Raw genomic sequence first — 48,227 nt, forward strand, 5'->3', positions numbered from 1 at the left:
ATCGAGCTCTTATTTAATTTATCTATTCCTGTCCGAATTCCTGTCTGTGCTCTGCCTCCTGTTGTTTTCCTCGCGGTCGTTCTGCGGAGGGCGCTGGTTTTGCGGAGGATTGTTGTTCCTAGTGTCGTTGTTTGTTTCAGGCCTGGTGTTGTTGTTTGTCGGCGGTGTGTAGTTTCTCTGATTGTCGTTGGACTCGTTTCTCTGGTTGTTGTTGGTCGGAGGATTGTTGTTCCTGGTGTCGTTGTTTGTTTCAGGCCTGGTGTTGTTGTTTGTCGGCGGTGTGTAGTTTCTCTGATCGTCGTTGGACTCGTTACTCTGGTTGTTGTTCGTCGGAGGATTGTTGTTCCTTGTGTTGTTGGTTTCAGGTCTCGTGTTATTATTTGTCGGAGGGTTGTTGTTCCTTGTGTCGCTGTTGGTTTCAGGTCTGGTGTTGCTGTTTGTCGGAGGATTTGTTCTCGTCGTCGGCTGTGTCGCAGTGACGCGCGAGTTGTTTTCCTGTGGAGGAGTTCTCGTCGTTATGTCTCCCTGTCTGGGTGGTCTCATATCGGAGTTTACCGTTGGTGTTCTTTCGTTGACGGGACGGGAAGAAGTCAGAGATCCGTTGTTTCTTGCAGTGAGATCGTTGCCTGATCTCGTATTTAGAGTCGGACTGCGGTCGTTCGGATTGGCAGGTGACCTGTTTTCTATATTCTCTCTGACCGGTTCCAACTGTCTGCTGGAAATCTCGGGAATTTCTCTGACTGGAGTATTTGGGTTTACACTCGTCAAACGATCGTCCAGGGATGGATTTCTGCTTGAAATATCGGGACCTTCAGGCGATCTGACCATGCTTCCGCTGCTTATATCGGGGAAGTCAACAGGATCGTATGTTCGCGTCGGCTTGTCGCCGACAAAACCGTACAGAGGATCGTGGTATCTGTATCTCGGCCTGTAGAATGATTCATGAGAGACGCAAATCCACCAGTGGTCGTAATACCAAGGGTACCAATAATAATAAGGATAAGGATACCATGCTATCCAGCCGGGTCCCCACCACCAGACCACTCTCGCAGGATACCATCTTGCGCCGGGAACCCAAATCCATCCCCAGCTGTTGGAATAAACCCAATAGCCGTAATGATAGGTCCACCAGCCCCAGGGTTCATAGGAAACCCAGGTCCAACCCCAGGCTGACGTCCAGACCCATTCACCGTCGTAATAAGGCTTCCAGTTCACATGAGCAGGTTTGGGTTTCCAGCAATAACCGTGAGAAGAAACGTATATCCAGGTGCCGTTTTCATCCAGTGTCTGAGAACTGTTCTCTATGTTTTTGGGGACGTAAGCCCTACTGGGAGAACTCGCTGTTTCGTAAGTAGAGGATTTGTAAGGCAGAGAAGTTATTGATGAATTCTGAGGGACCGGTTTGGTCACGATTGAACCGATTCCAGTGGAATTTATGGTGACGCAATCACCGGCTTCGAGGAGTTTTTCCTCTCTTTTCGTCTTGTAAGCGCCCGAACCTTTGATCACTTCGGCTTCAATTTCACCTGCACTGTTGACATTGGCGCGAATCACACCGGAAGGAAACGAAGTTATTATTCCAACATCGGTTTCAAGATCGAGGTAACTTTTTGAGCTTTCGTCGGATGAAGAGAACATCTCAAATTCACCGAAATTTGCGTAAACTCTCGTCGAAAGAGAATTGTCGTCTTCGCTTTGACCTGTGTGAATTATCAAACAGGAAGAATTTTCACCAATTCGTATAGTCGAACCGTCTTCGATGTCTATTTCGAGGTATCCGCTTTTCACATAAATTGAATCGCCGGATTCGACCGGAAGATTGACTATGCCGTATTCGGGATTGTCCGAATACGACTTCAATATTATCACTTCACCTGAAACCACGCTCATTCTCGCCGGTAATTGTCCGGAAATAAGTAAGGTTGGTAACAGGCATAAAATAATCGCAGAGAATATCTTCATTTGTCCTCCTTTTATCATCTGTCAAAATTATATGCAATAAATATGCCTTAATGAAATAAATGATATAAGCCACGATATAAAGAATGAAATATATGTAATTCCATTTTTTGTTGAATTTTGAGTAATGATAGAAGCACAAAATATGTGCGACACCTTGACAATGGACATCATATCTTGAGAAGATAAAGCATGGATGAAAAATTCAAAAGCGGATACGTGGGTATTTTCGGTCTTCCAAACGCGGGTAAATCAACTCTGCTCAATAATCTTATAGATTTTGAGCTTTCTCCTGTGTCGAAAAAACCTCAGATGACCAGAAACCGGATACTCGGTATTTTAAACGGAAATTCCTATCAGATCATTTTTGTTGATACACCGGGTTTTCTGGAGCCCAGATATAAACTGCAAGAACGCATGTCTGAAGAGATAAACAAAACGGTAAAAGATTGCGATGCGGCTCTTTATATCACGGATCCCGTAATGCCTGCCGAAAAAGATGTTGACCTGGCATTGTCCCTCAAAGTTCCAGTGATTTTGTGCGTCAATAAAACTGACAAAGTGAAAGACAAAAGAGAGCTTCTCCCTGTCATTGACGAGTGGAGGAAAAAAAGAGATTTCAGCGACATAATTCTAATATCGGCTTTGAAGGGTGAAAATACAGGAAAAATACATGAGTCTGTTTTAAAACTTTTGCCCCCGGGACCGAAGTATTTTGACGATGATGCAATAACGGACAAACCCGAAAGATTTTACACGGCGGAGATTATTAGAGAAACTTGCTTTGGTCTGTACGAAAAAGAAATACCTTATTCAATATCAGTAGTCGTCGAAGATTTCAAAGAAAGAACAGGCGGCAAGAAACATTACGTAAAAGCATCTCTTTATGTTGAGAGAAAATCTCAAAAAGGTATTGTGATAGGACAAGACGGCAAAATGATAAAAAAACTCGGAACACTGTCGAGAGAAAAAATTAAATCATTTCTCGGTCAGGATGTTTTTCTCGATTTAAGCGTAAAATTGATGAAGAACTGGAAAGACGATTCTGATAAAATTTCCAAGCTCGGATACAATAATTAGGAGGCTCCGTTGGATAAAATCCTGATCGGCGAGATATTGATCGATCAAGGTCACATAGACAGTGAAACTCTGAAAGAGGCGCTTCAAATCCAAAAAGATAAAAAGAAGAACGGAGAAGAAAAGAAGTTGGGAGAAATACTTATAGACCAGGGCTGGATAGAAGAAGGCATTCTGTTCGACGCTCTGTTCACTCAGAGTAAAAAGAAAAATGAAAATTGAAATTGTGCCGGTTTTTTCGGCAATGTTGATCCTGTGTATCGGCTGCAGTGAAAACGATCGGACTTTATCTTCCGAGAGCGATTACTCGCCTGAATATTACGGATACTCGCCTGATTTCGATGATGCGGTCGCCGTCATAAACGGAGAAACCCTTTTCATAGAAATCGCGGACGACGACAATGAGAGATCTTTGGGTCTTATGTTCAGGGATTCCCTCGAGGGTGATGCAGGTATGCTCTTTGTATTCGAAGAACCTCAAAAATTGAATTTTTGGATGAAGAACACTTCTCTGGAACTCGATATAGCCTTTGCCGATTCTCAATTCATAATAAGGGAAATAAAGCCTCTGGAGCCCTATTCTGTAGAAAACATTTTTTCCGGTTTCGACGCCCAATATGCTCTCGAAGTCAACAGAGGCTGGTTTTCGTCAAAAAATGTTTCTTTGGGTGATAAGATTCAAATAATCAAATAGGAGGTTTTTATGCGCCGAGTAATCATACTGATTCTGGTTTTTGGATTTGCCGTTTCTTTTTTTTCATGTTCGAAAAAAACGACATCTCCCGTGGAGGAACCTAAAAGATGGGAGCCGACGGATCCCGCACAGGGAGGATCAGGTCTGCAGATATATTACCTGATGGGTTTTTTCCCGGATGATTATCCCGGCCTTCCGTTTCAACTGCCGTTAGACGGTTTTTTGAGAACCGCTTTTGCCAAAGTCATGAGAGGAAATTCCGACGTCACCGGGCTTCATATATATTTCAAGGAGCAGGGCGGAGATTCGGCTTTTCTTAAGTGCTTCACAGATCTCGACAGTTTTTATTTTCCTACTATGGCATTGCCGTATTATCCTTTTGAAATTCTTTATCCTTTCCAGATAGGCAAGACTTATTCAATTAAATTCAAAACAAACGAGGGAGAGGCAAACGGAAGTGTTGTTATGCCTTACATTGACATGACCTATCCTTCAGCTTCAGACACTGTCATTTCTTTATCCAGTATAAACAGCGCAGGCTACCTCAGGCTCAGATGGTCAACGAATTACGGATCCGTTTCAACAAATCCGGCACTAGCGCTCATTCAGATAACCGGATCTTCAATCTTCGGACCTGTACCTGTACCGCTGCCGCATGCAGTGAATCAAATTGATATACCCGCAACATTCTTCAACGCGGGCAACATGACTGTCTATATTCAGGCGTTGAACCTGGACACTGTCAGCGGCAATATCCTTCTCTATGACACCATAATTTTACCTGGTAACATAGACACGATTATAGGCAATTACTGTTTCCCGGCGGCAACTTATGTCAGTTACAGAAAAATAAGAATAAACTGAACGGAGTACATCTATGATAAAAATAATAGCCGAAAACGAAGCGATAAAATCCGTCATGAACGAAGGGGAGATAAAAGGATTGACAAAGAATCTTTTAATTGGCTCCAGGGAGGGAAACCCGTCGATGGCTCTCAGAGTCATGGAACTCGAAGAAGGGGGATACACTCCATTCCACGAACATCAGTGGGAGCACATCAACTACGTACTCGACGGTGAAGGGATCATTAAGACTGAACAGGGCGATAAAAAGCTCCAGAAGGGTTCAGCTGTGCTTGTTCCTGCAGGAGAAAAACATCAGTATCTCAATGGAGGAAAAGAAAAATTTCGATTTATATGCCTGGTGCCGGTGGAAAGGGAATGAAGAAAGGCTTATTTCCGCTTGTTTCAGCGCTGATCCTCTCATCATGTTCGTCCCCGAGCGAATTCAGGAGTTTGAAAACAATCAAGCTTATGCCGGAAATAATAAGAGTTTCGTCTCCGGATACTTTTTTGATGCAGGCGGAAGCCGTTTCGAGAGGAGAGCTCGCATACATTCTTGAGACGAGAATTTCCTCTCGCGGTCTGCTTGAGCTTTTTGCCGTAAAAAGTTACACCCCCTCCGTGGACATCTCGGCGCATTGGGCAGGTGAATTCATTGAAAAAGTCACAGAAAGAAACATAATGTCCGCTTTTCCGGACGGAGGATTTTATCCGGATGATCCGGTAAAGGAATTTCAGCTCGCGATTATTCTCTACAGAATGTTTATAGGGGTCGCCTCACCCGGTTACAAGAGTGACGTTTACAACGAAAGCTGGGATTGGGCTAAGGAGAACGGCTTTGTTACGGGAGACAGGAATGATTATGTCTCCGGCTCCCAGGCCATGGAAAGCGTAAAAAGATTCTGCGACTATCTCGCCAATTGAATGATAAAATGCCTGTAAAAGTCGTAAAAATCCACAAGAAAGGACTTTTCCGGGATTTGGGAATCCGGACCGGGGACGAAATAATTTCAGTGAACGGCAACGAAATCAGTGATTACTTTGATCTGTCTTTCTGGTCGTCGTCATATAAAGGTAAAATAATCTGGAAGAACGAAGGCGTTCGTAGAATCGCTGATCTTAGTGAATTCAAGCAAACTCACCTCGGTGTCGACATTGAACCTTTTAAATACAAAATGTGCGCAAACAGATGCGCATTTTGTTTTGTAGACCAAAACCCGAAAAATTCGAGGGTAACTCTGAATTTCAAAGACGACGACTACAGGCTTTCTTTTCTCGGCGGAGCATACATAACAGGGACCAATCTCACTGAAAGCGAAATTATAAAGATTACAAAAATGAGGCTTTCTCCCATATACATCAGCGTCCACGCGAGCGATGCTGAAATCAGAGGAAAAATGTTCGGCAGAGACCGCCCCGCGCCTGTTATGCCGTTGCTGAAAAGACTTGTAAACTCAGGAATCGCCGTACATACACAGGTTGTCGTCGTGCCTGGTATAAACGACGGAAAAATTCTGGAAAAAACGCTCTCTGATCTCACCGGTTTGAAAGTCAGGTCGGTCGCTCTTGTTCCCGTTGGTTTGACAAAACACAGAAAGAACCTTGCGCCCCTGAAAGAAGTTTCAGCTGAAGCGGCGCGTGGGATAATAAATCTCGCATCTTCAAGCACGGTGCAAAAATTAAAATTTTCGACTCCGGTGTACTGCACGGATCAGATGTTTTTGACTGCAAAACTTGACGTTCCGGAAAGATGTTATTACGGGGATTACCCGCAGCTCGAGAACGGTGTCGGCGGTATCAGGCTTTTCCTGGAAAGCATTAAAAAGATAGGAAAAATCAAAATAAATTTTCCGCTTTTCATAATGACCGGAGAGGCTATGCACCCTTTCGTTCAAAGACTGGCTGATAAGATATCGACGGGCAGATTAAAAGCGATGGCTGTTCCTGTCGCAAACGCGTATTTCGGAAAGAAAGTGAATACCGCCGGGCTTATCTCGGGAAATGATTTTTTAAAAGCCGCCGCCAAATTGGATGACGGCCTGATCACTCTGCCTTGCAGATCTATAAATCACGACGGTTATTTTATAGACGACCTGAAACCCGTTGACATAACATCCGCAACGGGAAGAAATGTTTTAATTTGCCCGGAGAAACCGGGTATTTTTTTCAACAAACTTGATAAATTGACCAAAGCGAGTATAAAATCAAAGCATGCCAAAACCTTTAATTAGCATAATAGGAAGACAGAACGTCGGAAAATCCACATTGTTCAACAGACTGTTGGGCAAGAGAAAAGCGATCGTCGACGATAAGCCTGGTGTGACCAGGGATTTCAATTACGGAGACGTCGATTGGTGCGGTGAGATGTACAGTTTCGTAGACACCGGAGGATTGTTCGGCTTCGATGCTAAAGCCGGAATAATGGAAGAAATTTCAGGCATATTGTTGAATCTTCTCGCAAGATCAGCCGCCGCGTTGTTTCTCGTTGACGGAAAAGCGGGATTGAACCCCGGAGACAGTGTGATAGCAGACATTCTCCGGAAATCAGGAGTAAAGGTAATTCTTGTCGTGAACAAAGCCGACAATCCGTCTTATATTGGCATGGATTTCCCTTTCTTTGAACTCGGATTAGGTGAACCTTTGACTATTTCGGCGGGACAGGGAATCGGTATAGGTGAACTTCTCGACGCCGTAAAAGATGCGGTTGCAGGAACAAAGATTGATGAAAATAATAAATCACTGAAAATAATAATTGCAGGCAGACCGAACGTAGGCAAATCGTCCATTATGAACGCGATTCTGAATAAGAAAAGATCAATAGTGCATAACGAACCGGGAACGACAAGAGATCCCGTCAGTGAAGACATAAAATACCACGGACTCGATTTCCAGATTGTCGACACGGCCGGATTCAGAAGAATGGCGAGAATAGAAAGTTCGATAGAGTATTACAGCATAAAAAGAGCTTGGGACGAATATAAAGAAAGCAGTATAACGCTTGTAGTTGCAGACGCAAGCCAGGGTTTTGTCAGAGGAGACTGGAGAGTGTTAAAGGAGGTCGAACACTCTGCGGGCGGTTTGATAGTCTGCCTGAACAAAATAGATTTAGTTGATCCTGAACTGCGTGATTCTCTGCTGAAAAACGTCAGAACCGCTTTAAAAGCGAGATCTTATATTCCGGTTCTCCTTGTGTCTGCTCTCAGGAAAACGGGGATATCGAGGCTGGTAAAGAAGATATACGATGTTTACCTCACCGGCACTGCCGAAGTGGACAAATTGAAATTGGAAGAAACTCTTCAGAATTCAGTTCTCCTTCACCATCCTCCTCTCATAGGGACGAAGAGGGTGAATATAAATTCTTTCGAATTGGTTCACAAACTGCCGCACATAATAGTTGCTCACACTAATCTTCCGGAAGGCCTGACTGAACCTTATCTTAAATATTTGGAAAAATCGGCGCGATCCGCTTTCGATTTCGAGGGCGTCATGCTAAGGATTAAACCCGTTAAAAAAGCGAAAAAATGATCTTTTTGATTTTATTCGCCACAGTATCTTTTTTTATTGGCGGAGTTCCGACGGGGCTTTTAATATCCAGGCTTTACGGCAAAGATCCTCGCAAAGAGGGCAGTAAAAACATCGGAGCGACAAACGTACTCAGGACAGTTGGTCCTGTGCCTGGTCTTATTACTTTTGTTCTCGATATCCTTAAAGGTTTTTTACCCGTTCTCGCGGCGAAAATCGTCTCAGGGATGATTTTTCCCCGGGGATCGTTCCTTGCTGAGTTCACTCCGGCGATAACAGCTCTGACGGCTGTTTTGGGTCATATATTTTCTCCGTATTTAAAATTCAGAGGAGGAAAAGGCGTGGCTACAGGGTTAGGTACGATCATAGTTTTAACCCCGCTTCTTTCCGTCGTGTGTTTTTGTATTTTTGCTCTGCTCATGGCTGTATTCAGAATTGTTTCGGTGGGTTCGATTATTTCAGCCCTGTCTTACGCCGTTCTTCTCACGGCAATTAAATATTTTGCCCTACCGTACGATTTGTCGGAGGGAGAACTTTATTACGGATTGGCAGTCGCTTTTTTCGTAGTAATAACTCACAGAAAAAACATATCGAGGCTTTTTAAGGGTCAGGAGAAAAAAATAAATTGGAAAAAGAACCGGTAAAAATAATCGGTGCGGGGAACTGGGGGACAACTCTGGCAATTTATCTTTCAAAACTCGGTGTAAAATCATATCTTTTTGAACCGGTAAAAGAGCGAAGAATTGAGCTGAGAGAGAAAAGAGAAAACGTCCTGTTCCTGCCAGGTTTCAAGTTCGACGAATCAGTCAAGATAATAGATTCTCCGGTTGATGAAGGCGAAGACGCAAAATTCGTTTTTTTGACTGTCCCTTCGAAATTTTTTAAAGAGACCGTCGAATCCGTTTCACCCCTCAAAAGCTCCGGTGCTTGTGTAATCAATTTCACTAAAGGTTTGGGAGAGGACGGTATAACGCTTCTCAGCGATGTAATGAAATCATTTTTTCCTGAAAACAATATCGCCGTAGTCTCGGGTCCGACAATAGCGAGCGAAATCGCTGCAGGATTGCCTGCTTCGTGTGTCGCCGCTTCGACTAATCCATCTCTCGCCACCGAAATACAGAAAGTACTTTCTTCGAAGAGATTTAGAATATATACATCAGACGACGTAAAGGGAGTTGAACTCGGAGGAGCCCTGAAAAACATAATAGCTCTTGCGGCGGGTATTCTCGACGGGATGGAACTTGGCACAAACGCAAAAGCTGCTCTGATGACGAGAGGCCAATACGAAATTGAAAAACTTGGAACAGCGCTGGGAGCACGAAAAGAGACTTTTTCGGGACTTTCCGGATTCGGGGATCTGATTACCACGTGTTTTTCAGGACACAGCAGAAACAGACTTTTGGGAGAGAGGTTGGGGAGAGGAGAAAGTCTCTCTGACATTCAAAAAGACATGATTATGGTCGCCGAAGGAGAGAGAACCGCGAGAATAGCCAAAATGATTTCGTTGAAACTCGGAATAGAAATGCCGATTACGTCAATAGTCGTTGCAATTCTCGATGGGAAAATAAGACCCTTGGAAGCGATTGACAGACTTATGGAGAGAGACTTGAAACCGGAGATAATTGTTTGAAAAAATTTTTCTCTCAAAAAAGAGTTTATTATTCTATAGGCGAAGTGTCGGAAAAAGCCGCGGTCAATCCTTATGTTCTGAGGTTCTGGGAAGAGAAATTTTCTTTTTTCCTTCGTCCTAAAAAAGATAAATCGGGCAGAAGAAGATACACGCCGGACGATCTGGATGTTGTCCTGGTAATAGTTGATCTTCTCTACAGCAGAAAGTACACTATTGAAGGAGCGATTCAGGAACTCGAAACCAGATTTTCAACCAAAGCCAGGGTGGCGAAGCTGTCTTCCGCCCAGAAGACAAAACTTGTTATAAAAGAAGTGCGAAAATCACTCAGGGAATTGAGGGCTGAACTCAAAAAATCCGGCTTTTACTCTGTTTCAGAAACACGCGAGGACGGAAAAATAGTAAAAATAAGAGAACTCGATTCCGTTCAGCTCAATTTATTTTCCGACGACATTCCTTGACAAGAAAACTGTTATTATCTATATTGATAGGAATCGGGGCGTAGCGCAGTCCGGCTTAGCGCACTTGAATGGGGTTCAAGGGGTCGGAGGTTCGAATCCTCTCGCCCCGATTTTAACTAGCTTTATGAATATTCCGGGTGAAAATGTATGTCAAAGCATCCTTAACGGATCGATGTCTAAATAAATTCTGGCTTTCGTTTTCAGTCTCCAAATACCGGAATTCATTATCCTTTCTCCCAGCAATATATTTTTTGGAGCTTTTACAAGAAGATGCCATCTGTAGTTACTGCGGATTTTTTCAAGAGGACAAGGCGCCGGTCCAAGAATCTCAATGTTTTTAATGGATTTTTCAAGTGTTGTTTTGACGATTTTTACCGCTTTCTCGGTATCTGAGCTATTTGTTGAAGACGTCACAATCCTCGCCAGTCTGGAAAAAGGAGGATAGCGTACTTCTTCCCGAAGTTTCAGTTCTTTTGCCATGAAGCCGTCGTAATCGTGATTTTTGGCATAAACGAGAACCGGATCTGAAGGATTGCTGGTCTGTATCAGCACTTTACTTTCCTGGCCGACCCTTCCAGCTCTTCCGGCTGTCTGGACAATGAGCTGAAACGCGTTCTCGGAAGCTCTGAAGTCCGGAAAAGAAAGGGCGCTGTCTGCGTCTATTATACCGACAAGAGACACTCCGGGAAAATCGAGACCTTTGGATATCATCTGTGTGCCGACCAAAACAGGATATTTACCAGAGTGAAAATCTTTGAAAAAAGTATCGTGACCGTGTTTGGTTTTTTTCAAAACGTCTGTGTCGAGTCTCAGAATCTCTCTGCCGGGGATCGCTCTTTTAAGCTCTTTTTCGATTTTTTCCGTGCCGGCTCCATGCAGATGGAGTTTTCCGTACGAGCATGATGGGCAACTTTCAGGTAATTTTTTTTCTTTGCCGCAGTAATGGCAGATGAGCTTACCCGCATTTTCATGAAAAGTCATGGATACGTTGCAACACTGACAGTTTATGACAGCTGAGCAGGCAGGGCAAATGACGTAATTAGAGTGACCTCTCCTGTTGATGAATAAAATTGCCTGCTGATTGTTTGCGTAATTTGATGCCAGTTCTTTTTTTAATTCTTCGGATATCACATTGTTTCGAGATTTGGAAACAGGGACAAGTGTGCAGACAGGCATTTTTGTGTCAGAAATTCGTTTAGTTAAACTAAGCAATCTGTATTTTCCTCTTTTCGCGTTGAAAATAGTTTCCGCCGAAGGTGTAGCACTTCCGAGAATCACAGGTATTTTCCGTTTTTTACCTTTCCAGACTGCGATGTCTCTGGCAGAATAAAAAGGACCGGAATCCTCCTCTTTGTAATGCGGCGAATGTTCTTCGTCCACCACAATAATTCCGGTGTTTTTCAAAGGCAGAAATATGGCGGATCTGGTTCCCACGAGGACCGAACAATTGCCGTCTCTTGCTTTTCGGAAGGCGTCAAATCTCTTTTTCGGAGTCATCATGCTGTGATAGGACAGGATTTTTTCAGACGGGAAAATTTTTGAAAAAAAACGCAGAGTTTGCGGAATCAGCGCGATCTCAGGAACGAGATAAAGAGCCGAACTTCCTTTCTCGACTGCTTTTTCAATGCAGCGGGAGTACACGAATGTTTTACCGCTTCCTGTGACGCCGTGAAGCAGGAATGTTTCGTCACAGCCGTTTGTAATTGAATCAGCGCATGATTTCTGATCCGGTGTCAATTCAATGCTTTCCCGGATGAGAGTTTGATTTACTCTTGAGGTTCGAAGGACTTTTTTTCTGACAAGACGTGATAGAGCCGGAACTGTTCTCTCTCCGAAGTTTCCTTCGAGTTTGGACAGTTCGCAGTTGTCTCCGCACGAAAGTATGAAATCAAAGACAGTTTTATCGAAAGCGTCTTCGAATTTTGAGGGGGGTGTCAAAACAAAGACAGTTTTTTCAGGCAGATCGGAATCAGGCGAGGCGGGAATGTCGAGAGATGTTTCCAAAAAACCTCCGGAGATTGATTTTTTATACAATTCCGTGTTGTTCTCGGATTTTATTTTTTTCAAAAAATTGTCAAAATTCATTTTTTCTCTTTTTTTCAACTGAGCAAATGTTTTTGAGGCGTTTGAAAATAAAGCGGGTGCATCGGTTTTTAAGGACACGGTTTTTATTACGCAAGAGAAAAGTCCGGGAGGGAAAATTTTGAGAAGACAAGATTCAAGAGGGTATCCGTAATAAGATCTCATAAAATCAGCCAAGTACAAATTTTCTTCGTCTATAAAGCGTTCTTTTCCTATAAATCTCCCGATTCCGAGGATTTTTATGTCATCAGGCTTTTTAACTTCTCCGATGATACATCCTAAAGCTGTCCCGCTCCTGAGCGGTATTTCCACCAGTCTCCCGGAAATATCTTCTGTAAAGCAGTCGTTTTCAACTGAGTATGTCAGGACTAATTTTCTTTTTAAAACGAAAACGTCGACGTATTTAAGGGAACGCGAGGTCAAAATAGACTCCGATGGCTTTATTGTTTCCTGCAATATCGGCGAAAATTGAAAAATCAATGTTTCCGGTTTTTTTTCTCGCAATAATTCTCAGGGCTTCTCCTTTTCCGTTTGCGTTCAAAAACCCGTAGGAACCGGGATTCTGAGGCTGGTAAATGTATATCACCGAAGCGAAAGACGGAGTGGAATATGATGAGGCAGACAGGATAAAATTCCACCCGAAAGCCGGAAAATTGTGCTTAACAGAAATAGCTTCTCCCGTTTCACTGAAAGCGCTGTCCGATGCCGAGGTCAGATAATACGCAAGGGATGATTCTTTGAAATCGAGAGAAACCGAATAAGTTTCTTTTTTCGGACGAATCCCCGGAAATCCGCTGTATTTTCCGTTAAGAAATCTATGATCCGCCGAAACAGTAAGAAACAGTTCTCCGGTGATTTTCTTTTCAATATCGACGTCAAAATCACCTCTGTATTTTTTTTCTACACTGTCGGCTCGGATTTCCTGAAAATAACTGAAAGAAAATGTCGTTTTAACTATGGGAGATGGTAAAACGAGAGATGAAATTATTCCCTGTTCGTTGTTTGCTCCCAATTCTGAAGGTGGGTCAGAAAAAAAGCAGATGAAATTTTCGGCGTACCTTAAAAGTGATAATTGGACTCTGGCTTTTCCTATGTAGCTTGAAAAAGCGAAATAAGCGCCGAAATCTCCCGGTTGGGAAAATGATAATTCGGCAAAAAACCTCGACTTTTCGAAGGTTTTATTGAGAATACACTCGATCGCCCAATATTCCTTTTGGTCTGAAAAGTTTTCGAATCTGACGGGGGATTTAAAGCGAGTAAAAGTTCCCGCTACAGTTGCCGTGTTTTCATAGGAGACCGCGAAGTCGGCTTCTGAAGTCCAGAAATTCCGTTTTCTGTTTTTCTGAGTCCGGGTGACGTGATATCCTTCATCGTGCAGACTCAAAACCGTGCCATTGGAATCCAGAGTCGCGTCGTAAAATCTTAATGCAGTCAAACAGGCGAACGAAAATTTTCCGGTTTCGTATTGTACTGAAAATCCGTGTGGTATGCCGCTTTCAATGTTGCCTGAGTAAGGTGAAATTCTGTAAGGATTCGAAGGCATAATTACAGTGCCGAAGCCTGATCCGCCGAAAACAAGTCCTGTTCCAACCCAAATTTTCTGAGTTCCGGCAACGGCGACAATATTTTTACCTGTATAAAGAATGTTTACGTTCAAAAAGTCAGGATAACCGGTTTCGCCGGCGTCGAGACCGGCCGAAGCTGAAAAAACCTGTTTTCCACGCGAGACTTTGAAATAGTTTGAAATTCCAAAGGGCTGAGCCCTGTAGAGACTGTCGTCGTAGTCTTTGTAAACAATCGAATTTCCGATACTTATCTCAACAGGCGTGACCGCTTTTGGTAAATGTTCAACGATCATAAATTCTCTGAGAAAAGTCATTTGTTCGGGAGAAAAACCCCCTGTAAGCAAAGCCTGATCGACGGAAGAATACGGTCTGTTGTCAATTATAAGCTTGGCTTTTTCTCTGTCCATGTAAGGAAGATAAAGCAGACTTTCTTCCGGCGAGGAATTTACATTGATTTTGTTTGTTCCCAGTTCTTCGAGAACGTTCTGAAAGAAGTTTTCTTCGTGGCTAAAAGTTATGTCGTCAGCAAAAACCGAAACTGCTGAAAATAAAGACAACAGAAAAATGATTTCGGGTATTTCAGCCAATTTTTTCAAGAGCAATGATGAGTCCTATGATTGTCTTGGAGTCTTTAATGAGCCCTTCTTTGAGACACGAGGCGATATCGGAGAACGTGAAAATCTTTTTTTCTATGTTTTCATCGGGATCGGGATCGAGTGACGAATCGGGTGAAAGTTCGCGGGACATGAAGACAAAAACCTCTTCGTTTGAAAATCCCGGAGTAGTGAAAAAACGGCAAAGCAGTTCCAGTTTTTCCGGTCTGTATCCTGTTTCTTCGATGAGCTCTCTCTCGGCGGTTTCTTCGGGTTTTTCATCTTCTTCCATTATCCCTGCCGGTATTTCCCATAAAAATTCGCCGGTAGCGTATCTGAATTGCTTTACTAGAAGAACGCCATCATCGAAAACCGGCACAACGGCGACAGCCGGCATGTGGAGCGCTATTTCTCTTGAAGCTGTCATGGATTCTGAAATTTCAACCAAGTCTTTTTTTACCGTGATTATTTTGCCTTCGAATATAGTTTCAGATTTTATCAACTTTTCAATTTTCATCGGTGCCTCCGTCGGTTTTCAGGAAATTATATACCAACGGCAAAATTCTTGCCGGAAAAAATTTAAAAAATTTCCGTTTACTGTTTTAACTTTATTTGGTAGAAAAACCATTATGATTGCCCATGTTGCGGTTACGGTATCCTCTGCGGATAAAGCCAATGAGTTTTTCAAAGAAGTCCTTAATTGTAAATTCATGTACAGCTACGGTCTCGACGCGACTGCTTCCAACGCTCTTTTCGGCATCAATTTGCCTACACAGGTTTACATTTACATGTCCGAAGAAGACTGGATAGAAGTATTCGTCCAAACTGCCTACAAAAGAGCAAACGGGAATTTCGATCATGTTTGTTTTCGAACAGAGGACATACCTGGAGTGGTCGCGAGGGGTCAGAAACTCGGATATTCCTTCATAAGACACAGGACAACCAACAAAACAGTTTTGTTTGTAAAAGATAAAGACGGAAACCTCTACGAACTGAAAAAAACCGCATCTGACGAAAAAAGCCCGTTAAGTTAATTTATTTTTAACAATTTTATTATTCAATTTTTATAGTTCAATCGGACTTTCAAAAGGAGGCTGTATGAAAATTCTGTCGTTTTTGATCTTCTTCATGACAGCGTTGTGTTTGAATTCGCAGGTTCCGGATGTATTAATAAATGAATTCGCTCCAAAAGGCACTGAATGGGTCGAACTCTACAACACTACATCAGACCCGATAGATTTGACAGGTTGGAAATTGACTTCTGCAGTTGACGGGGATTCTTTCATGATAACCGGCACAATTGGCGCCAATTCTCTGTTTTTATGCAGTATATCGACAGCCATAATGGACAATGACGGGGATTCGGTCTTTCTTTATAAACCCGGAGATACTCTGGTGGATCATGTCGCTTTCGGAGACGTTGGACCGGCGCCTGTTTCAATAACAACATGGTCAACGGCAAGAATAACTGACGGTTATTGGTCGGGAAGCATGGCGCGGGATTTCAACATCGACGCCACGCCGACTCCTAACGCGCCGAATGACGCGAAACCAGCCCCGCTCGACGGCTATCTTATTATTAATGAAATAGATCCCTTTCCAACTGCGGGCAACGATTCAATCGAGCTCCTCAACCTTTCTTTCACCGATACAATAAATACCTCGGGCTGGGTGATATCTGACGGTGATGAAGTCGACACGCTCTTCGAGCACATAATTCCTCCGAGGTCGTTTCTCGTAATTGATGAAGCCGAATTCGGATTCGATTTCGCCGCTCAAGATGTTTGCTATCTTTTTTCGCCCGACACTTCGAGGCGGGATCAACTCGGTTGGGCAGGTGAGTATAACGATTTTTCAATCCAGAGAATACCGAACGGCGGCGGACCAAATGACGGTTACAACTGGGCATCATCTGGAGGCGGCACTTTCATTTTCGACACGACGGCCACTTGGGGTGCTCCGAACGGTTTCACAACCATCACTTTGGATTTCCCCGCTGGAGGCGAAACTCTGTATTCAGGCGACACAGTTTCAATTTCGTGGACGGGTAATGCAATGGCTTACGATCTGTTTATAAGTTACGACGGCGGATTTAACTGGGAAATGGCAGGAGATTCGGTACTTTCATCTCCGCTTTTGTTTGAAATACCAAGAATCCCTTCGAATCAATGTCTTGTTTCCATTTTCAGCAATATAGACTATTTTTTTTCCGACACTACGGGCAGTTTTTTTTCGATTATAGACTCCCTCCCTTTCGGAGACACAATAGAGGTCTATTACGATTCATCGGCGGCGACAGACTACTATCACTGGACTACAGCTGACTGCGGATCAGGCATGAGACTGACTGCGCCCCTTCAAAGGGGGCCGTTCAGACTCATAGGTGCGAAATACATGCTTTCCGACGCTTCTGTCGGAAATAACATTTTCGACTGCAAAGTATTCCGGTGGGCAGGAACCGAACCGGGAACCGAAGAATTTACTCAGAAAGACACTTTTCCTGTTCTCGGAACACCCCAATGGTATACAGTCGATGTAACTCATCAGGGAGTTACCCTGGAAACCGGTGAAGATTTCGTAGTCTGCATATTCTACGACGGAGTAAACCAGCCGGGTTGGGGATTTTACACCCAGACCAATGACAGAGCATGGGATTACGACGCTGGATGGTCTTTGTGGCCTTCTGAAATGTACTGCATTAGGGCTCTTCTCGCGGATATGAATGGCGTCGTTGAGGAGATAGGGGAGGGAATTGAAATCGATTTACCAAAATTATTCTTTTCTGAAGCACTTTTCGGCAACGGAACTTATATTTCGTACGCTTTGCCTGTTTCAGGCAGGGTCGTCATAAAAATTTTCGACGTCACGGGCAGAGAAGTGAGAACACTTCTGGACAGGTTCGAAGAGCCTGGATTGAGGCACATTCCCTTCGACGGCAGGGACGAAGAAGGATATCTTTTGTCGAAAGGTGTGTATTTCTGCAGAATGGAAAGCCCATCGGGGAACATGTCCTGTAAAATATCAATTGTCGAATAAACACGGAGGAATATATGAAAATCATTAATTTCGCTTTTCTTATCCTTTTTGCGACTGTTATTTCGGCTCAGATTCCTCAGGTTGTAATAAACGAGTTCGCTGCCAAAGCCAATCCGGAATGGATTGAAATTTACAATACAACCTCTTCGCCCATAGATCTTTCCGGTTGGTGTTTGATAAACACTCCGAACGACACTACTTTTCTTTCAGGAACGCTGGCCGGAAATGCTTATATGCTCGTTACACTTTCTTCATCTCAACTAAGTAACGACGGAGATATTATATCGCTTGCAAATTCTGCAGGAGACACTGTTGACTACGCAGGATACGGGACGAGAGGTCCTGCTCCTGTCGGTATATACAATTCAAACAATCCCGCCTTCAGCACTGCAAGAATAACTGACGGCTGTTACACTTCTCCAAACAACGGCCGAGATTTCAACATAGACGGAACTCCGACACCGGGAACGGCGAACGATGCTCATCCGGCGCCTCTGAATGCTCAGGTTTCAATAAACGAACTGGACCCTTATGGGGGGACTACTGTTTACGATTCTGTTGAATTGTTCAACTCTACCTCTTCCGACATAGATGTTGGCGGCTGGTTTATCTCCGACGGAGACGACTTTAAAGTTATTACAGGAACTCAGATAGTTCCCGCGAACGGATTTCTTGTTATAGACTCAAGCGATTTCAGCGGCGTCAATTTTACGAACGTCGATGTATGTTATCTCTTTATGGCCGACACGCAGAGAGTTGATCAACTTGGATGGTACAGCGATTCAAGCGAATATACATATCAACGTGTACCTGACGGCGGAGGTCCTCACGACGGATATAACTGGGTAACCTCGGGAGGCGGAACCACGCTTTTCGACAAGATAGAAACCTGGGGCGAAACGAACGGAACTGTTCACGTCGTCGAAGAAACACCTGATGCAGTATTTCCCGAAGGATACTTCCTTGCCTGCCCATCTCTTTCAGGAAGAGGCGGAATTGAAGTGTCTTTTATGGCTCCCGGAGATTTTACCCTCGGAGTGTATTCTCTGGACGGAAGACTTGTGAAAGAAATGTTTACCGGCAGAACCGAAAACCGATCATATTTAACATGGGATTTAAGCGACAGTGAAGGCAGACCGGTATCACAGGGTCATTACATTTTGATGTTGTCCGACGACGATCAAAGAATATCTATTAAACTCGAAGTTATATACTGATTAAAATCAAGGGGCGTTATAAAAACGCCCCTTGTAAAATTTCATAGAAAGTGAATTCATAACAACGCTGACAGACGAAAATGACATGGCCAGGGCTGCAAAAACAGGATTTAAAAGCCAGCCGGTCAGCCAGTAAAAAGCTCCCGCGGCAAGAGGAATACCGAGCAGATTGTAGAAAAAAGCCCAGAAAAGATTCTGTTTTATCTTTTTCATTGTAAATCTCGAAATATCCAGTGCCGTTATAACATCTCTCAGATCGTCTTTGACGAGAATTATATCGCCCGTTTCTATGGCTATATCTGTTCCGCCGCCGAGAGCGATACCTATATCGGCGGTAGCCAGCGCCGGGGCATCGTTAATTCCGTCTCCGACCATTGCGATTTTTTTTCCCGAACGTTTTATCTCTTCAATTTTTTTGGATTTTTCATTTGGCAGAACTTCGGCGAGAACATTTTCAATTCCGGTTTTTTCAGCGATTGAAGATGCCACCCTAAAACTGTCACCCGTTATCATGGACACCTTTATTCCTCTGGTTTTTATTATTTTTACAACTTCAGCCGCTTCTTCTCGCACCGGATCGGAAAAAGTGAATATCGAAGCAGGTTTGCCGGACACCGACAACAGAACTACCGTCGCGTTTCCCGCTGAATCCAGCGTTTCTTTGATCCCTGTGACATCTGTTCCTGACAGCTCATGAAATTTCGGTGTGCCTATGAGTATGTCAGATCCGCCTATGACTCCTCCGATGCCTTTGCCGGGTGAAATGACAATTTTTTCGACTTCTTTAAACTCTGCATTTTTTTCAACAGCATAAACCGCCAAAGCTTTCGCAACGGGATGTTCTGATTTGGTTTCCAGTGAAAGCGCATACGAAAGTATTTCTTTCTCGTTAAAGTCACCCAACAAGGTGATGTCGCTCAAGGTAATTCTGCCTTCAGTAAGAGTTCCTGTTTTGTCGAACACGATTTCTTCGACCTTGAAAGCTTCTTCGAGAGCCTCGCTTTTTTTTATGAGAATGTTTCTTTTCGCGGCTAAACCCATCCCCATCATCACAGCAGTAGGAGTCGCAAGTCCCAGCGAACAGGGACAGGCGATAATCAGGATTGAAACGAACGAAGTCAGAGCGAATACAAACGGTTTTCCCAAAATCATCCAGACCGCAAATGAAACAACAGCAATAATAAGCACTGCCGGTACAAAGTAAAACGATATTCTGTCGGCGAGCAACTGAACGGGTGCTTTTGTGTTAAGGGCTTGATAAACGGTTTTAATTATCTGAGCGAGAACAGTTTCTGAACTCGATTTAGTGGCGGTGAATTTAATGAAACCGTTTAAGTTGACAGTGCCCCCGATAACTTTGTCTCCAACATTTTTTTCAATCGGAACACTCTCTCCTGTAATTGCCTTTTCGTCTACGTACGAGCTTCCAAACACTGTTTCGCCGTCAATAGGAATGGTTGTTCCTGGCCTTACCACGACGATGTCGCCCGGTTTTATCGAAAATGTATCAATCTCGATTTCGACGCCGTCTTTTTCTATGAAAGCTTTTTTCGGCTGAAGATCTACTAGTTTTCTCACTGCGTCGTGTGTTTTTTTCTTCGCGAGGCTTTCGAGATATTTGCCGAGAGAAATGAAAACAAGAATAAAAGCGGCGCTTTCGAAATATAGATGATTCATGTGGTTTCCGGAATCTGTCAAAGAATGCAATGAAATGGCTACAGAATAGAAATAGGCTGCCAAAGTACCGATTTCAACAAGAGAATCCATGTTCGGATTCCTCATCAAAAGCTTTTTTATTCCCGATGCGTATATATTCCAGTTTACAGCCATTATCGCAGTTGTCACGGCGAATTGAAAAATAGCGTTGAACACAGTGTTTATTCTGGGAACATAAAGACCTGCCATAGGACCCATGGCAAGATACAAAACAGGCAATGCGAGTATTAACGAAGCGATAAATCTTATAAAGAGTTTTTTTACATCGTCGCTATGCGACTGGTTTGAAAAGGGATAAGCGGATAAACCGTTTGTTTTCAACGCCTTATACCCGAGCGAGTTTATTGACAGGATTATATCGTTCTCAGAAAGAAAGACGGGATCGAATTCAAAAAAACCTGTTTCGGTGGCAAGGTTAACGGCGACAGTGTTTATTCCTTTTTTGGAAGCAATGAATTTTTCAACGCCGGCGGCGCATGAAGCGCATGTCATTCCGGAAATTCTTAAAGTAGTACTTTGCATTATATTTTCCTTTTAAAAGCAGATTTCCTGTTTAAAATTTCAACGGTTGAAAAGTTTTGAGACAGCGAGAACCTCTTCTATCATTTTATTTTTTGTTTTGGTGCTTCCTGAATCAAAAGCCCTGCCGAAGCATTTTTTAAGGTGACGACGAAGCATCATTTCGTGAGAAGATCTCAGCAGTCCTATGACTGCCAGGTTCTGCTGCATAACTGAAATGCATTCTTTGTCGTTTTCGACCATTTCTATTATTTTTTCAACGTGACTGCGGGCTTTTTTCAAATTCAGCAGTATATTATTTTTATCTTCTTTCATTAACACCTCCACCTATGGTATAGGATAATATAATAATTATTGTGTCGCTCGTCAAGATTAATCAGAACAGAAAATGAAATTCATTTATTGTCTGATATGTCGATTCTTTGTATAATTCTGTGAAAAATTTCACTAAAAAGGCGATAATTCTGAATTTAATTACATTGCTGGCCCTGTCAGTAGCGCTCGCTTCCGACGCATTCGCGGTTTCTGTCGTTACCGGATTTTCTCATAAAAATTCCGGAAGAACTATGGCTCTTATATTGGCCTTTTATTTCGGACTTTTTCAGACTCTGATGCCGGTGGCGGGGTGGATAACGGGCAAATACCTGTTGAATTTATTTTCAAATATTGATCACTGGATCGCTTTTGTATTGCTTTTTGCAGTTGGAGTAAAAATGATCTGGGGTGCGTTCAAAAAAAATGAAAAAAATCCCGAAACTCTGAAAAAAGGATACATCATTTTACTCGCTTTAGCTACAAGCATAGATGCTTTCGCCGTAGGATTGACTTTCGAATTCCTCCTGAAAGGCATAATATTATCAATCACTGTGATCGGCGCAATTACAGCCCTTTTGACATATTGCGGTTTTTTTCTTGGAAAAAAATTCGGTGAATTCGTTGGAAGAAAAGCGGAAATATTCGGAGGTTTGATTTTAATTGCAATAGGTGTAAAAATAGTTGTTGAGCATCTTTTAAACGAAGGATGAATTGTTTATGAAATCAGACAGAATATTAATGTCAGGCCTGTTTATTTTGGCAATGTTCCCCGCGATCAGTTATTCTCTTCATCCGGAAGAAAAGGCGTTGCTTTCTTCATGGGAGGAATATCAGAAAAGCAATCCCAAAACAGTTGTGTTCGAAAAAGTTTCGGAAATGACCTATGAGTTCAAAACCGAATTGTTCCCTTTCGATGGAATCGTTAAAGTACTTAACGTTGTCATTGACGAAGATATGCCATCAAACGAAGGATACAAGGTAGGATTCATCGAAACGGAGCTTGTCGGAGTCCCGGAAGATTTCTTTGAGAAGCATTATTACAGTTATTCAATATGGCAAAGAGACAACACCCTCTATTTCAGCGATGAAACAGACAGCTGGATCAGGTTAAGCGATCTGAGCGTTCAATGTAATTCGTGCGCTTATCCGGTTCAACCCCTGACGTCTTTTTTTTCTGTGCTTTCGGCCTTGTTTCCAGTGGTTGTAATGATCGGAATTCTATTGATTGTCTTTGTCTTATCCATGGTGATTCAAAAGAAAAACAGTAAATACATGGAATACGCGAGAAAAGCGACTCAAAGATCTCTCGAAATCGCCGAAAAATCGATTGTGTTGAACGAAGAAAACAATGTCATTCTCAAAGAAATTCTCGAAGAAATAAAAAAACAGGCAAAATGAGGAGGAAAAATGGGAGAGAAAGGAATTCAGATACTGAAGATCAACGTAGATCAGCTTTTGAAAATTCTTAACAAGGCATTTTCAGACGAATGGCTGGCGTATTATCAATACTGGATAGGTTCTAAAGTCGTGAAAGGTCCGATGAAAGAATCTGTCATAGCCGAACTCGTTCAGCATTCTGCGGACGAACTGCGCCACGCCGATATGCTCACTCTGAGAATTGTTCAATTGGGAGGAACTCCTGTTCTCAGGCCGGAAGACTGGTATAAAATGACAAATTGCGGATACGACGCTCCCGAAGACCCTTACGTGAAAAATATCCTTGAACAGAACGTCAAGGGCGAGCGCTGCGCGATAGATACTTATTCGGACATACTTGAGCTGACTAAAGACAAGGATCCGGTGACTTACAATATCATTCTGCAGATACTTCAGGATGAAATCGAACACGAAGAGGATCTTCAGGCTCTCTTGGAAGACTTTGAAATGATGATGAAGAAAAAGTAAATGCCTTTCGACATAGCCGTAATAGGAGGAGGTCCGGCGGGAGCGACCTTGGCGAGACTTGTTTCGAAAAAATTCAAAGTTCTCATCATGGACAAAAAAAATCTTGAATCCGGTTATCCGCAATGTTTATCCGAGGAAAAAAACTGCGGCGGCCTCCTGGCTCCTGACGCACAAAAAATGCTGGCTAAATTCGGATTGGGTCTTCCGAAAGATGTTCTCGTCGAACCCCAGCTTTTTTCAGTCAAAGCCATAGATATTAAAACCGGTTTGATGCGGCACTATCAAAGGCATTATATCAACATCGACAGATTAAAATTCGACAGATGGCTTTTATCGCTCGCTTCGGATTCGGTCGAATATGAAACAAGCGCTTTTTATCTCTCACACTCTGAAAATGACAGAGGTTGCGATATATTTTACAGAAAAAACGGAAATGTAAAGAAGGTCTTTGCGAAAATAGTCGTCGGTGCCGACGGGGCGTCCTCTTCAGTGAGAAGAAATACTTTTCCCGAAAAGAGGATTAGAAGATATTTATCGGTTCAGGAATGGCACGAAACCGGCGATACGACTCCGTATTTTTCTTCAATCTTCGACGGGGAGACGACTGATTTTTATTCATGGACTATTCCGAAAAACGGATCGTTGATTCTCGGCTCTGCTTTCTATGATCCCCGCGGAATATCGGAAAAATTTCTTTCTCTAAAGAAGAAACTTGTTGAATTCGGATTTACGTTCAAAAAAGATTTCAGAAATAAAGGGTGTTACCTTGAAAGGCCGGCAAGTATTTCAGAGCTCGCTTTTTCGAGAGGAAAAACGGCGATGATCGGTGAAGCTGGGGGCTTTATAAGTCCGAGCTCAGCCGAAGGATTGAGTTACGCGTTCTGGAGCGCCCTGAATTTGTCAAAGAGCCTGGAAGATGGAACAGAGAAGTTTTCCGCGAAGTACGCAAGGAATTCAAGAGGCATAGCCGCCAACATAGCCGGAAAAATACTTAAATCCCCTTTTATGTTCAATCCTTTCCTCAGGGAGACTATTATGAAATTAAAGTTGAACAGTGTTGAAGTTCTCGATGAAAATGTATGAATTTTGTTGGATATAAATCAAATTCAATGAAACAAAACTTATGACTGCTCAAAAAGAAATCGAAAAAAGCGTTCTGATACCCAGCGCAGCCTACACTGTGAGCAAAAATACCATTAATTCTGTTTCCTGGACTTTAAAAAAACCGTCCGCCGGAGATCTCGTATACTGCATTGTGGATAAAATCGGTCAGCACACTCAGATAGAAAACAAATCCGGAAGGATACACAGACTCAGGGAGGGGATGGAGATAGTCTGTGTTTTCGGGAACAGATACGCGGCTGATTATTACGAAGGGATAGTCCCTCTATCAATGCCTGAGAAAGCGAATGTTCTATCGAGATCGGGAATTATCGGATTAGTCAGAAAAAAGAGTTCCAAAGTGATTTTTCCCACGGATGTGAAATGTCTGGGTTATATCTCTGACAATTCGGGAAAAACTATAAATACAGCTGATTTCTCTCTAATAAATCCCAGATCCTGCGTCAAAAAATATCCGAGGGCTAAAATGATACTTGTATGCGGGTCTTCGATGAACTCGGGAAAAACTACGGCGGCGGCGGCGTGCTGTACGGCTCTTTCAAAATCCGGTAAAAACGTCAGGGCTTCAAAGATAACCGGAACTGCAGGGCTCAAAGATATTCTTCTTATGAACGATTCCGGAGCCAGGAGATTCGCGGATTTCAGTTTTCTCGGTTACCCATCCACTTATATGCTCGGCGAAGAAGAGCTTTTGAAAATTTTCAACTCCTTAGATTTGAAATACGCCAACAATAAGGAGAATTACTGGGTGGTTGAAACGGCAGACGGCATAATGCAGAGAGAGACCTCTATTCTTCTGCGTCATGAAACCGTCAGGGAAAGGATACACAGACTTATTTATTGCGCTCTCGATCCATTAGGCGTCCATGGAGGAATTGAAGTTATGGCTAAAGAATACGACCTAAAACCGGATTTAATATCGGGAGTGGTCTCCGGTTCTCCTGTTCACCTCGAGGAATGCGCTGAAATGACCCAAATACCTTTGGTGAACTCAATGTTATTCGATAATGCGTATCTTTTTGAACTCTTGAAATAAAGGAGATGAAAATGCAATTCATTATTTTCGCTCTATTGATTTCTGCCGGATATAATGGCGCGTTTTTTCTGCATGATGTATTTTCAGAGGCTTTGGATAGATGCAGATTTCTGAAAACCGGAATATACGCTGACGAAGAATCCATAGGGATACCAATGATACCGAGCGGATTTCATGCATCATCTTGCGATCAGATCACATTGAGTGAAGAAACGTTTTCTATAAAAGCTCCCGAAACCTATTATCTCACCGACACTCTCGTAATAACGAGTGACACTTCAATAAACGAGGACATAATAATTTTTCAAAACGGTCTGCTTGTTGTCAGTTCGTGTTCGCTCAGAATGAGAGGAGACATCGTACTATCTGACGAAGGCATGATGAAGCTCGATAATGCCGTGTTTTTTCTCGACGAATCATACGTGTATCAGTATTCGATAAATTCATACGGGAATTCGTCTTTTGAGGCAGAACATTCAACTCTGAGGTCCAATTCGAAACCCTTTGGATTCTCACTTTATGACAGCTCATCCACCGTTTTCGACTCTGTACGCATGGACAAGTCATTCATCACTTTTTCATTGACCGGCAAATCTGCGATCGAAATAAAAGATTCTGACAAAGCCGGCGAATTCGTCCTGTTCACTGAGGATTCTGCTGAACTCAGGATCAAAAATTCCGATTCAGTCCTCGTATGGCTCGGATTTCCGATAAATTCATCCGGAACCGTCAGGGGACCTCATTCCCCTTCGATGTTCATAGAGCATTTCAGATATCCGGATACTTCCTGTTCAGGGATAAATTATTCCGTAGAGATTGACAGTGTCTTTGCACTGTTTTTGGCGACAATGGCCTGCGACAGCACAAACGTTATAGTTTTCGACGTCGATCTCAGGGCGGTAGGGTCTCTTTTCACTGGGCAGGTCAGCGACACGTTGTCCGGTTTTGTAGACAACACCCATTACGTCGATTTCACGGCGCCTTTTCCAGGAAGGTCTTACAGGCTTGTAAATACGAGTGTTCAGTCCTGGAATTTCTATTTCTGGGGGAGACACGACGTGACGCTCAAAAACTCGATTTTCGGAGAATTTCTCTGCGGAGACAGTTCAGTCGCTTTTTTGAGCAACGTAATCTGCGATGGTTCCGGGGGCCATATAGGAAACGCAGATTCTTCTTTTCTCATATGTGCCCTTTCAAGCTTCTACACAGACGCGCTTCTCGAAGGGAAATCTTTATCTCTTTTCTACAATGCCAATTTCTTCTACGGCAGGGTGATAGCCGCAGACAGGTCGCTAGCCATAAGTTACAACACAGCGCATTCGACTGCTCCTTTCGCGGAAGATTCCGGGGCGGTATTGATCGCCGGATTTTATCCTCCGGACCCGTGCTGTTCAAACGATTCTGTTCCTATACCCGGCAGTGCATACTGCGTCAGAGCGCCTTTTTCGCCATTCAATTTTGCGGGTTACCGCATTGAATATGCACCTCTGGCAGACACTTTCGAGTTTTTTGAAGTATCTCCATTCACGGCAAATCCGGTTGTCAACGGCGAGCTTTGTGTTTTCAATACATCCGGGCTCAGCGCCGGTTCATATCTTCTCAGAATGTGGTATTTATTCACGGGATACTCCTACTCTGACAGTATGCCGTTCACGGAAGATATCGAAATCATTGAAGGGACAGGCACTGAAGAACTCAAAGATACTGAACCCCCGAAGATTTTTTCCGTGTCCTGTCTACGTGGCGCGATTCAAATCGATTTTCAGCTCTTGTATCCGGAAGAAGTAGGATTTATTATATTCGACGCCGCAGGCAGAAAGGTTCTGGAAAAGGAAAAAAGATACTTCTCTTTGGGTCGACACAGTGAAAGGTTGATGACGGAAAGATTTTCGAGCGGAATCTATTTTGTCTCGATCTCTTTTAGCGGGACGAAACTCTTGACTGAGAAAATACTTTTGTTTGATAATTGATAAAAAGCACGCAAAATGTAACATCCCTGAGACAAAAGGAGAAAAGAAATGAGGATTCTGGTTACCGGCGGGTCGGGTTTTTTAGGCATAAACATGATAAGAAAACTTATAGAAAAAAATTGCCGCGACATAGTTTCTTTTGACATAGAACCTTTCGACTATCCTGAAAAAAACTCTGTGAAAGCAATTCTCGGGGACATTAGAGATGCTGAAACCGTGACGAAAGCGTTCGATGGTGTGGACCAGGTAATCCACTGCGCGGCGGCTCTGCCCCTTTATAAAAAGCAGGATATTTATTCAACCGATGTTGACGGGACCAGGATTTTGCTTGAAGAAGCGCACAAAAGGAAAATCGACAGGTTCATTCACATATCGACGACTGCAGTATACGGAGTTCCGGATCATCATCCCATTATGGAAGACGACAGTCTTTCAGGCGTCGGCGACTATGGAAAAGCGAAAATTCTGGCTGAAAAAGTATGTTTTGAATTCAGGGAAAAAGGCATGTGTGTACCGGTTTTGAGACCAAAATCGTTTATAGGGCCGGAGCGTCTCGGAGTTTTTACTCTATTTTACGATTGGGCTCTCGACGGCAGGAACTTTCCTCTGATAGGAAAAGGAAAAAACAGATACCAGCTGCTCGATGTCGAAGATTTCTGTGACGCGATTCAAATATGCGTCGAAAAAGACAAAAACACGGTCAACGACACTTTCAACATCGGTGCGAAAGTGTTCGGTACAATGAAGGAAGATTATCAGGAGGTTCTAGACGAGGCAGGATTCGGCAAAAAGATAATAACTCTGCCCGACAAACCGGTTGTTGCCGCTTTGAAAATGCTCGAATTTTTCAAAATTTCGCCTTTATACATGTGGGTTTACGAAACAGCGAGCAAAGATTCATTCGTCAGCATTGAAAAAGCGGAGAAAAAAATCGGCTACGCGCCCCGTTTTTCAAATAAAGACGCTCTTTTGAGAAATTTCAGATGGTACAAAGACAATCAGGTGTCTTTTGTAAAAACTGGAGTTTCGCACAGAGTCCCTTGGAGTCAGGGAGTGCTCAAACTCGCAAAACTCGCATTTTAAATACTACCGTTTTAAAAATCAGGAATATTCCTGTATAATAAACGAAATGTCACGGGCAAAGTGATTTTATGACGCGTATAAACAACAAGATAACCCTACCGTCTGTATTGGTTGTCACCACAGTCCTCGGTGTTGTTTGTTATTTTAATTCCGTTGCGGCTGTTTATGTTTCCACAACATTGAGATTAACAGCTTTCATTATTGCGCTTGTGGTTTTGATTAAAAGATGGAACTGGACCCTTTTTATTTTGTCTTTGCTTCTGCCATTTTCTTCATTTTTCATTCTTTTTGATTTTATCAAAAAAGATAGCACGTACGAAATGTTTTATTTTCAAGAACACATTAGACAGGCAGTAACTTATACTGTCAGCGTCTTTATTTTTTTCGGAACTATTTACGTCAGAAAATTCTACCAAAAAGCCTTGAAAATGAGATGTCTGGAAAAAGAACTTAACGGAAAAATAAAAACTTTCGAGACCATATTTAATATTATCCCGGAACTTATTTTCATAATTGATAAAGACGGATATTTCAGAGATGTCATCGCCAATAATGATGAAGAGCTTTACATTCCGAAAGATGAAATTATTGGTCGAAATTTAAAAGGGACGCTTCCGGATCATGTTGTATCTAAATCACTTCAAGCCATAAAAGAGACTTTGAAAACAGGCGAGAAAACTGTATTTGAGTACGATCTTGAAATGAAAAGCGGAAAAAAATATTTTTCAGCAAATCACGCCCCTTTTTTAGAAGACAGGGTTCTTGTGACCGTAAAAAATATAACGGATTACGTTGATGTAAACAAATCACTCGCCGAAAGCGAAGAGAAATACAAGTATTTGATAAAAGAAAGCGCCGACGGAATAATGCGGTTCGAAATTGAAAAGCCCATGTCAATTAAATGCCCGGTGGAAGAACAATTAAAAATTTTTTTCAATCAAGCGCGTCTCGCTGAATGCAATGACGCTTATGCGAAAATGTACGGTTACGACAAGGCTTCTGACGTGATAGGAAAAAAACTGGATAACTTTATGCGAATGAATGCCAGTGACAGCGAAAAATTCTTGATAGAATTCGTCACTTCAGGATACAAATTACGGGATGTTGTTACGATTGAAAATGATATACACGGGAAAAAAAGAATATTCAGCAACAATTTGTTCGGATATGTGGTTGACGGAATGATTTCCCATGCATGGGGAATACAGCGCGATATAACAATAGAAGCTACTCTCGAAGAAATTTCCAAAAAAGAAAAAGAACTCATGGGCAAGATACTTTCTTCTCTCGAGATCGGCTTGACAATTTATGACAGAAACATGGAAGTTCTGTGGGTAAATGAATTCATAAAAAAAATGTTCCCGTTCGGGGATCCTGTTGGGAAAAAATGCTACGTTCATTTCGTTAAAAAAGACACTGTTTGCGAAAAATGCTCTGTTGCGAAGACTTTTGAGACTCAAAAGAATCAGAATGAGATGCGTTTCAGCAAAGTCATCAACAAATGGTACAACAGCAGGACATTTATAATTTACGATGAGAATCAAAAGGATTTTCAGGTGCTCGAATCGATAGTAGACATAACTGATCAGATTAAAAGCGAAGAGAATAAAATCAGAATTGAACAACAGATGCTTCAGTCTCAAAAACTCGAAAGCCTCGGAGTCCTCGCCGGAGGAATCGCTCACGACTTTAACAACCTTCTGATGGGAATATTGGGCAACGCGGATCTGCTTTTATCAAAATTGAAAGGTTCTTCAACAGAAAAATCCTATGTTTCAGAAATAATACAAGCGTCCAAAAACGCATCCCAACTCACTAAACAGTTGTTGTCTTATTCAGGAAAGGGTAAACTCGAGCTTGAGGAAGTAGATGTCAACGGGATGATAAGGGAAATGGCACCTATTTTGCTTTTATCAATATCGAAAAAGGCGACAATCAAATACGATCTGACCGAAGACATACCTTGTGTTTCCGGCGATCTTTCGCAGATCCGACAGATAATCATGAATCTTATAATAAATGCGTCTGAATCCCTAAACGGCAGACACGGTTTGATATTGGTCAGAACCAACGTCAGCAGAGGAACCCACGCGTCAGACGAAGAGGGTATTCTCGGTAATTTGGATCAAGATGTAAATTATGTTTATATAGAAGTAACAGACAGCGGAGCAGGAATGGATGAGGAAACCAAAGCAAAAATATTCGAACCTTTCTATTCAACAAAATTTATTGGAAGGGGACTAGGGCTGGCTGCAGTCCTTGGTATTGTGAAAGCTCACAAGGGAGCAATAAAAGTGGTTTCCGAACAGGGACAAGGTTCGACCTTCAGGATTTTTCTTCCCTCTGGAGGCAGAATTAAAGAAAAAAAACCCGATGATGTTGAAACGAAAACTCTCGAAAAAGGCAGAGGCACGATTTTACTCATAGACGACGAAAAACTCGTCAGGGACATTTGCGCTAAAATGCTTGATTCTTTGGGTTTCAAAGTTCTCACAGCCAGGGACGGAATCGAAGGGATCGATGTGTTTATTTCGGAAAAAGATGCTGTCGAATGTATTATTTTGGACCTGACTATGCCGAGAATGGACGGAGAGGAGTGTCTTTCCAGGATCAGGGAGATAAAACCGGACGCTAAAGTAATAATGTCCAGCGGATATGATGAACACGACATTTCAAAAAAATTCATGGGCAGGGAGATTAACGGATTCATACAAAAACCTTACAATTTAAAAACCCTTTCAAAGACGCTGTCTGACATTTTTGAAGTGAGAAAATCGTGAGATATGTCAAATTCGGAAAGACCGGTGAGGAGATTTCGGCACTGGGGATGGGTTGTATGAGACTGCCGGTGAAGAATTCTATCAATGAAATAGACCGGCAGAAAGCGATAAAGGTCCTTGAAAAAGCAATCGAATCCGGGATTAATTATTTCGACACAGCTTATCCGTATCACGGAGGTAACAGCGAATCGTTCCTCGGCGAGTTTTTGAAAAATGGTCTGAGAAAAAAAATTCACGTTGCGACGAAACTTCCAGTTTGGAAAGTCGGGAAAGATGACGATTTTGAAATATATCTCGATGAGCAAATGAAAAAGCTCAGGACCGATTTTATTGATTATTATCTTCTGCATTCCCTTCATGATTCATCGTGGAAAAAAGTCAAGGAGCTGTCTGTCCTCGAAAAGGCGTTCAAGGCAAAACGACAGGGAAAAATAGGGCATGTTGGATTTTCTTTCCACGATGAGTTCAAGGTTTTTAAGGATATATTGGAATATTGCGGGGAATGGGATTTTTGCCAGATCCAGTACAATTTCATGAATGAAGAATTTCAGGCGGGCACCAAAGGCTTGGAACTGGCTTACTCGAAAGGCATCCCCGTTATAGTAATGGAACCGCTTTTGGGCGGAAATCTTGTCACTCCTCCGGAAAGTGTGCGGAAAATATGGGAACTGAGTTCTGTGCAAAAAACACCGGCGGAATGGGCTCTTTCATGGCTTTGGAACAAAAAGGAAGTGTCTTTGATCCTGAGCGGAATGAATGATGTCAGGCAGATCTCTGAGAATGTCCGCACCGCAGAGGATTCAAAGCCGGGTTTTCTTACCGAAGAGGATTTGCTTTTGTTTGAAAAAGTTAAAAACACTTACGACCAAATGAAGCATTTTCAGTGCACAGGTTGTTCATACTGCATGCCATGCCCTTCCGAAGTTTTCATTCCCGGAGTATTGAGTCTTTATTCCGATCTTTTGATGTACAAAAACGTTAATAACGTCAAAAACAGATATCAATTCATACCCGAAAAGAACAGGGCGGATAAATGCGTTAAATGCGGTCTCTGCGAAACGAAATGCCCTCAGCGTTTGAATATCATGGCTTTGTTGGACGAGTTCAAAGAAGCGGTAAAGTGATCGCGATATATTTTTAACATAACGCGCTGACAAGGCGGGGAAAGGCTCTGATGAATGAAGAAGAAATAAAAAAAATCATCAAGGAAAAATCGGCAGGAAGCACGAGGCGTTTTGAAAAACTTGTGTTTTCAGATCCATGCGGGATCCTTGGGCTCGAAAATATATTTTGGGATGCGTTTGAAAAATATATAAGTGAATCGAGAGTCAAAATTAGCCCGGCTGAAGAAGGCGAAACCGTTAAATACAGTTTGGCGGAAGACGGATCCTTTGCGGCAGTTTCGAATTACCGGTCAAAGAATCCGGCTTCCAGGATTATCATTCTGTTTTTTGTTCCGGATATTTTTATATCCGCCAACCTGAACACGGATTATTTTGAGCCTTGCATTGAAGTCGAAATTAAATCTGAGGAACAAAAACGAATCGACAGGGTTTTTTACTTACTGACGGATTTTTTTGCAAAAAATTCATGCGAATTGCTTCAGATCTCGTCATGAAAACCGCTTCGATAAACCTCAAATATAAAGGAGATATCATGAACTTCCTTAAAGTTGCCCTGACAATGTTCTTTTTATTCTCATTCCGGATAATTGAAGCTGAAACAATAGAATATAAAGAAGGCGGAATTTCATTCTATCTTCCTGAAACATGGGAGTCGGATTCTGACGAGTTCGGATTGCTCATTTTTCCTTCTGACGAAAGCCTGGTCATAGGATTTTTTCCGACGACGCCAGATGATATGTTTGAATACTTCGATTGTTTGATTGAAGAGCTCAAGGAGCAGATTGGTGAAATTGAGTTCGATAAATCCGAAGAAGAATACTTCAACGGCATGAAAGCCCTTTACGGAGAAGGTTCGACCTTGGAAGGCGATATAATGGTCGCGTACTTCATATTCGAAACAGGAGAAGGGAATGCCCTCATCATGTTAGGTTTCGGAAGTGAAGAAGAAGCCGAAATACACGAGGATGAAGTGGAGCTTCTACTGGAGAGTATCAAAGCTCTTTGATTTTTTCATTGTCAGTACATAAGACATCCTATCTTCAATGTTTATCAAACTCCGAGGTATTCCAGCTCTTTTTCATGTATGAACTGATTTTTATACAGCTTATAGTATCTGCCTCGTGATTTGATCAGATTGCCATGAGTTCCCTGTTCGAGTATTTTTCCGTTTTCAATGAGGACTATTCTGTCCACCGATGTTATTGTCGAAAGCCTGTGAGCTATTATTATGCTTGTCCTTCCGTGCATAAGTTTCTTAATGCCTGTCTGAATGAGTTTTTCTGTCTCCGTGTCGACAGAAGAAGTCGCTTCATCGAGAATAAGTATTTTGGGATCACTCAGAAGCGCTCTCGCCAGCGATATAAGCTGTTTTTGTCCTACTGACAGAAATCCACCGCCTTCTCCGACTTCGGTTCTGTATCCGTTGTCCAGTTTGTTTATAAATCTGTCGGCGAAGACCGCATGTGCCGCTTCTCTGATTTCATTTTCTGCCGCCTCAAGTTTTCCGTATCTTATGTTATCTGAAATAGTACCGCTGAAAAGGTGAGGTGTTTGAAGCATGACACCTATGTTGGATTGAAGCGTATGAAGACTCATTTCTTTGTAATCTTTCCCGTCGATGAGAATTTTTCCTGATACGGGTTCATAAAATCTGCAGACAAGACTGGCGATTGTTGTTTTTCCTGAACCGGTTTCACCTACCAGAGCTACGCTTTCTCCTTCATTTACCTTGAAGTTAAAGTTTTCGAGAATTGAATATCCTGTGCCGTATCTGAAGAAGACGTTTATAAATTCGACCTCCCCTTTTATCTTGTTTGAAGAGGATAGATTCATAGAATCTGTCTGAGTAGCGAGTACTTGGGGCGAATCTTTTATTTCGGGTTCAACGCCGAGAAGAGAAAAAACTCTTTCAGCCGACGCCTGGGCGTTTTGAAATTCGGCGAAAATCCTTGCGAGTTCCTGAACGGGTTCAAAAAACCTGATCGAATAGGATATGAAAGCCACCAGAGTTCCGTACGTGATAAAGCCGGCAGTTACTGATGTTCCGCCATAAATAACTGCGATTGCGGTGCCGGCGCTCGATATGAACAGGACAACAGGCAAATACATGGAAGAACGCAGAGCGGCCGTGAATGACGCTTTGAACATCTTGCCGGTCAGTCCTTTAAATTCGGCGAGGTTTTCAGTTTCTCTGACCAGAGTCTTGGTCGTCTTCGCACCTGTTATCCCCTCGTTGTACGAACCGGTAATCTGCGAGTTTATTTTTCTGACAGACCTGTAGCTTTTGAGTATCAGTTTTTGGAATTTGAAGCTGATATATACAAGCACCGGCACAGTCACCAGAACTGATAAAGCGATTTTCCAGTTCAGATAAAACATTATAAAACTTATTGCTGTCATCATTGTCAGACCCCAGATGAGATCCACAAAACCCCACGCGAAAGTGTCGGCGATTCTTTCGACGTCTGATGTCATTCTTGCCATTAACCATCCCACCGGCGTTTTGTCAAAATACGAAAAAGACAGCGATTGAAGCTTGTCGAAGGCTGATTTTCTTATGTCGTAACACATCCACATATCTATCCTGCCGGCCAGGGCGATAAGCAGAAAAACATTGACGCTTTGAAAAAGGACCAGAATAGTATAAAGGAGCACGAATTTGACTACGAAAGTGAAATCTCTGGCTATGATAAGCCTGTCAATGGCGTATTTTGTCATGAGAGGGAACACGGCATCAATCAAAGCGACAAATATCATGACGACAAATAGAAAGAATACGAGTTTTGAATAAGGCTTTGAAAAACCGAGAACTTTTTTCCAGAGCTCAGGCCTGAAAACCTTTGTGAATTCTTCTTCCCGGAATGAATATTCATTCATAAATTGCCTCCTTTGTTCTCGAAGGCGTTTCGCCAAAAACATCTTTTTCGAACTCGGATTGTATTTCCCATACTCTTTTGTAAAGACCTTGTTCTCTGATCAACTCTTTGTGAGTGCCCGACTGAACTATCGAGCCGTTTTCCATAACGAATATCCTGTCGGCGCTTGAAATAGAGGATATCCTGTGGGATATTATCAGAGTCGTTCTTCTTCCTTTTCTACCAATGAGAGCGCTTCTGATTCTGACGTCTGTTTCGGAGTCGAGTGAACTGAAGGAATCGTCGAAAATCAGCACAGGAGGGTCTTTCAGAAGAGTTCTCGCAATGGCTATCCTCTGCTTCTGACCGCCTGAAAGAGTCACTCCTCTTTCGCCGACGAGCGTGTCGTATCCTTTCTCGAAGGACAGTATGACGTCATGGATGGCCGATAATTCAGATGCTTTGTGCAGTTCGTCGTCGGATGTGACTTTTTTTCCCATCAAGAGATTTTCTCTTATTGTCTTGGAGAACAAAAAAGGTTCCTGCAGGACTATGCCGATGTTTTTTCGTATATGATGAAGATCTGTGTCTTTTAACTCTCTGCCGTCAATCAGGATCGAACCCTTGGAGTAATCGTAAAGCCTGGGAATGAGACTTACCAAAGCTGTTTTCCCCGAGCCCGTCGGTCCTATAAGCGCGACAGTCTGTCCCTTTTTGATCCTGAAAGAGACCCCTCTCAGAGCCGGTTCAGAAGATTTTGGAAAATAATACCAGACGTCTTTGAATTCAATGTCACCCATGACATCAAAGTCTGAAATTCGGGTTTGATCAGGTAAGACGGTGTTGTTTTCGGCTATCAAGTACTCTGTTTTTTCGGCGAGAATTTCATTTACTCTTTCAACGGATACGAACGTCTTTCCCATGTCCGTGATTATCCTGCCCATCTGCCTTATTGGCCAAAGAAGAAGATTTTCGTAGGTCACGAAAACCACGAGAGTTCCAATAGACAAATTTCCGCCAAGAGCCATTTTTACACCGACAACCGTGACGAGTGCTATTTGTGCCATACAAAGCAGGTCCGACGATGACCAGTAGAGGGATAATAATATTATAAGTTTGTAAGTCAGATCTCTGAAAGATGTATTCTTTTCATCGAATTTCTTGACCTCAAATTCCTGTCTCGCGAAAGCTCTGACAATCCTAATGCCGGTCAGGTTTTCCTGAAGCATTGATGAAAGCACTCCTTCGGACTCGTCCGAAATTTTGAAAGCCTTTTTTACCTTGACGAAGAACAGAACCGAAAAACCGAAAATCACGGGGATGATGAGCATGGAGTACAAAGTCATTGTGGTGTTCAAATTTATCATAATCGGCAAAACGAGACCGAGCATTACCAGGGCTCTTCCAACTTCAATAAACTGAACTGAAAAAAACCTTCTTATGGTTTCGACGTCCGAAGAGCATCTTTGTATTAAATCACCCGTTTTGACTGCCGTGTGATAAGAAAAAGGCAGGTACTGGATGTGGTTGTACAGTCTGTTTCTCAGGTCTCTTGTCGCTCCTTCAGATGATTTTGAAGAAAGAGTCCCCTTTAGTAAAGTAAAAATTCCCTGAAAAAGAGTCGCCGTTATGAGCAGAACTCCGGCGAAGTAAAGATTGCTGCTAAGAGGACTCTTTCCGTTAAAGAAGAATAGATTTCTGACAAAAAACGGAATTTGAGCCTCGTTCCTGCCTATTGTAAAGTCAATGACGTGTTTTATTATCAGAGGAGTCAAAAAACTGAAGACTGCGGCAAGGGACATACATACTATGGATAAGAAGAACGGAATGCGATGCCCTCTCATAATATTATTCATTTGTTTTATTTTATCGAACATACAAAAATCCTCTGCAAATACGCATGGTTAATCGTTTTAATTTCTGTTGGAAATGACGAAAATTTCTCTGTCAGAAATTTTCGTGTGCCCTATGCGGGCGGAAACGACTTTGAGTTTTTAAATTATAACGTCGGTCTTAATCATCTGCACCTCACCGCTAAAAAGTGAATTATAGATGATTTAACAAAATAAATTTTTTGTCAAGCGTTTTTTGAAGGAGAAATGGCACGGACCACCGTGCCATTTTTTTATATCATTTTAGCTACGATTTTCGAGATTCTCTTGCCTTCACATGCAAGTTCTATTCTGTACATTCCCGCAGAAAGTTCTTTTCCGGATTCGTCCCTTCCGTCCCAGCTAAGAATATGATTTTCAATGAAAAGATCGCCGGAAGAAAATCTCCTGACTGCTCTGCCGGTCATGTCATAGACAGTCACCGTGACATTTGCAGAGTTTTCAGCGTAGACCGGAAGAAATAGAACTGATGCAAAAGGGTTAGGATAGGGATTGCCGAGGTTAAGGAGAATGGGACCGTTGTTGGGAGTTTCTTCAACTCCTACAAAACCGGATATGTCTATATTTTCGCTCTGATGAATTTGCTTGTCTGAAACAGTGAATGTCTGGAGGCATACTATAAAATAGACGTCGTCAGGTTCGAAATTCCACCAGGAGGAGGAAAATGTGAAAGGGATATCGATCAAAAGTGTTTCAGGATAAATACCGGAAAAAGTAATTGGAGTTCCGTTGAAATCCGGGAACATCTTTCTCGCCGGTCTGTGAAATTCTGAAAAAATCCCCCAACTGTGCGGAACCAGATGTGAAACGGCTGCGATATAAAGATAGTAAGGGGGAGCGCCAAGATCCTGTTCTGCAATGATTGTCACGTTTAGAATTCCCGACATGAGATCTGGTTCAGCTGTTCCTTCAAGGAATAAAGTCACGTAACAGGACTCTGCCATGGCTCTCGAATAAGCCAGGTTCAGGGCTGAAAGAGAAGTCGGGGAAAACAGGGGGCATCCGTCCATACTTGCTACAGGTATGTAAGAGCCTCCGTAAAACTGGAATCTTCCCCAGGCGTCCGGGTTGAAAAGGGGTTCGCCGGATTCTACCTGGTACTTTAAAGCGCTCAGGCTTTCCTGATTGTCTTCAATGAACGTGTTCTGCAGTCCTGCAGAAGTTGCGCAGTCAATTCAAGTGGCTCCGCTGAATATTTCAAGCAGAGGTTTTCTTACGGCACTGAACAGCGAAACAGCCAAAAGCATATAAACGATGAAAAGAAAAAAACGCTTGGCAATCACTTTTCCTCCTTATTATACCTTGTATATTTATGAGAAACAGGAACTTATGTCAATGTCAAAATTATATAAGCATCCCTTTGCATGGGGTTACAAAATTCACTTTCGTGACACAAATTCACGCAACAGTAATGCCGTGTTTATAATTCGCATTTTAACTGATGACATCATGTACAACAGAGCAAAACCGAGGGGTTTTGCTCTGCTTTCATCGACCCAGGAGAGAGGTATTTCGGCAGTCAATCTAAGAAATCCTGTCAAGGCGAATAAAATCTGTTCAGGCTCGAGGTTCAACCGGGCATGTTTCAAAGCAGGCGGCATAAAAGCACCGGATAAAAGAGCGCTGACGACTATGCCGAGTGCTGTAAAAGCGCCGAATATGCCCGAATAAACCTGGTTTTTCCCTTTGGGAGATATAGAAAGCACGAAGTTAGTGAAGATAATGTTCGTCGCAGACCACATAATCCCAGAAGTTACAGCTTCGATGTAAATCAGCCAAAAATTACTTTTGTTTAGAAAAATCCAGACCAGGGGATTTAAACCGCCCAGTATAACTGTAATCCTCATCGTCGTCTTGTTGCCGAACCTGTCTATAAAACGACCCCAGTATCTCAATGATATGACGGATGATATGACGCTGACAGTCCCGTATATCTGAATTAAAAAAAGATTCATCTTCAGTTTCTGGATCATGAAAGGAGTCCAGAAAGGTGACCCGACACCTATGGCCAGAGTAAACCACGTCGCAAATAGAAGGAGTTTTAAAAAATTTCTGTCGCGGAAAGGGGAAGAGAATGTCTCCGAAAGCTTCTCGGGGAAGTTTTTTTTCGTTTTTTCAATTTGCTTCGACAGTATCTTGGCGCTAATCAGGCCGGATACAGCCGCAATTGCGAAAATCGCGGCAAAGGCGTAAACTAGATTTTCGGTCTTGAAAAATGAGGAAAGGAATTCCGAATACCCCCTTATTCTTGCAAAAACCGAACCGTCGGATTCGAAAAGGTCGAAGGCGAGACTGAAAACAAATCCTGTCAATAGCGCAGTTACCATGAGAAACTGAGTTCTGTACGAGAAAAATCTCCCTCTTATTCTCTCAGGTATGAGGTCGGCGATCCAGGAGATCCATATATTTCCAGCCGCGGCCTGAACTGCGGTGACTGAAAAAAAGAGCAAAGCGAACAGAAGGCGAGACATGGAATCGGACATTAAAAAAGGAATAACGCCGAATAAAAGTGTGGCTGATCTGCTGTAATAAAGCATTTTGACGAGAATAGATTTTCGGGTCGAAAGTTTCCTCGTTATGACGAAACCGAGAGGCTGAAAGAGCTGTGAAAGTTGACCTATGGCTGTCAACAGGCCAAAATAAAACGGTCCGGCTCCCAGAAAAATTGCGAACTTTGTCACAAAAATACTGCCGGGCGCCGACAGAGATGAGTATATCTGTGCGAATACGCCTTCTGTGAACGAAATTTTCACGAGAGAGGCGCTTGATTTTATTTTTTCTTTTTCCATATACTTGAAGAAGTTTCAATGATGTTATGTCATAATTTCATTGTGTCAATATCAATCTGATAAACAGAGGCGGATGTTAAATGAGTATCATTTCGGCTTATTATTTGGCGGGAAAAATACTTGAAAACAAAAGTGAAAACGACGCACTGCGCCTTGCTGAAAAAACCGCTCGGGCAGCGCGTCTGCTGATGAATAAAAATTATTCAATACTGCTCGAAAATCTTTCTCTTGCCTTGAACAGAAATTTTAACGACAGTGATATAACCGACATTGCGGACAGAAATTTTTCAAATTTCGCTTTCAATCTTACCGAATTCCTCAGACGTAAAAGAGATGATAAAGAAACCTTTCAACCGTTGATAGAGGGTGACATCGAAGCCGTGAAAAAGCTTCTTGACAAAGGCGACAGAGTCATAGCCGTAAGCGGCCACTTGGGCAACTGGGAGCTTCTGGGCAGTTTCGGTGCATTCCTGGGATATCCCCTTTATGCCGTCGCCGCAAGACACAGGTTTAGAGGTGACACCAGATATTTCGAAAAAAAAAGAGAAGAGAGGTGTGTGAAGAGTATTTGTCCGGAAAATATATATTCTTTTCTAAAAAACAAAGCAGGAGAAGGCAGCTATATATTTGCAGTCATGGCCGACAGGCCGATTTTTGGCAGTGCTGTCCACGCGGACATGTTCGGCAGAAAAGCGATTCTGTCCGGATCATGCTTCAAACTCGCTCAGCGATTCTTCAAACATGCGGTTTTTCCTTTTGCTTTAAAAGTAGGAAATGGTAAATATATAGTTAATATTAACGGACCCTATGAAATTAACGACAAAAAGAACGCGAAAGAAGCTCAAAAAGAGCTGATAAAAAAATATGCGGAAATATATCAGAACTACGCCGGGAAATACCCGGAACAGTGGTATTGTTACAAAAGATTTTTCGTGTAATATAGCCGTAGTCATACCGGCTTTCAACGAAGAGAATTCTATCGGAGACATAATAGAAAAAATCCGAACGCTTTACGGCCTGAGCGTCTGTGTCGTAGATGACGCCTCTACCGATGAGACAACTACTATGGCTCAAGAGAAAGGTGCGCACGTCATCAGGTCTGATAAAAACATGGGAAAAGGAGCGGCAATAATAAGAGGAATGAGATGGGCTGCGGATAACAGCTTCAAAGGAGCCGTGCTGATGGACGGAGACGGACAGCATTTACCTGAAGATGTGGCAAGCTTTCTTGATGTTCTCGACAGGAGATTTGATTGCATCGTAGTCGGCGTCAGGAATTTTAGCCACAGAAACATGCCTCTTCCGAGGATATTTTCCAACAAGACAACGTCATTGGTTTGTTCCATCTTGTCCAACAAGAGGATTAGAGATTCTCAATGCGGATTCAGGTATGTTTCCTGCGGAATTTTCAGGAGAATACGTCTTAAAACAAAAAGGTTTCAGACAGAGACCGAGATCCTCATAAGGTCGGCTAAATTGAATTCCGAAATCAGGGAAGTGGAAGTTACTACGGTTTACGGAACCGAAAAAAGCCACATAAATCCTTTTCTGGACACTTTGAGATTTCTAAAAATGATATTCATGTTTATCGGTGAAACGTGAAATGAAAATCCTTTTGACAAACGACGACGGAATAAATGCGGTCGGTTTGAAAGCATTGAGGCAAGCCCTGACCGGACTTGGAGAGATATGCGTGGTTGCTCCAGAGGAAGAACAGAGCGCTTCAAGCCATGGCATAACTCTGAGAAAACCGGTCGTGGTGAAAAATCCTGAACAAGGAATTTACACAGTGTCCGGAACTCCGACAGACTGCATAGTACTCGCCCTGAGAGCCGGTTTGTGCCCCGATCCCGACATTGTGCTTTCCGGAATAAACTCTGGCTACAACATAGGAGAAGACATTCTTTATTCTGGCACTTTCGCGGCGGCGGCTGAAGCTTCTCTTTCCGACATTCCGTCGATGGCTGTTTCAAGCGAGTATTCGAAGGATATTTCCTCTTTCGAAAAATGCGGAAAGATAGCCAGAAAACTGATCCCCGCAGTTCTCGAACTGGGTGGCCTTTGGAATTTGAATGTCCCGAGCAGACTTCTTTCAGAGAAAATCAAGGTCACGTTTATGGGACACAGAAAATACGACAGAGCCATATCACCGAGATTCGATCCGATAGGCAGAGCTTATTACTGGCTCTCCGGCGACAAACCCCTCTGGGACGTTGAGGAAGGAAGCGACATAAGCGCTGTGGAATCAGGCGCAGCTTCCTTGACGCCTTACAAAATAAAAAATCTCCTGGATGTCGACCTCGCGGAAAAGATCAAAGTTCTTCTCGAAAAGGATACAAAATGAGGATCTCAAGGGAAAAGATGGTCAGAATCCTGCAGAAAAAAGACGATCCTGTCAAAAATCCCGAAGTGTTAAAAGCGATGATGAATGTACCCAGGCATCTTTTTGTCGGCGAGGATTTCAGAGCGAGAGCTTACGACGATGGTCCTTTGCCTATAGGAAAAAACCAGACCATTTCTCAGCCATACATGGTCGCCAAGATGACCGAGCTTTTGAAACCAAAAAAAGGAGATGCTGTCCTGGAAATCGGAACTGGCAGTGGCTATCAGTCAGCAGTACTCGCGGAAATTGTTGATAAGGTTTATACTATTGAAAGGATTCCTGAACTCGCGGAAGCGGCGAAGAAAAAATTTGATGAACTCGGTTACAGAAATATAAACGTCAGAATAGGAGACGGGTCGGTAGGATGGCCTGAAATGGGTCCGTTTGACGGAATAATTGTCACCGCAGGATGCCCCGAGATTCCCGAACCTCTGCTCGAACAGTTGAAAGAGGACGGACGCCTCGCGGTTCCTGTTGGATCGATGAGTTATCAGGAACTCATTGTTGTTACGAAGAGAAAAGACGGTTATTATGTATCCAAAAAATTCGGATGTATTTTCGTCCCTCTTATAGGAATAAGAGGCTGGAAACAAGGAGGAAACTGATGTGGTGGTTAGGAAAAATTGTGACTTGGAGAGAAACAGTATATTTTTTAATATTACTCGCAGGAGCTGTTTGGGGAGCGGCAAGATGGCTGAAAATCAGAAACGTCAAAACTTCAGATTCAGATAAATACAAAGCTTTGTCTGCCCTTTATATCTTTCTCGGTTTTTCTTCAGCTTTTTTAGTGTATATTTTTCATCTTGTCGCCGACGTTTCTGCCGCCAGGGCAGCCTCTTTCCAGGGTCTCGATAACGCACCTCCAATTCCAATCTGGGGTTCGCTCAGGGTTCTGGAATGGGCTCTTCTCATTGCCGGCGCTGTTGTAAGCGTATTTTACGGCATGCAAGCTCAAAATCGTATTCAAAGGAGCCACTCTGATGAAGACGGAAAAAATGATAGTTTACTTCAAGGTTGACGAATACGAAAAATGCCTTGAATTCGCCGTAAATATCCTCGGATTCTCTTTGTTCAGGAAAGAAGAGAATTGTGAAATATATCTAAATGAAAGCGAAAACTTCGGCATAGGTTACTGCAGGGCGCAGGGAGAAGACACCTCATCTTCCGGATGCCTCGTGTCCTTCAATGTCGATAATGTCGACGAATGCCACAAAAAAATAAAAGAAGCCGGATACGCTCTCACTGATCCGAAAGAGAGTTCCAGGCACGGAGTGTATCATTTTTATGCCGCGGACCCGGCAGGAAACACTTTAGAATTCATGAGATTCATCTGATTTTTTGAAAACTCCCTGACGTGAAAAATCTTTTCTTCTGGCATTTCTTACACCCTGACTTTTTATTGTTTTCACAGGTTTTTTGGTCAGGGATTCCATTTCCGAGTAATGAGCGCATGTCGAATCTGTCATCGGAGTCGGCGTGAAGTCCTGAAAAGCCCTGTTGAAAATTTTTCTTTTTTTTGTGAATTCGAGCAATTCCGAGAATTCATTTTCTCCTTCTCCCGGATGTGACAAGATGAAATAAGGCACGAGTTCAACGTGCAGGCCGAATTGTTTTTTTATTCTCTCGAATCGGACGATAAAATTCTCGAAAACTTCAGGTTTGTATTTCTTCATTATCTTCAGCACAGGCTGACTGACATGCTCGGGGGCGACTTTCAGAATTCCGCTCGTGTATTTTTCCGAGATCTCTTTCAGCAACTTGTCGTCGGCGAGTGAGATGTCCAGCCGCAATCCGGAACCGATGCTTATTTTTTTTACGTCTTTTCTGCCGGCGATCTTATCGAGCAAAGCCAGGTATTTTTCCGGATCGGTTTTGAGATGCCGGCATTTTTCAGGATAGAGGCAATCTCTGTCGTTACATCCCGCTTCCGGGAATTTCGTACAACAGCTGAAGTACATGTCAGCGCTTGGTCCGCCGACGTCCGATATCCGTCCTCTATAAAACGGATTTCTTGCTATGCGATCGATTTCATCCATTATGGAATCCTGCGAGCGCGATACTATTGTCCTACCCTGATGAAGCCTTATGGAGCAAAAAGAACAGGATCCCAGGCAGCCCCTGTGTGAAGTTACAGAATTGGCTATCATTTCGAGAGCGGGAACCCCCCTGTTTAGAGCGTGCGATTTTCTCGAATAAGGGAAAGCATAGAGGCTGTCGAAAAATTCAGATTTGACAGGCATCGCGGGAGGATTGCAGACGACTAAACGCGAATCCTGACGCTGGAAGATCGCTTTTCCGAAGACGGGATGGCAGTTCTCGTTCAATATTGCCTGTGCTTCAGCGAATGCCGCAGTATCTCTTGAGACATCGTCGAAGGAAGGCAGTTCCACTCCTGAAGGTTCTCCGGAAACATAACACGTTCCGGGTATTCCGGACTTGTCGAAGTTATCAGGATTTTCGCTTATCCTTCGTGCAATTTCCATTATCTGAGATTCACCCATTCCGAAAACCAAAAAATCTGCTTTTGAATCCGTGAGCACCGATTTTCTCAATTGATCGCTGTAGTAGTCGTAATGAGCTATTCTTCTCAGAGAAGCTTCAATCCCTCCAAGCACAACAGGTAAGCCCTTGAAAGCTTCTTTGACCCAGTTAGTATAGACTATGACGGCTCTGTCGGGTCTTTTTTTTGAGCCGTCTTTTCTGAAAGGGTCTCCTCGTGATGAATACTTGTCGTCGGTTCTTATCTTTCTGTTGCCTGTATAATTTGATACTATCGAATCGAGATTTCCGGCTGTGACACCGACAAACAGACGTGGGGGAGGGAATTTTTTAAGACTTTCCCTTGTCGGTTGAGAACATACTGCGGTTTTGTATCCTTTATGCTGAAGGAGTCTCGCTATAAGCGAGACTCCGAATGAAGGATGGTCTATATAAGCGTCTCCGGTCAAGAGAAGAATGTCGTAGCCGTTTTTGTAGACGGAAAGAATTTCGTCTCTCGACGCGGGTAAAGTCATTTTTTAGGCAAGAAAGGTATTATCAGACCTGCAAGACCTTCAATTTGCCTGGTTTGCAGATAAAGTTTTCCGGGACCTTTGTATCTGCACACAAAACCTTCACCTGATGTGACTGATGATATGAATCCTTTGGCTGCTTTTTCGATTGTGTACTGGATGGAAGCGTCGAAGGCTACTATGTGGCCGTTATCGACAATGTATTCTTCTCCCTGAGCTATTTCGACCTGATGAATGGCTCCGAAACTCGACACAAGAAGGGTTCCTGTTCCCGTAATTTTCATCATGAAAAGGCCTTCCCTGGCGAAAAAGCTTTTGCCTCCCGTGAACTTCGTGTCTAACTCAAGTGTAGGGGACGAAGCGAGATATGAGCCGGATTGAACCATGAAAGACTGACCCTGGATTTCAATGCCTGTTATGTCGCCCACCCCGGTAGGAGCGAGAAGAATATGACCTGGTCCGTTCAAGGCCGTGTATTTTGTCTGGAAAAAACTCTCGCCGACAAAAGATCTCGCTGCGGCTTTCATTAAACCGCCGAATCCTTTCTTACCTCCGCCCATTTCCGACTTTATCTCTATGTTGGGCGTCATGCCTACCATAGCGCCTGATTCACCTGTAATGGATTCGTCTTTTTCAAGAGATACTTTTACCACCGAATAACTCGGTTGATACATGATCTCATACTTCATCGATGCCTCCTTTTTTAAATACTTTAAGCCAATAATCGAGGTTGACGTTCGGATTGATTTTATCATCATTTATTTCTGCTTTCTTCTTTTTTTTCAATACATTTTCCAATTTTGAGACAACTGACGCTCCGAGATATTTACATCTTTTTGAAAGCAGTCTGTCAGCTGTGACTACAGTGTAAATGTTTTTTTTGCATCCGTTTTCAATAAGTTTTACTATAAGATCGTCAGCTTCGTCTTTTTCTCCCGAGAAAATGATCTCTGCGCCCGGACGTTTTTCCCTGCTCGAAGATTTACCTTTTCCGTCGAAAACCAAAACAGGATAGTATTTCCCGGAAGCAGTTACGGCTTTCACCTTTGACAGGAGCTTTTCTCTGCTTTGCTCGTCGAAAGATTTTTTAAAACTTCTTCCAAGCATATTATATCCATCGACTATGAGGATTTTTTTCAATCGCGACTCCTCCAATAATGTTGATGCTATAAATTTTATTATACTTTATAATCAGTACCGGATATAAAGTATTTTAACTATGGACTTGGACAAACCGAACATGAAAAATTTGACTCCCAATAAAAATACTGCGAAATCTCCGCGAGTTATATTGGTACAGAACAAGCGGGTCAAAGAATCCGAAATCAAACGCCTTCTCTCAGAGAGGGGATTCGAAGTTCTTCCGTGCGACAATATCTTTGATACTCTCGATAAACTCAAATCTCCTGGATATACCGCGGGGGCGGTTTTTGATGTTGATGAATTGAGCGGCGACGCTATGGAAATACTCGAGGCGATAAGAAGTGAAAAATCTAAAACAGAATTCCCTGTCGCTTTAATCACGAACCGTAAAGACTTCGACATTGAGGATTTTTTCAGGTCAGGCGCCAACGAATACATTGAACGAAGCAAAGCCGCCAAAGAATTTGTTCCGAGATTTTTAAACCTGGTTTCGACCGCGGAATCTTTCAGGTCCCTTCTTAAAAACTCGGACAAAATTAAATTCCTTTTTGAAACATCAAACATTTTTAATTCGACTCTGGACATAGACGTCATAATGGATCACATTCTCAAGCTTACGGTCGAGGCGACAAATTCTCATTCCGGAACAGTTTTTCTCACGGACGCAAAAGGGAACGTAATAAAACAGATACTTTCTAACAATTACCCTTCTCCTCTTCAGCAATCCGTCATAGTGGACAAAATTATGCATAAAGGATTGGCGGGATGGGTTTTCGAAAATAAAAAACCCGGAATAATAAGCAACACAGACACTGACGAGAGATGGTACAAAATGAAATGGAACGGCCCTGACCTGAAATCCGTTGTCTGCATGCCTATGATAAGACGCGATCATATTCTCGGCGTCCTTACCCTTCATCATCCTGAAGAATCATATTACAATGAGAATCACATCGAGATTCTGAATCAGATAGCCAATCAGGCCGCGATTTCCATAGAGAACTCGCACATTTTCAATCAGCTTCACCATCTTTCCATAACCGATGAATTGACGGGGCTTTTCAACAGAAGGCTTTTCTTCACTCTTGCCGATAAAGAATATTTTAAGGCTATTAAGTTCAACGAATTTCTCTCAATGATGATGATAGACATCGACGACTTCAAATCTATAAATGACGTTTACGGTCATTTCGCCGGAGACATTGTTCTGGAAACAATTTCGAAGATTTTTCAGACAATAATCAGGAATTACGACATTCTCGCCAGATATGGAGGCGACGAATTTGTCGTGCTAATGCCTAAAACGCACATTCAAGGAGCCATAGATCTTGCCAAAAAGATTCACAAGGAAGTTGAATGCTGCGAGATAAAAGTGGATGAAAAGAAAATAAGAGTCACTTTGAGCATCGGTGTCGCTGAAAAAGATGACAAGACGGACAGCTTTTCACATTTGCTGAAAAAAACAGATCAAGCCCTTTACAGGGCAAAGGCCAAAGGTAAAAACCGCATTGATATTACCTGTTGACCCGGCTCATTCAATCCTATTGTTTATATCTCCACCCGTATGTCAGATTGAGATGCGCCAGATGTCTATCGGGATTCAGCGCCTGATCAATCATGTAATTTGATCCGGTAAGAACGACGATACAGTCGTCTTTTTTCAAAGTCAAAGCCCTTTTTAGCGCTTCGGAAGGATTTTCGACTATTTCTGCGGTTTTACCTGTGATTTTATCCAATTCTCCGGCGATTGAGGCCGGTTCGACAGAATTATACGAAGCTTTGGTAACAATTATCTTTTCGGCTAATCCTGCCAGATTTTTGAAAACCCTTTCTGGTGAGCGAAAATTGGACAGCGCGATAACCAGTATTATTTTTTTTTCATTATATTTTGTCTTTAAATGTTTGGAA

46 protein-coding genes and 1 tRNA gene are annotated in these 48,227 nt (G+C 42.7%); 33 read left to right on the forward strand and 14 right to left on the reverse strand.

Annotation, left to right across the window (positions count from 1 at the left end):
* Nucleotides 1-18: 18 nt before the first annotated feature.
* Nucleotides 19-1,962 (reverse strand): hypothetical protein, encoded by a 1,944-nt coding sequence (locus JXL83_07325; protein MBN2363927.1) that lies wholly within the window; start codon nt 1,960-1,962, stop codon nt 19-21.
* A 189-nt stretch (nt 1,963-2,151) separates the two neighbouring features.
* On the opposite strand from JXL83_07325, the gene era reads away from it, so the two are divergent.
* From era to JXL83_07385, 12 genes are all read left to right on the forward strand, one after another.
* Nucleotides 2,152-3,039 carry a GTPase Era gene (gene era / locus JXL83_07330; protein MBN2363928.1) on the forward strand — a complete coding sequence of 296 codons (888 nt, stop codon included), beginning with the start codon at nt 2,152-2,154 and terminating at the stop codon, nt 3,037-3,039.
* Between the two features lie 9 nt (nt 3,040-3,048).
* Nucleotides 3,049-3,258, forward strand: a complete 210-nt coding sequence (locus JXL83_07335; GenBank protein MBN2363929.1) for a hypothetical protein — start codon at nt 3,049-3,051, stop codon at nt 3,256-3,258.
* Nucleotides 3,259-3,280: 22 nt separating this feature from the next.
* The gene (locus JXL83_07340) at nt 3,281-3,730 is read left to right on the forward strand and encodes a DUF192 domain-containing protein (protein ID MBN2363930.1); all 450 of its coding nucleotides are present in this window, start codon (nt 3,281-3,283) and stop codon (nt 3,728-3,730) included.
* A 9-nt stretch (nt 3,731-3,739) separates the two neighbouring features.
* Nucleotides 3,740-4,594 (forward strand): hypothetical protein, encoded by an 855-nt coding sequence (locus JXL83_07345; protein MBN2363931.1) that lies wholly within the window; start codon nt 3,740-3,742, stop codon nt 4,592-4,594.
* Nucleotides 4,595-4,607: 13 nt separating this feature from the next.
* Nucleotides 4,608-4,955, forward strand: a complete 348-nt coding sequence (locus JXL83_07350) for a cupin domain-containing protein (GenBank protein MBN2363932.1) — start codon at nt 4,608-4,610, stop codon at nt 4,953-4,955.
* A complete protein-coding gene (locus tag JXL83_07355) occupies nt 4,952-5,497 on the forward strand; it encodes an S-layer homology domain-containing protein (GenBank protein ID MBN2363933.1) in 546 nt (181 codons plus the stop codon). The genes JXL83_07350 and JXL83_07355 overlap by 4 nt, the downstream gene beginning before the upstream one ends.
* An 8-nt stretch (nt 5,498-5,505) precedes the next feature.
* Nucleotides 5,506-6,804, forward strand: coding sequence for a DUF512 domain-containing protein (locus JXL83_07360; protein MBN2363934.1), 1,299 nt, complete (start codon nt 5,506-5,508; stop codon nt 6,802-6,804).
* Nucleotides 6,785-8,098: a ribosome biogenesis GTPase Der gene (gene der, locus JXL83_07365; GenBank protein ID MBN2363935.1), complete on the forward strand. Its 1,314-nt coding sequence runs from the start codon at nt 6,785-6,787 to the stop codon at nt 8,096-8,098. Before JXL83_07360 ends, der begins: the two co-directional genes overlap by 20 nt.
* Entirely contained in the window at nt 8,095-8,739 is a 645-nt protein-coding gene (gene plsY / locus JXL83_07370) for a glycerol-3-phosphate 1-O-acyltransferase PlsY (GenBank protein ID MBN2363936.1), read from the forward strand. Before der ends, plsY begins: the two co-directional genes overlap by 4 nt.
* Nucleotides 8,721-9,725 (forward strand): NAD(P)-dependent glycerol-3-phosphate dehydrogenase, encoded by a 1,005-nt coding sequence (locus tag JXL83_07375; protein MBN2363937.1) that lies wholly within the window; start codon nt 8,721-8,723, stop codon nt 9,723-9,725. The genes plsY and JXL83_07375 overlap by 19 nt, the downstream gene beginning before the upstream one ends.
* Nucleotides 9,722-10,183 carry a MerR family transcriptional regulator gene (locus JXL83_07380; protein MBN2363938.1) on the forward strand — a complete coding sequence of 154 codons (462 nt, stop codon included), beginning with the start codon at nt 9,722-9,724 and terminating at the stop codon, nt 10,181-10,183. Before JXL83_07375 ends, JXL83_07380 begins: the two co-directional genes overlap by 4 nt.
* Nucleotides 10,184-10,217: 34 nt before the next feature.
* A tRNA-Pro gene (locus tag JXL83_07385) sits at nt 10,218-10,293 on the forward strand.
* A gap of 40 nt (nt 10,294-10,333) precedes the next feature.
* Here JXL83_07385 and priA read toward each other — a convergent pair.
* Genes priA through JXL83_07400 form a run of 3 tightly spaced genes read right to left on the reverse strand, consistent with a single transcriptional unit; the run spans nt 10,334 to nt 14,940 of the window.
* Nucleotides 10,334-12,688, reverse strand: a complete 2,355-nt coding sequence (priA, locus tag JXL83_07390) for a primosomal protein N' (GenBank protein MBN2363939.1) — start codon at nt 12,686-12,688, stop codon at nt 10,334-10,336.
* Nucleotides 12,669-14,432, reverse strand: a complete 1,764-nt coding sequence (locus JXL83_07395; GenBank protein ID MBN2363940.1) for a hypothetical protein — start codon at nt 14,430-14,432, stop codon at nt 12,669-12,671. The genes priA and JXL83_07395 overlap by 20 nt, the downstream gene beginning before the upstream one ends.
* Nucleotides 14,410-14,940 carry an NUDIX hydrolase gene (locus JXL83_07400; protein MBN2363941.1) on the reverse strand — a complete coding sequence of 177 codons (531 nt, stop codon included), beginning with the start codon at nt 14,938-14,940 and terminating at the stop codon, nt 14,410-14,412. Before JXL83_07400 ends, JXL83_07395 begins: the two co-directional genes overlap by 23 nt.
* Nucleotides 14,941-15,052: 112 nt before the next feature.
* Between JXL83_07400 and JXL83_07405 the strand changes: the two genes are divergently transcribed.
* From JXL83_07405 to JXL83_07415, 3 genes are all read left to right on the forward strand, one after another.
* On the forward strand, nt 15,053-15,457 hold the full coding sequence (locus JXL83_07405; GenBank protein MBN2363942.1) for a VOC family protein: 405 nt from the start codon (nt 15,053-15,055) through the stop codon (nt 15,455-15,457).
* A gap of 64 nt (nt 15,458-15,521) precedes the next feature.
* The gene (locus JXL83_07410; GenBank protein ID MBN2363943.1) at nt 15,522-17,459 is read left to right on the forward strand and encodes a lamin tail domain-containing protein; all 1,938 of its coding nucleotides are present in this window, start codon (nt 15,522-15,524) and stop codon (nt 17,457-17,459) included.
* 14 nt (nt 17,460-17,473) lie between these two features.
* On the forward strand, nt 17,474-18,676 hold the full coding sequence (locus tag JXL83_07415; GenBank protein ID MBN2363944.1) for a lamin tail domain-containing protein: 1,203 nt from the start codon (nt 17,474-17,476) through the stop codon (nt 18,674-18,676).
* A gap of 6 nt (nt 18,677-18,682) precedes the next feature.
* Here the strand turns inward: JXL83_07415 and cadA are convergent, their stop codons facing one another.
* Complete coding sequence (gene cadA, locus JXL83_07420) at nt 18,683-20,914, reverse strand: cadmium-translocating P-type ATPase (GenBank protein MBN2363945.1); 2,232 nt, start codon at nt 20,912-20,914, stop codon at nt 18,683-18,685.
* A 39-nt stretch (nt 20,915-20,953) separates the two neighbouring features.
* The gene (locus JXL83_07425; protein MBN2363946.1) at nt 20,954-21,226 is read right to left on the reverse strand and encodes a metal-sensing transcriptional repressor; all 273 of its coding nucleotides are present in this window, start codon (nt 21,224-21,226) and stop codon (nt 20,954-20,956) included.
* A gap of 149 nt (nt 21,227-21,375) precedes the next feature.
* Here JXL83_07425 and JXL83_07430 point away from each other — a divergent pair, with 149 nt between their 5' ends.
* From JXL83_07430 to JXL83_07480, 11 genes are all read left to right on the forward strand, one after another.
* Nucleotides 21,376-21,936 carry a manganese efflux pump gene (locus tag JXL83_07430; GenBank protein MBN2363947.1) on the forward strand — a complete coding sequence of 187 codons (561 nt, stop codon included), beginning with the start codon at nt 21,376-21,378 and terminating at the stop codon, nt 21,934-21,936.
* Between the two features lie 28 nt (nt 21,937-21,964).
* Entirely contained in the window at nt 21,965-22,624 is a 660-nt protein-coding gene (locus JXL83_07435; protein MBN2363948.1) for a hypothetical protein, read from the forward strand.
* Nucleotides 22,625-22,633: 9 nt separating this feature from the next.
* Nucleotides 22,634-23,131, forward strand: a complete 498-nt coding sequence (locus JXL83_07440) for a ferritin (protein MBN2363949.1) — start codon at nt 22,634-22,636, stop codon at nt 23,129-23,131.
* A complete protein-coding gene (locus JXL83_07445; protein ID MBN2363950.1) occupies nt 23,132-24,214 on the forward strand; it encodes an FAD-binding protein in 1,083 nt (360 codons plus the stop codon).
* Between the two features lie 40 nt (nt 24,215-24,254).
* Nucleotides 24,255-25,289, forward strand: coding sequence for a hypothetical protein (locus JXL83_07450; GenBank protein MBN2363951.1), 1,035 nt, complete (start codon nt 24,255-24,257; stop codon nt 25,287-25,289).
* An 11-nt stretch (nt 25,290-25,300) separates the two neighbouring features.
* Nucleotides 25,301-27,259: a hypothetical protein gene (locus JXL83_07455; protein MBN2363952.1), complete on the forward strand. Its 1,959-nt coding sequence runs from the start codon at nt 25,301-25,303 to the stop codon at nt 27,257-27,259.
* A gap of 48 nt (nt 27,260-27,307) precedes the next feature.
* Nucleotides 27,308-28,342: an NAD-dependent epimerase/dehydratase family protein gene (locus JXL83_07460; protein ID MBN2363953.1), complete on the forward strand. Its 1,035-nt coding sequence runs from the start codon at nt 27,308-27,310 to the stop codon at nt 28,340-28,342.
* A gap of 68 nt (nt 28,343-28,410) precedes the next feature.
* Nucleotides 28,411-31,122, forward strand: coding sequence for a response regulator (locus tag JXL83_07465; protein MBN2363954.1), 2,712 nt, complete (start codon nt 28,411-28,413; stop codon nt 31,120-31,122).
* The gene (locus tag JXL83_07470; protein MBN2363955.1) at nt 31,119-32,246 is read left to right on the forward strand and encodes an aldo/keto reductase; all 1,128 of its coding nucleotides are present in this window, start codon (nt 31,119-31,121) and stop codon (nt 32,244-32,246) included. The genes JXL83_07465 and JXL83_07470 overlap by 4 nt, the downstream gene beginning before the upstream one ends.
* A 50-nt stretch (nt 32,247-32,296) precedes the next feature.
* Nucleotides 32,297-32,740 (forward strand): hypothetical protein, encoded by a 444-nt coding sequence (locus JXL83_07475; protein ID MBN2363956.1) that lies wholly within the window; start codon nt 32,297-32,299, stop codon nt 32,738-32,740.
* A gap of 38 nt (nt 32,741-32,778) precedes the next feature.
* Nucleotides 32,779-33,252, forward strand: coding sequence for a hypothetical protein (locus tag JXL83_07480; protein MBN2363957.1), 474 nt, complete (start codon nt 32,779-32,781; stop codon nt 33,250-33,252).
* Nucleotides 33,253-33,296: 44 nt separating this feature from the next.
* Here the strand turns inward: JXL83_07480 and JXL83_07485 are convergent, their stop codons facing one another.
* From JXL83_07485 to JXL83_07500, 4 genes are all read right to left on the reverse strand, one after another.
* Nucleotides 33,297-35,123 carry an ABC transporter ATP-binding protein gene (locus tag JXL83_07485; protein MBN2363958.1) on the reverse strand — a complete coding sequence of 609 codons (1,827 nt, stop codon included), beginning with the start codon at nt 35,121-35,123 and terminating at the stop codon, nt 33,297-33,299.
* Nucleotides 35,116-36,957 (reverse strand): ABC transporter ATP-binding protein, encoded by a 1,842-nt coding sequence (locus tag JXL83_07490; GenBank protein ID MBN2363959.1) that lies wholly within the window; start codon nt 36,955-36,957, stop codon nt 35,116-35,118. Before JXL83_07490 ends, JXL83_07485 begins: the two co-directional genes overlap by 8 nt.
* A gap of 269 nt (nt 36,958-37,226) precedes the next feature.
* Nucleotides 37,227-38,003, reverse strand: a complete 777-nt coding sequence (locus JXL83_07495; GenBank protein MBN2363960.1) for a T9SS type A sorting domain-containing protein — start codon at nt 38,001-38,003, stop codon at nt 37,227-37,229.
* Nucleotides 38,004-38,372: 369 nt separating this feature from the next.
* Complete coding sequence (locus tag JXL83_07500) at nt 38,373-39,746, reverse strand: MFS transporter (GenBank protein MBN2363961.1); 1,374 nt, start codon at nt 39,744-39,746, stop codon at nt 38,373-38,375.
* Nucleotides 39,747-39,862: 116 nt separating this feature from the next.
* Between JXL83_07500 and JXL83_07505 the strand changes: the two genes are divergently transcribed.
* Genes JXL83_07505 through JXL83_07530 form a run of 6 tightly spaced genes read left to right on the forward strand, consistent with a single transcriptional unit; the run spans nt 39,863 to nt 43,499 of the window.
* Complete coding sequence (locus tag JXL83_07505) at nt 39,863-40,720, forward strand: lysophospholipid acyltransferase family protein (GenBank protein MBN2363962.1); 858 nt, start codon at nt 39,863-39,865, stop codon at nt 40,718-40,720.
* Entirely contained in the window at nt 40,647-41,384 is a 738-nt protein-coding gene (locus tag JXL83_07510; GenBank protein ID MBN2363963.1) for a glycosyltransferase family 2 protein, read from the forward strand. Before JXL83_07505 ends, JXL83_07510 begins: the two co-directional genes overlap by 74 nt.
* 1 nt (nt 41,385) lies before the next feature.
* Nucleotides 41,386-42,126: a 5'/3'-nucleotidase SurE gene (surE, locus tag JXL83_07515; GenBank protein MBN2363964.1), complete on the forward strand. Its 741-nt coding sequence runs from the start codon at nt 41,386-41,388 to the stop codon at nt 42,124-42,126.
* Nucleotides 42,123-42,770 (forward strand): protein-L-isoaspartate(D-aspartate) O-methyltransferase, encoded by a 648-nt coding sequence (locus tag JXL83_07520; protein ID MBN2363965.1) that lies wholly within the window; start codon nt 42,123-42,125, stop codon nt 42,768-42,770. The genes surE and JXL83_07520 overlap by 4 nt, the downstream gene beginning before the upstream one ends.
* Nucleotides 42,770-43,183: a hypothetical protein gene (locus JXL83_07525; protein MBN2363966.1), complete on the forward strand. Its 414-nt coding sequence runs from the start codon at nt 42,770-42,772 to the stop codon at nt 43,181-43,183. The genes JXL83_07520 and JXL83_07525 overlap by 1 nt, the downstream gene beginning before the upstream one ends.
* Nucleotides 43,146-43,499 carry a VOC family protein gene (locus JXL83_07530; GenBank protein MBN2363967.1) on the forward strand — a complete coding sequence of 118 codons (354 nt, stop codon included), beginning with the start codon at nt 43,146-43,148 and terminating at the stop codon, nt 43,497-43,499. The genes JXL83_07525 and JXL83_07530 overlap by 38 nt, the downstream gene beginning before the upstream one ends.
* On the opposite strand, the gene JXL83_07535 is transcribed toward JXL83_07530, so the two are convergent.
* Genes JXL83_07535 through JXL83_07545 form a run of 3 tightly spaced genes read right to left on the reverse strand, consistent with a single transcriptional unit; the run spans nt 43,476 to nt 46,316 of the window.
* Entirely contained in the window at nt 43,476-45,179 is a 1,704-nt protein-coding gene (locus tag JXL83_07535) for a YgiQ family radical SAM protein (protein MBN2363968.1), read from the reverse strand. The genes JXL83_07530 and JXL83_07535 overlap by 24 nt on opposite strands.
* Nucleotides 45,176-45,865 (reverse strand): TIGR00266 family protein, encoded by a 690-nt coding sequence (locus JXL83_07540; protein MBN2363969.1) that lies wholly within the window; start codon nt 45,863-45,865, stop codon nt 45,176-45,178. The genes JXL83_07535 and JXL83_07540 overlap by 4 nt, the downstream gene beginning before the upstream one ends.
* Entirely contained in the window at nt 45,855-46,316 is a 462-nt protein-coding gene (locus tag JXL83_07545) for an NYN domain-containing protein (protein ID MBN2363970.1), read from the reverse strand. The genes JXL83_07540 and JXL83_07545 overlap by 11 nt, the downstream gene beginning before the upstream one ends.
* 79 nt (nt 46,317-46,395) lie before the next feature.
* Between JXL83_07545 and JXL83_07550 the strand changes: the two genes are divergently transcribed.
* Nucleotides 46,396-47,844, forward strand: a complete 1,449-nt coding sequence (locus JXL83_07550) for a diguanylate cyclase (protein ID MBN2363971.1) — start codon at nt 46,396-46,398, stop codon at nt 47,842-47,844.
* A gap of 16 nt (nt 47,845-47,860) precedes the next feature.
* Here JXL83_07550 and JXL83_07555 read toward each other — a convergent pair.
* Nucleotides 47,861-48,227: hypothetical protein (locus JXL83_07555; GenBank protein ID MBN2363972.1), on the reverse strand; the 367-nt coding region annotated here is incomplete at its 5' end.

Source organism: candidate division WOR-3 bacterium (assembly GCA_016934535.1).
Lineage (GTDB): Bacteria > SDB-A > SDB-A > SDB-A > SDB-A > JAFGIG01.

Coding starts and splice junctions, on each gene's coding strand:
- JXL83_07325 (MBN2363927.1), bottom strand. CDS start 1,962: ATGAAGATATTCTCTGCGATTATTTTATGCCTGTTACCAACCTTACTT.
- era (MBN2363928.1), top strand. CDS start 2,152: ATGGATGAAAAATTCAAAAGCGGATACGTGGGTATTTTCGGTCTTCCA.
- JXL83_07340 (MBN2363930.1), top strand. CDS start 3,281: ATGTTGATCCTGTGTATCGGCTGCAGTGAAAACGATCGGACTTTATCT.
- JXL83_07345 (MBN2363931.1), top strand. CDS start 3,740: ATGCGCCGAGTAATCATACTGATTCTGGTTTTTGGATTTGCCGTTTCT.
- JXL83_07350 (MBN2363932.1), top strand. CDS start 4,608: ATGATAAAAATAATAGCCGAAAACGAAGCGATAAAATCCGTCATGAAC.
- JXL83_07355 (MBN2363933.1), top strand. CDS start 4,952: ATGAAGAAAGGCTTATTTCCGCTTGTTTCAGCGCTGATCCTCTCATCA.
- JXL83_07360 (MBN2363934.1), top strand. CDS start 5,506: ATGCCTGTAAAAGTCGTAAAAATCCACAAGAAAGGACTTTTCCGGGAT.
- der (MBN2363935.1), top strand. CDS start 6,785: ATGCCAAAACCTTTAATTAGCATAATAGGAAGACAGAACGTCGGAAAA.
- plsY (MBN2363936.1), top strand. CDS start 8,095: ATGATCTTTTTGATTTTATTCGCCACAGTATCTTTTTTTATTGGCGGA.
- JXL83_07400 (MBN2363941.1), bottom strand. CDS start 14,940: ATGAAAATTGAAAAGTTGATAAAATCTGAAACTATATTCGAAGGCAAA.
- JXL83_07405 (MBN2363942.1), top strand. CDS start 15,053: ATGATTGCCCATGTTGCGGTTACGGTATCCTCTGCGGATAAAGCCAAT.
- JXL83_07410 (MBN2363943.1), top strand. CDS start 15,522: ATGAAAATTCTGTCGTTTTTGATCTTCTTCATGACAGCGTTGTGTTTG.
- JXL83_07415 (MBN2363944.1), top strand. CDS start 17,474: ATGAAAATCATTAATTTCGCTTTTCTTATCCTTTTTGCGACTGTTATT.
- cadA (MBN2363945.1), bottom strand. CDS start 20,914: ATGCAAAGTACTACTTTAAGAATTTCCGGAATGACATGCGCTTCATGC.
- JXL83_07425 (MBN2363946.1), bottom strand. CDS start 21,226: ATGAAAGAAGATAAAAATAATATACTGCTGAATTTGAAAAAAGCCCGC.
- JXL83_07435 (MBN2363948.1), top strand. CDS start 21,965: ATGTCAGGCCTGTTTATTTTGGCAATGTTCCCCGCGATCAGTTATTCT.
- JXL83_07440 (MBN2363949.1), top strand. CDS start 22,634: ATGGGAGAGAAAGGAATTCAGATACTGAAGATCAACGTAGATCAGCTT.
- JXL83_07445 (MBN2363950.1), top strand. CDS start 23,132: ATGCCTTTCGACATAGCCGTAATAGGAGGAGGTCCGGCGGGAGCGACC.
- JXL83_07450 (MBN2363951.1), top strand. CDS start 24,255: ATGACTGCTCAAAAAGAAATCGAAAAAAGCGTTCTGATACCCAGCGCA.
- JXL83_07455 (MBN2363952.1), top strand. CDS start 25,301: ATGCAATTCATTATTTTCGCTCTATTGATTTCTGCCGGATATAATGGC.
- JXL83_07460 (MBN2363953.1), top strand. CDS start 27,308: ATGAGGATTCTGGTTACCGGCGGGTCGGGTTTTTTAGGCATAAACATG.
- JXL83_07465 (MBN2363954.1), top strand. CDS start 28,411: ATGACGCGTATAAACAACAAGATAACCCTACCGTCTGTATTGGTTGTC.
- JXL83_07475 (MBN2363956.1), top strand. CDS start 32,297: ATGAATGAAGAAGAAATAAAAAAAATCATCAAGGAAAAATCGGCAGGA.
- JXL83_07480 (MBN2363957.1), top strand. CDS start 32,779: ATGAACTTCCTTAAAGTTGCCCTGACAATGTTCTTTTTATTCTCATTC.
- JXL83_07485 (MBN2363958.1), bottom strand. CDS start 35,123: ATGAATGAATATTCATTCCGGGAAGAAGAATTCACAAAGGTTTTCAGG.
- JXL83_07490 (MBN2363959.1), bottom strand. CDS start 36,957: ATGAATAATATTATGAGAGGGCATCGCATTCCGTTCTTCTTATCCATA.
- JXL83_07495 (MBN2363960.1), bottom strand. CDS start 38,003: ATGGACGGATGCCCCCTGTTTTCCCCGACTTCTCTTTCAGCCCTGAAC.
- JXL83_07505 (MBN2363962.1), top strand. CDS start 39,863: ATGAGTATCATTTCGGCTTATTATTTGGCGGGAAAAATACTTGAAAAC.
- JXL83_07510 (MBN2363963.1), top strand. CDS start 40,647: ATGCGGAAATATATCAGAACTACGCCGGGAAATACCCGGAACAGTGGT.
- surE (MBN2363964.1), top strand. CDS start 41,386: ATGAAAATCCTTTTGACAAACGACGACGGAATAAATGCGGTCGGTTTG.
- JXL83_07520 (MBN2363965.1), top strand. CDS start 42,123: ATGAGGATCTCAAGGGAAAAGATGGTCAGAATCCTGCAGAAAAAAGAC.
- JXL83_07525 (MBN2363966.1), top strand. CDS start 42,770: ATGTGGTGGTTAGGAAAAATTGTGACTTGGAGAGAAACAGTATATTTT.
- JXL83_07530 (MBN2363967.1), top strand. CDS start 43,146: ATGAAGACGGAAAAAATGATAGTTTACTTCAAGGTTGACGAATACGAA.
- JXL83_07535 (MBN2363968.1), bottom strand. CDS start 45,179: ATGACTTTACCCGCGTCGAGAGACGAAATTCTTTCCGTCTACAAAAAC.
- JXL83_07540 (MBN2363969.1), bottom strand. CDS start 45,865: ATGAAGTATGAGATCATGTATCAACCGAGTTATTCGGTGGTAAAAGTA.
- JXL83_07550 (MBN2363971.1), top strand. CDS start 46,396: ATGGACTTGGACAAACCGAACATGAAAAATTTGACTCCCAATAAAAAT.